Origin of the sequence: Marinactinospora rubrisoli, assembly GCF_042664915.1 — a bacterium.
In the GTDB taxonomy this organism is placed as follows: domain Bacteria; phylum Actinomycetota; class Actinomycetes; order Streptosporangiales; family Streptosporangiaceae; genus Marinitenerispora; species Marinitenerispora rubrisoli.
Window position 1 is genome coordinate 406647 of the sequence record NZ_JBHTBH010000003.1, and the last position, 56313, is coordinate 462959.

General features: G+C 72.5%; 53 protein-coding genes and 3 tRNA genes (1 of these 56 cut by a window edge). 38 read left to right on the forward strand and 18 right to left on the reverse strand.

What is annotated here, in order from left to right; translation table 11 throughout:
• The 8 genes from gatB to ACFQRF_RS08605 all read left to right on the forward strand — a co-directional run.
• A protein-coding gene (gene gatB / locus ACFQRF_RS08570; protein ID WP_379870273.1) for an Asp-tRNA(Asn)/Glu-tRNA(Gln) amidotransferase subunit GatB crosses the window boundary here: on the forward strand, positions 1-90 show its 3' end. 1461 nt of this gene lie to the left of the window's left edge; only the last 90 of its 1551 coding nucleotides appear in the window; its start codon lies off the left edge, out of view; its stop codon occupies positions 88-90.
• Between the two features lie 1066 nt (positions 91-1156).
• Entirely contained in the window at positions 1157-3868 is a 2712-nt protein-coding gene (locus ACFQRF_RS08575) for a putative bifunctional diguanylate cyclase/phosphodiesterase (protein WP_379870274.1), read from the forward strand.
• A 256-nt stretch (positions 3869-4124) separates the two neighbouring features.
• Positions 4125-5945 carry an acetolactate synthase large subunit gene (locus ACFQRF_RS08580; RefSeq protein WP_379870276.1) on the forward strand — a complete coding sequence of 607 codons (1821 nt, stop codon included), beginning with the start codon at positions 4125-4127 and terminating at the stop codon, positions 5943-5945.
• Positions 5942-6466, forward strand: coding sequence for an acetolactate synthase small subunit (gene ilvN, locus ACFQRF_RS08585; protein WP_379870277.1), 525 nt, complete (start codon positions 5942-5944; stop codon positions 6464-6466). Before ACFQRF_RS08580 ends, ilvN begins: the two co-directional genes overlap by 4 nt.
• A 118-nt stretch (positions 6467-6584) precedes the next feature.
• Entirely contained in the window at positions 6585-7580 is a 996-nt protein-coding gene (gene ilvC, locus ACFQRF_RS08590; protein WP_379870279.1) for a ketol-acid reductoisomerase, read from the forward strand.
• A 257-nt stretch (positions 7581-7837) separates the two neighbouring features.
• On the forward strand, positions 7838-9424 hold the full coding sequence (gene serA, locus ACFQRF_RS08595; RefSeq protein ID WP_379870280.1) for a phosphoglycerate dehydrogenase: 1587 nt from the start codon (positions 7838-7840) through the stop codon (positions 9422-9424).
• 471 nt (positions 9425-9895) lie between these two features.
• A complete protein-coding gene (locus tag ACFQRF_RS08600; RefSeq protein ID WP_379870282.1) occupies positions 9896-10960 on the forward strand; it encodes a 3-isopropylmalate dehydrogenase in 1065 nt (354 codons plus the stop codon).
• A 211-nt stretch (positions 10961-11171) separates the two neighbouring features.
• Positions 11172-12287 carry a branched-chain amino acid aminotransferase gene (locus tag ACFQRF_RS08605; protein ID WP_379870283.1) on the forward strand — a complete coding sequence of 372 codons (1116 nt, stop codon included), beginning with the start codon at positions 11172-11174 and terminating at the stop codon, positions 12285-12287.
• A 63-nt stretch (positions 12288-12350) separates the two neighbouring features.
• Here the strand turns inward: ACFQRF_RS08605 and ACFQRF_RS08610 are convergent, their stop codons facing one another.
• Positions 12351-13304 carry an NAD-dependent epimerase/dehydratase family protein gene (locus tag ACFQRF_RS08610; protein ID WP_379870285.1) on the reverse strand — a complete coding sequence of 318 codons (954 nt, stop codon included), beginning with the start codon at positions 13302-13304 and terminating at the stop codon, positions 12351-12353.
• A gap of 108 nt (positions 13305-13412) precedes the next feature.
• Between ACFQRF_RS08610 and ACFQRF_RS08615 the strand changes: the two genes are divergently transcribed.
• Both ACFQRF_RS08615 and cimA read left to right on the forward strand, forming a co-directional pair.
• Positions 13413-14153 (forward strand): TetR/AcrR family transcriptional regulator, encoded by a 741-nt coding sequence (locus ACFQRF_RS08615; RefSeq protein WP_379870286.1) that lies wholly within the window; start codon positions 13413-13415, stop codon positions 14151-14153.
• Between the two features lie 560 nt (positions 14154-14713).
• Positions 14714-16468, forward strand: a complete 1755-nt coding sequence (gene cimA, locus ACFQRF_RS08620; RefSeq protein ID WP_379870288.1) for a citramalate synthase — start codon at positions 14714-14716, stop codon at positions 16466-16468.
• Between the two features lie 319 nt (positions 16469-16787).
• Here cimA and ACFQRF_RS08625 read toward each other — a convergent pair whose 3' ends face one another.
• The 4 genes from ACFQRF_RS08625 to ACFQRF_RS08640 form a co-directional block, all read right to left on the reverse strand.
• Positions 16788-17504, reverse strand: coding sequence for a DUF3152 domain-containing protein (locus ACFQRF_RS08625; RefSeq protein WP_379870289.1), 717 nt, complete (start codon positions 17502-17504; stop codon positions 16788-16790).
• 223 nt (positions 17505-17727) lie between these two features.
• On the reverse strand, positions 17728-18999 hold the full coding sequence (locus ACFQRF_RS08630; RefSeq protein WP_379870291.1) for an alpha/beta fold hydrolase: 1272 nt from the start codon (positions 18997-18999) through the stop codon (positions 17728-17730).
• Positions 18992-19486, reverse strand: coding sequence for a hypothetical protein (locus ACFQRF_RS08635; protein ID WP_379870293.1), 495 nt, complete (start codon positions 19484-19486; stop codon positions 18992-18994). The genes ACFQRF_RS08630 and ACFQRF_RS08635 overlap by 8 nt, the downstream gene beginning before the upstream one ends.
• Before the next feature lie 141 nt (positions 19487-19627).
• The gene (locus tag ACFQRF_RS08640) at positions 19628-19984 is read right to left on the reverse strand and encodes an antibiotic biosynthesis monooxygenase family protein (protein ID WP_379870295.1); all 357 of its coding nucleotides are present in this window, start codon (positions 19982-19984) and stop codon (positions 19628-19630) included.
• A 581-nt stretch (positions 19985-20565) separates the two neighbouring features.
• On the opposite strand from ACFQRF_RS08640, the gene ACFQRF_RS08645 reads away from it, so the two are divergent.
• Positions 20566-21375 (forward strand): fumarylacetoacetate hydrolase family protein, encoded by an 810-nt coding sequence (locus ACFQRF_RS08645; RefSeq protein ID WP_379870296.1) that lies wholly within the window; start codon positions 20566-20568, stop codon positions 21373-21375.
• Positions 21376-21475: 100 nt separating this feature from the next.
• Positions 21476-21688, forward strand: a complete 213-nt coding sequence (locus ACFQRF_RS08650; RefSeq protein WP_379870297.1) for a hypothetical protein — start codon at positions 21476-21478, stop codon at positions 21686-21688.
• A gap of 132 nt (positions 21689-21820) precedes the next feature.
• Here the strand turns inward: ACFQRF_RS08650 and ACFQRF_RS08655 are convergent, their stop codons facing one another.
• Positions 21821-22237 (reverse strand): hypothetical protein, encoded by a 417-nt coding sequence (locus tag ACFQRF_RS08655; protein WP_379870298.1) that lies wholly within the window; start codon positions 22235-22237, stop codon positions 21821-21823.
• 119 nt (positions 22238-22356) lie between these two features.
• On the opposite strand from ACFQRF_RS08655, the gene gltX reads away from it, so the two are divergent.
• The 5 genes from gltX (at position 22357) to ACFQRF_RS08680 (ending at position 25618) form a co-directional block, all read left to right on the forward strand.
• Positions 22357-23790, forward strand: a complete 1434-nt coding sequence (gltX, locus tag ACFQRF_RS08660; RefSeq protein ID WP_379870300.1) for a glutamate--tRNA ligase — start codon at positions 22357-22359, stop codon at positions 23788-23790.
• Between the two features lie 127 nt (positions 23791-23917).
• Positions 23918-23989 (forward strand) — tRNA-Gln (locus tag ACFQRF_RS08665).
• Between the two features lie 66 nt (positions 23990-24055).
• Positions 24056-24128 (forward strand) — tRNA-Glu (locus ACFQRF_RS08670).
• Between the two features lie 124 nt (positions 24129-24252).
• Positions 24253-24328, forward strand: a tRNA-Glu gene (locus ACFQRF_RS08675).
• A gap of 186 nt (positions 24329-24514) precedes the next feature.
• Positions 24515-25618, forward strand: coding sequence for a PQQ-dependent sugar dehydrogenase (locus ACFQRF_RS08680; protein ID WP_379870301.1), 1104 nt, complete (start codon positions 24515-24517; stop codon positions 25616-25618).
• Positions 25619-25637: 19 nt separating this feature from the next.
• Here the strand turns inward: ACFQRF_RS08680 and ACFQRF_RS08685 are convergent, their stop codons facing one another.
• A complete protein-coding gene (locus ACFQRF_RS08685) occupies positions 25638-26324 on the reverse strand; it encodes an IclR family transcriptional regulator (RefSeq protein WP_379870437.1) in 687 nt (228 codons plus the stop codon).
• Between the two features lie 197 nt (positions 26325-26521).
• Between ACFQRF_RS08685 and leuC the strand changes: the two genes are divergently transcribed.
• The 4 genes from leuC (at position 26522) to ACFQRF_RS08700 (ending at position 29149) form a co-directional block, all read left to right on the forward strand.
• Positions 26522-27919, forward strand: coding sequence for a 3-isopropylmalate dehydratase large subunit (leuC, locus tag ACFQRF_RS08690; protein WP_379870303.1), 1398 nt, complete (start codon positions 26522-26524; stop codon positions 27917-27919).
• Between the two features lie 43 nt (positions 27920-27962).
• Entirely contained in the window at positions 27963-28559 is a 597-nt protein-coding gene (gene leuD, locus ACFQRF_RS08695; RefSeq protein ID WP_379870305.1) for a 3-isopropylmalate dehydratase small subunit, read from the forward strand.
• The gene (locus ACFQRF_RS27730) at positions 28538-28786 is read left to right on the forward strand and encodes an SCO5555 family protein (RefSeq protein WP_465262331.1); all 249 of its coding nucleotides are present in this window, start codon (positions 28538-28540) and stop codon (positions 28784-28786) included. The genes leuD and ACFQRF_RS27730 overlap by 22 nt, the downstream gene beginning before the upstream one ends.
• Before the next feature lie 78 nt (positions 28787-28864).
• Positions 28865-29149 carry an HU family DNA-binding protein gene (locus ACFQRF_RS08700; RefSeq protein ID WP_379870306.1) on the forward strand — a complete coding sequence of 95 codons (285 nt, stop codon included), beginning with the start codon at positions 28865-28867 and terminating at the stop codon, positions 29147-29149.
• 63 nt (positions 29150-29212) lie between these two features.
• On the opposite strand, the gene cofC is transcribed toward ACFQRF_RS08700, so the two are convergent.
• Complete coding sequence (cofC, locus tag ACFQRF_RS08705; protein WP_379870308.1) at positions 29213-29860, reverse strand: 2-phospho-L-lactate guanylyltransferase; 648 nt, start codon at positions 29858-29860, stop codon at positions 29213-29215.
• 219 nt (positions 29861-30079) lie between these two features.
• On the opposite strand from cofC, the gene ACFQRF_RS08710 reads away from it, so the two are divergent.
• From ACFQRF_RS08710 to ACFQRF_RS08730, 5 genes are all read left to right on the forward strand, one after another.
• Positions 30080-30874, forward strand: coding sequence for a lysophospholipid acyltransferase family protein (locus ACFQRF_RS08710; RefSeq protein WP_379870309.1), 795 nt, complete (start codon positions 30080-30082; stop codon positions 30872-30874).
• 44 nt (positions 30875-30918) lie between these two features.
• On the forward strand, positions 30919-31929 hold the full coding sequence (locus ACFQRF_RS08715) for an NAD(P)H-dependent glycerol-3-phosphate dehydrogenase (protein WP_379870311.1): 1011 nt from the start codon (positions 30919-30921) through the stop codon (positions 31927-31929).
• 98 nt (positions 31930-32027) lie between these two features.
• A complete protein-coding gene (locus ACFQRF_RS08720) occupies positions 32028-33236 on the forward strand; it encodes a trans-sulfuration enzyme family protein (RefSeq protein ID WP_379870313.1) in 1209 nt (402 codons plus the stop codon).
• Between the two features lie 79 nt (positions 33237-33315).
• Positions 33316-34443, forward strand: a complete 1128-nt coding sequence (locus tag ACFQRF_RS08725; protein ID WP_379870314.1) for a D-alanine--D-alanine ligase family protein — start codon at positions 33316-33318, stop codon at positions 34441-34443.
• 165 nt (positions 34444-34608) lie between these two features.
• Positions 34609-35094 (forward strand): hypothetical protein, encoded by a 486-nt coding sequence (locus tag ACFQRF_RS08730; protein ID WP_379870316.1) that lies wholly within the window; start codon positions 34609-34611, stop codon positions 35092-35094.
• Here ACFQRF_RS08730 and ACFQRF_RS08735 read toward each other — a convergent pair.
• The 7 genes from ACFQRF_RS08735 to ACFQRF_RS08765 all read right to left on the reverse strand — a co-directional run bounded on the left by ACFQRF_RS08735 (position 35081) and on the right by ACFQRF_RS08765 (position 43971).
• Complete coding sequence (locus ACFQRF_RS08735) at positions 35081-35893, reverse strand: EI24 domain-containing protein (protein ID WP_379870318.1); 813 nt, start codon at positions 35891-35893, stop codon at positions 35081-35083. The genes ACFQRF_RS08730 and ACFQRF_RS08735 overlap by 14 nt on opposite strands.
• A gap of 242 nt (positions 35894-36135) precedes the next feature.
• Positions 36136-37833, reverse strand: coding sequence for a thiol reductant ABC exporter subunit CydC (gene cydC / locus ACFQRF_RS08740; protein WP_379870438.1), 1698 nt, complete (start codon positions 37831-37833; stop codon positions 36136-36138).
• 98 nt (positions 37834-37931) lie between these two features.
• A complete protein-coding gene (locus tag ACFQRF_RS08745; protein ID WP_379870320.1) occupies positions 37932-38291 on the reverse strand; it encodes a hypothetical protein in 360 nt (119 codons plus the stop codon).
• Positions 38292-38596: 305 nt separating this feature from the next.
• The gene (gene cydD, locus ACFQRF_RS08750; protein WP_379870322.1) at positions 38597-40435 is read right to left on the reverse strand and encodes a thiol reductant ABC exporter subunit CydD; all 1839 of its coding nucleotides are present in this window, start codon (positions 40433-40435) and stop codon (positions 38597-38599) included.
• A 28-nt stretch (positions 40436-40463) separates the two neighbouring features.
• The gene (cydB, locus tag ACFQRF_RS08755; protein WP_379870324.1) at positions 40464-41549 is read right to left on the reverse strand and encodes a cytochrome d ubiquinol oxidase subunit II; all 1086 of its coding nucleotides are present in this window, start codon (positions 41547-41549) and stop codon (positions 40464-40466) included.
• Positions 41550-41561: 12 nt separating this feature from the next.
• Complete coding sequence (locus ACFQRF_RS08760; protein WP_379870325.1) at positions 41562-43022, reverse strand: cytochrome ubiquinol oxidase subunit I; 1461 nt, start codon at positions 43020-43022, stop codon at positions 41562-41564.
• Positions 43023-43308: 286 nt separating this feature from the next.
• On the reverse strand, positions 43309-43971 hold the full coding sequence (locus tag ACFQRF_RS08765; RefSeq protein WP_379870327.1) for a DUF305 domain-containing protein: 663 nt from the start codon (positions 43969-43971) through the stop codon (positions 43309-43311).
• A gap of 73 nt (positions 43972-44044) precedes the next feature.
• Here ACFQRF_RS08765 and ACFQRF_RS08770 point away from each other — a divergent pair, with 73 nt between their 5' ends.
• Entirely contained in the window at positions 44045-44725 is a 681-nt protein-coding gene (locus ACFQRF_RS08770; protein WP_379870329.1) for a DUF3105 domain-containing protein, read from the forward strand.
• Between the two features lie 85 nt (positions 44726-44810).
• Here the strand turns inward: ACFQRF_RS08770 and ACFQRF_RS08775 are convergent, their stop codons facing one another.
• Positions 44811-45272, reverse strand: coding sequence for a DUF3515 domain-containing protein (locus ACFQRF_RS08775; protein ID WP_379870330.1), 462 nt, complete (start codon positions 45270-45272; stop codon positions 44811-44813).
• 16 nt (positions 45273-45288) lie between these two features.
• Positions 45289-45522: an Lrp/AsnC family transcriptional regulator gene (locus ACFQRF_RS08780; protein WP_379870332.1), complete on the reverse strand. Its 234-nt coding sequence runs from the start codon at positions 45520-45522 to the stop codon at positions 45289-45291.
• 98 nt (positions 45523-45620) lie between these two features.
• Here ACFQRF_RS08780 and ACFQRF_RS08785 point away from each other — a divergent pair, with 98 nt between their 5' ends.
• Complete coding sequence (locus tag ACFQRF_RS08785; protein WP_379870333.1) at positions 45621-46580, forward strand: thiamine-phosphate kinase; 960 nt, start codon at positions 45621-45623, stop codon at positions 46578-46580.
• 375 nt (positions 46581-46955) lie between these two features.
• On the forward strand, positions 46956-47714 hold the full coding sequence (locus tag ACFQRF_RS08790) for a cellulose binding domain-containing protein (protein ID WP_379870335.1): 759 nt from the start codon (positions 46956-46958) through the stop codon (positions 47712-47714).
• A 143-nt stretch (positions 47715-47857) separates the two neighbouring features.
• Here the strand turns inward: ACFQRF_RS08790 and rpmB are convergent, their stop codons facing one another.
• Positions 47858-48043, reverse strand: coding sequence for a 50S ribosomal protein L28 (gene rpmB / locus ACFQRF_RS08795; protein ID WP_114396674.1), 186 nt, complete (start codon positions 48041-48043; stop codon positions 47858-47860).
• Between the two features lie 420 nt (positions 48044-48463).
• Here rpmB and recG point away from each other — a divergent pair, with 420 nt between their 5' ends.
• The 9 genes from recG (at position 48464) to ACFQRF_RS08840 (ending at position 55906) form a co-directional block, all read left to right on the forward strand.
• Entirely contained in the window at positions 48464-50704 is a 2241-nt protein-coding gene (gene recG, locus ACFQRF_RS08800; RefSeq protein WP_379870337.1) for an ATP-dependent DNA helicase RecG, read from the forward strand.
• Between the two features lie 122 nt (positions 50705-50826).
• Positions 50827-51408: a 16S rRNA (guanine(966)-N(2))-methyltransferase RsmD gene (rsmD, locus tag ACFQRF_RS08805; protein ID WP_379870338.1), complete on the forward strand. Its 582-nt coding sequence runs from the start codon at positions 50827-50829 to the stop codon at positions 51406-51408.
• Between the two features lie 98 nt (positions 51409-51506).
• Positions 51507-51989 (forward strand): pantetheine-phosphate adenylyltransferase, encoded by a 483-nt coding sequence (gene coaD / locus ACFQRF_RS08810; protein ID WP_379870339.1) that lies wholly within the window; start codon positions 51507-51509, stop codon positions 51987-51989.
• A 200-nt stretch (positions 51990-52189) separates the two neighbouring features.
• A complete protein-coding gene (locus ACFQRF_RS08815) occupies positions 52190-52780 on the forward strand; it encodes a YceD family protein (protein ID WP_379870341.1) in 591 nt (196 codons plus the stop codon).
• Between the two features lie 155 nt (positions 52781-52935).
• Positions 52936-53112, forward strand: coding sequence for a 50S ribosomal protein L32 (gene rpmF, locus ACFQRF_RS08820; protein ID WP_379870343.1), 177 nt, complete (start codon positions 52936-52938; stop codon positions 53110-53112).
• A 276-nt stretch (positions 53113-53388) separates the two neighbouring features.
• The gene (rnc, locus tag ACFQRF_RS08825) at positions 53389-54123 is read left to right on the forward strand and encodes a ribonuclease III (protein WP_379870344.1); all 735 of its coding nucleotides are present in this window, start codon (positions 53389-53391) and stop codon (positions 54121-54123) included.
• 5 nt (positions 54124-54128) lie between these two features.
• Positions 54129-55073, forward strand: coding sequence for a bifunctional DNA-formamidopyrimidine glycosylase/DNA-(apurinic or apyrimidinic site) lyase (gene mutM / locus ACFQRF_RS08830; RefSeq protein ID WP_379870346.1), 945 nt, complete (start codon positions 54129-54131; stop codon positions 55071-55073).
• A 28-nt stretch (positions 55074-55101) separates the two neighbouring features.
• Complete coding sequence (locus ACFQRF_RS08835) at positions 55102-55377, forward strand: acylphosphatase (RefSeq protein WP_379870439.1); 276 nt, start codon at positions 55102-55104, stop codon at positions 55375-55377.
• Positions 55378-55714: 337 nt separating this feature from the next.
• A complete protein-coding gene (locus ACFQRF_RS08840; RefSeq protein ID WP_379870347.1) occupies positions 55715-55906 on the forward strand; it encodes a hypothetical protein in 192 nt (63 codons plus the stop codon).
• Positions 55907-56313 lie beyond the last annotated feature (407 nt).

The window sequence follows — 56313 nt, forward strand, 5'->3', positions numbered from 1 at the left end:
GTCGGCGCCGTGATGAAGGCCACCAGAGGCCAGGCCGACGCCGGGCGCGCCCGGCAGCTGATCCTGGACCGCCTCGGAGCGGGAAACTGACGAAGCGGCGAGCCGCTGAGCCCTCCGAAGGCGTCGATGCCGGTTGCCGTAGGCCGGTGCGCGTTGTCGGCGGAGGGAGCGAGGTGGCGAGCGTGACCGGAAGCACTCGGTGGCGAGCCGTCGAGTGTCCGGAGCCGCTGATGCTGAACGCCGTGGGCCGACCGCGTCGGCGGTGGAGGGAAGCGAGACGGTGAGTGCGATCGGAAGCGCGGAGCGGCGAGTCACCGAGTGAACGGAGGCGTCGATGCCGGTTGCCGTAGGCCGGTGCGCGTTGTCGGTGGAGGGAGCGAGGTGGCGAGCGTGACCGGAAGCACTCGGTGGCGAGCCGTCGAGTGTCCGGAGCCGCTGATGCTGAACGCCGTGGGCCGACCGCGTCGGCGGTGGAGGGAAGCGAGACGGTGAGCGCGACCAGGAGCGCGGAGCGGCGAGCCGTCGAGTGTCCGGAGCCGCTGATGCCGAACGCCGTGGGCCGACCGCGTCGGCGGTGAAGGGAAGCGAGACGGTGAGCGCGACCAGGAGTACGAACGGCGGGCGCCGCGCGGGACGGGCGAGGGCCGGTGCCTCCGCCGCCTCACGAGGGCCGGTCACGATCCGTGACCGTCTTGTCGCCGGGTCTCCGCTTCTCCTCAATCTCGCCGTGACCTTGAGCAAATAGCCTGGTCGCCCAGACGAGCACCGGTGCCGGCCGTGGGACGTGGTCTCCCACGGCGTGTGAGCGGGCGAACAGGTCGTCCCGCCGGGGCCGCGCCGTGGACCGGTGGCGCGACCCGGACGCGGCACCGAGAGTGATCTCGGTCGACGCGACCGGCCGCGGCGGTGAAGGAGGGCGCCCGGCCGGGGCAGGGGAGCCCGGCGCCGGTTCCGAGCCGCGGTCCGTACCGCCCGGTCCGGCCTCCCGACCTCGGGAGGCGGTGCGTGCCCGCCGTAGACCATCGCGAGCACTTGAGACGATTCCCCGGCCGACCCGAGGAGCCCGCAGGGCCAGAGCGCCATTGACTGGAAGGGTGCCCATGATCACGGCCGACTCGGCGGCCTCCGCCGCCCTCGTTGCACTCCGGACGCGTCGATGAAGAGCGACTCCCGGCTCTGGCTGGGCGGCATTCTGCTGGTCACGCTGGCCTACGCACTGGGCACCATGGTCGACTCCGGTGACGGCCTGTCCATCACCGCCGCCATGGGCACGTGGCCCATGGCGGCGGCGTCCGCGGTGGCCGCGGCCTCCCTGCTGTTCTCGGCCCGCGCCCGGGCCGCGAGTGGGGCCGACGGCGAGGCGGCGGCCGACGGGACCGACGGCGTCGCCGCGCTGCGCTACCTCGGATTCGCCGCTCTGGCGTGGTCCGCCGGTGCCGTCACCTACGGGGTGACCGGTCTGTTCAGCACGAGCGCCGCGCTGTCGCTCACCTTCGGGGACCTGTTGTCGCTCGTCGCCCTGCCGCTGTACGCCGTCGGTTTCACCCGGTTCGCGCCGCTGCCCCGGGGCGCACGCCCGGCGATCCGGCACTTCAGCGACAGCTACGTCTGCGCCGCCGCGGTGTTCACGGTCATGTGGCTGGTGCTGTTCGCTCCGCTGTACAACGAGATGGGGACCAACGCCGACTTCGTGGGCTTCGCCCTGCTCTACCCGGTCGCCGACATCGTGGTGCTCTGCCTGCTGACGCCGCTGGTGCTCACCTCGCCGCACAGCACCCGGCGGGCCGTCGTGCTCGCGATGGGCGCCTTCGTCATCATCTGCGGGGCCGACCTCATCAGCACGATCACCCGCCTCACCGGCGAGCCGCTGGCCGGCGGCATCGAGCACCCCGTCCGGCTGCTCGGCTTCGCCCTCCTGGCGGGGCTGCCCTGGCTGACCCGGGACACCACCGCAGCGGCACCGCGCCGGATCACCGGCCGGGGGCTGTACCGGTTCGCGCCGGAGATCGCCGCGGCGGTGGCGCTCACCGTCGCCACCGTCACGCTGACCGTGGCGGCGCTGCGGACCGACGGTGTGGTGCCGGTGCTGCCGCTGGTCGCCGGGTCGGCGGTCCTGGTGCTGCTCGTGCGGCTCACGGGGCTGCTGGAGGAGAACGCCACGCTGGCCCGCATGGTGCAGACCCGGGAGCGGCACTTCGACGAGCTGGCGCGCAACAGCGGTGACGTGATCCTGATCCTCGGCGACGACGGCGCCGTCTTCCACGTCAGCCCCGGCGCGGCCGACGCGTTCGGCTACCGGCTGGAGGACCTGCACGCCGAGCCGATCACCGCCATCGTGCACCCCGAGGACCTGCCCCGGGTGACGGCGGCGATGTCGGCGTTCCGGCGCGGCGCGTCGGAGAGCTTCAGCCTGCGGCTGCGGGTGCGCTCGGGTGACGGCACCTGGCGGCACACCGAGTCGACCGTCTCACGGTACGAACGCCCCGGTGAGCCGGACCGGCTGCTGGTGACCACCCGGGACGTCAGCGCGCAGGTGGCGCTGGAGGAGCAGGTCAACCACCTGACCTTCCACGACGGCATCACCGGTCTGCCGAACCGCGCCTACCTGGAGGAGCGCACCCGCGAGGTGCTGGCCCGCAACGCCAAGGGGGATGGGCCTTGGGCGGACGTCGCGGCGATCTTCCTGGACCTGGACGGCTTCACCGCGGTGAACGACTCCGCCGGCCACACTTTCGGCGACTACCTGCTGGCCCAGGCCGCCCGCAGGTTGCGCGCCACCACCGACCCCGGTCACACGCTGGCCCGGTGGGGCGGCGACGAGTTCGCGGTGCTGATCGAGGAGAACGTGCAGGCCCAGCAGGTCGTCGACCTGGCCGAGCGGCTGTCGCGTGTGATCGGCAGCGAGCCGTTCCAGGTGGCGGAGCGCGAGGTGGTGCTGACCGCGAGCGTCGGGGTGGCCTTCGCCGAGCGCGGAATGGAGAGCGGCGAGCTGCTGCGCAACGCCGACATGGCCATGGCGCGCGCGAAGGAGGAGGGCGGCGGCGGCCGGCTGGAGGTGTACGCCGCCCACATGCACGCCGCGGTGGTGCGCCGGCTGGAGCTGCAGACCGAGCTGCGCCAGGCGCTCGCCGACGGCGACTTCGTGCTGGAGTACCAGCCGGTGGTGGACCTGGAGAGTTCGCAGGTCACCGCAGTGGAAGCGCTGGTGCGCCGACGCAGCGGCGACACCGTGATCCCGCCGGAGGACTTCATCGGCGCCGCCGAGGAGTCCGGCCTCATCGTGCCGCTGGGCGAGTGGATCCTGCGTGAGGCGTGCGGCCGGGTCGCGCAGTGGCGGGCCGCCGAGTGGGACATCGGCCTGGCCGTGAACCTCTCGGTGAAGCAGGTGCTGTCGCCGCGCTTCGTCGAGACCGTCGCCACCGTCCTGGCCGAGAGCGGGCTGCCCGCCGACGTGCTCACCATGGAGGTCGACGAGGAGGTGCTGCTGGAGAACCCGGGCGAGGCGGTGGCGCGCCTCGCGGAGCTGCGCGAGCTGGGGGTCCGGCTGGCGATCGACGACTTCGGCATGGGGTACGCCTCGCTGGCGCACCTGCGGCAGCTGCGGGTGGACGAGATCAAGATCGACCCGTCCTTCATCCGTGACCTGGGCACCGACGGCACGGTGACCCTGCTGACCCACACGATCATCCGGCTCGGCCAGGACCTCGGCGTCCAGGTCGTCGCCGAGGGGATCGAGCGCCCCGAGCAGCTGGAGCGGCTGCGCGCCATGGGCTGTGGCTACGGGCAGGGCTTCCTGGTGGCCAAGCCCATGGCCGCCAGTGGCGTGGAGGCGCTCGTGGGCGACGACGTGCGTGCTCCCACCGGCTGACCTGGCCGGTCCGAATCCGCCGGTGCGGGCCGCCGCAACCTGCGGGAAATCGCATGGTGGTCCTAGTATCTCGTATGTTGAGACAAAATCGGGTTCCAGTTGACGGGGAAGCTCCGGCTCGGCCATCGTTGGGAACGTGCAGAGCAACTCGCTAATTCTCGTACTTGGTCGGCGCGCCGCGAGCTGACCAAGCTGACGCTGCGCGCTCCCCTCAACCGCCTTGGTGCCGGTGAGGGGTTTTTTGTTGCCAGAGCACGTGAAACCTGAGCCCTCTCCGAAGGATCTTGTGATGACCGAGCAGATGACCGGAGCCCAATCGCTCATCAGGTCGCTGGAGCATGTCGGCGTCGACGTGGTGTTCGGGATTCCGGGCGGGGCCATCCTCCCCGCCTACGACCCGCTCTACGACTCGGCCGGGGTGCGCCACATCCTCATGCGGCACGAGCAGGGCGCCGGCCACGCGGCGGAGGGGTACGCCTACGCCACCGGCCGTCCCGGTGTCTGCATGGCCACCAGCGGGCCCGGGGCCACCAACCTCGTCACCCCGCTCGCCGACGCCTACATGGACTCGGTGCCGATGGTCGCGATCACCGGCCAGGTCGCCGCCCCCCTGATCGGCACGGACGCCTTCCAGGAGGCGGACATCTGCGGCATCAGCCTGCCGATCACCAAGCACAACTTCCTGGTGCGCGAGGCGGCCGACATCCCCCGGACCGTCGCGGAGGCGTTCCACATCGCCTCCACCGGCCGGCCCGGCCCCGTGCTCGTCGACATCTCCAAGAGCGCACTGCAGACCGACACCGAGTTCCAGTGGCCGCAGCGCCTCGACCTGCCGGGGTACCGGCCGGTCACCAAACCGCACGGCAAGCAGGTCCGCGAGGCCGCCCGGCTGATCGCCGAGGCGCGCCGCCCGGTGCTCTACGTCGGCGGCGGAGTGCTCAAGGCCGGCGCGGCGCAGGAGCTGCGGGTGCTCGCCGAGCTGACCGGGCTCCCAGTCGTCACCACCCTGATGGCCCGCGGTGCCTTCCCCGACAGCCACCGCCAGCACCTCGGCATGCCCGGCATGCACGGCACGGTCGCCGCCGTGGGCGCCCTGCAGCGCGCCGACCTCATCGTCGCGCTCGGCGCCCGCTTCGACGACCGGGTCACCGGGAGGCTGGACAGCTTCGCGCGCGACGCCAAGATCGTGCACGCCGACATCGACCCGGCCGAGATCTCCAAGAACCGGCACGCCGACGTCCCCATCGTCGGCGACTGCCGTGAGGTGATCGCCGACCTCGTCGTGGCGGTCCGCGCCGACCAGGCGGCCGGCCGGCAGGGCGACTACGAGGGCTGGTGGGCGCAGCTCGACCGGCTGCGCACCGTCTACCCGCTCGGCTACGAACAGCCCACCGACGGCTCGCTGGCCCCGCAGCACGTCATCAAGCGGCTCGGTGAGATCGTCGGCCCCGAGGCCGCCTACGTGCCCGGCGTCGGGCAGCACCAGATGTGGGCCGCCCAGTTCATCGACTACGAGCGGCCGGGCAGCTTCATCAACTCCGGCGGCGCCGGCACGATGGGCTTCTCGGTCCCCGCCGCGCTCGGCGCCAAGGTCGGGCGCCCCGACCAGACCGTGTGGTCCATCGACGGCGACGGCTGCTTCCAGATGACCAACCAGGAGCTCGCGACCTGCGCGATCGAGGGCATCCCGATCAAGGTCGCCGTCATCAACAACGGCAACCTGGGCATGGTCCGGCAGTGGCAGACCCTGTTCTACGAGGGCCGCTATTCCAACACCAATCTGCAGACCGCGCCGCCGGCCGACGGCGCCAAGGTCCGGATCCCGGACTTCGTGCGGCTGGCCGAGGCGTACGGTTGTGTCGGGCTTCGGTGCGAGCGCGTCGAGGACGTCGACGCCACCATCGAGAAGGCCATGGCCATCGACGACGCCCCGGTCGTCGTCGACTTCACCGTCAACCACGACGCGATGGTGTGGCCCATGGTCGGCCCCGGCATCAGCAACGACAACATCCAGTTCGCGCGCGACATGGCGCCGGACTGGGACGACGAGGACCAGGAGAGGGCCACGATCCGATGAGTCTGCACACGCTGTCCGTCCTCGTCGAGGACACGCCGGGGGTGCTGGCCCGCGCGTCCGGACTGTTCTCCCGTCGTGGCTTCAACATCCACTCCCTCACGGTGGGTCCCACCGAGTACGAGGGGCTGTCCCGCATGACGATCGTGGTCAACTGCGACCGCCACCCCCTGGAGCAGGTGACCAAGCAGCTCAACAAGCTGGTGAACGTCATCAAGATCGTCGAGATGGACGCCGACGCCTCCGTGCGCCGGGAGCTGCTGCTGATCAAGGTCAAGGCCGACGCCGCCAGCCGCTCCCACGTGCTGGAGACGGCCGAACTGTTCCGCGCCAACGTCGTCGACGTCAGCCCGGACGTGGTCGTCATCGAGGCAACCGGCAAGCCCGAGAAGCTCGAAGCGCTGATCCGCAACCTGGAGCCGTTCGGGATCAAGGAGCTGGTGAAGTCCGGGCTGGTCGCCCTCGGCCGCGGGCCGCGGTCGATCACCGACCGCTCCCTGCGCGCCGTCGAGCGCAGCGCCTGATCACCGCGCGCCCGCGCGGACGCACCGTACGCACATGTCCGCGGCCCGAATCCGGCCGCCGCGCCCGCCAGGCCGGCGGCGCCGGGCCGCGACCGCAACCAACAAGGAGTAAGCCGAAGTGGCAGCAGAGATGTACTACGACGACGCCGCCGACCTGAGCGTCATCCAGGGGCGCAAGGTCGCCGTCATCGGCTACGGCAGCCAGGGGCACGCGCACGCGCTGTCGCTGCGGGATTCCGGCGTCGACGTCCGGGTCGGCCTCGCTGAGGGCTCCAAGAGCCGGGCGAAGGCCGAGGAGGAGGGGCTGCGGGTCGTCACTCCCGCGCAGGCGGCCGAGGAGGCCGACCTCATCATGATCCTGGTCCCCGACCACATCCACCGTGACCTGTACGCCAACGAGATCGCCCCGCACCTCCAGGAGGGCGACGCGCTGTTCTTCGGCCACGGGTTCAGCATCCGGTACGGCCTGATCGAGCCGCCGGCCGGTGTGGACGTCGCCATGGTCGCCCCCAAGGGCCCCGGCCACCTGGTCCGCCGCCAGTTCGAGGAGGGGCGCGGCGTCCCGGTGCTGGTCGCGGTGGAGAAGGACGCCTCCGGCTCCGCCTGGGACCTGGCGCTGTCCTACGCCAAGGGCATCGGCGGCACCCGCGCCGGCGCGCTGAAGACCACCTTCACCGAGGAGACCGAGACCGACCTGTTCGGCGAGCAGGCCGTGCTGTGCGGCGGCGTGTCCGAGCTGATCAAGGCCGGCTTCTCCACCCTCGTCGAGGCGGGCTACCAGCCCGAGGTCGCCTACTTCGAGTGCCTGCACGAGATGAAGCTCATCGTGGACCTCATGTACGAGGGCGGCATCTCCAAGATGTACTGGTCGGTCTCGGACAACGCGGAGTTCGGCGGCTACACCCGCGGCCCGCGCGTCATCACCGAGCAGACCCGTGAGGAGATGCGCCGCATCCTCGCCGAGGTGCGGGACGGGACGTACGCGCGGGAACTCGTGGCGGAGTTCGACGCCGGCCGCCCCAACTTCCTCAAGCGCCGCGAGGCCGAGCAGGGCGAGCAGATCGAGAAGGTCGGCGCCGAGCTGCGGCCGCTCATGAGCTGGCTGAAGGGCTGATCCACCCCGGCGCGGCCGGTGTCCCCGCCCCGCGCGGGACGGCCGGCCGCGCCCGGTCCCGGTCGCCGGGGGGACGGTCAGGGGCGGTCAGGGGCCGCGCGCCGCATGTTCGGGCCCCATACCGTGTGTGTTCCCGACCGGCGCACTAGACTTCTGCTGGCCATTTCCGCTTGCCGGAACTGTCGGGGCGTGGCGGGCGCCCGGCCCCGGACGCCGTCCCGCGCACCGATGCCGCCGCAACCACATAAGGATCTGCTGTGCCCAAGCCCGTCGTACTCGTCGCGGAAGAACTCTCGCCCGCTGGTGTCGCGCTGCTGGAGGAGGACTTCGAGGTCCGCTCCACCGACGGCGCCGACCGATCGCTGCTGCTCCCGGCCCTCGCCGACGTCGACGCCCTGATCGTGCGCAGCGCGACCCGGGTCGACGCCGAGGCGCTGGCGGCGGCGCCGAAGCTGAAGGTCGTGGCGCGCGCCGGCGTCGGGCTGGACAACGTCGACGTGGACGCCGCCACCAAGGCGGGTGTGCTCGTGGTCAACGCGCCCACCTCCAACATCGTCAGCGCCGCCGAGCAGGCCATCAACCTGCTGCTCGCCTCCGCCCGTAACACCGCCCCGGCCCACCAGGCGCTGATCAAGGGCGAGTGGAAGCGCTCGAAGTACACCGGTGTCGAGCTGTACGACAAGACGGTCGGCATCGTGGGGCTGGGGCGCATCGGCGTGCTCGTGGCCCAGCGGCTGTCGGCCTTCGGCACCCGGCTCATCGCCTTCGACCCGTTCGTGCAGCCGGCCCGCGCCGCGCAGATCGGGGTGGAGGTGGTCGGGCTGGAGGAGCTGCTGGAGCGCAGCGACTTCATCACCGTGCACCTGCCGAAGAACAAGGACACCATCGGCCTCATCGGCGAGGACGCGCTGCGGCGGGTCAAGCCGAGCGTCCGCATCATCAACGCCGCTCGTGGCGGCATCGTGGACGAGGACGCGCTGTACCGGGCCCTGAAGGAGGGCCGGGTCGCCGGGGCCGGGATCGACGTGTTCGCCAAGGAGCCGTGCACGGACAGCCCGCTGTTCGAGTTCGAGAGCGTGGTGGTGGCCCCGCACCTGGGCGCGAGCACGCACGAGGCGCAGGAGAAGGCGGGCACCCAGGTCGCGCGGTCGGTCAAGCTCGCGCTGTCCGGCGAGTTCGTGCCGGACGCGGTGAACGTGCAGGGCGGGGCGGTGGCCGAGGACGTCAAGCCGGGGCTGCCGCTGGCCGAGAAGCTCGGCCGGATCTTCACCGCGGTGGCCGGTGGGATCGCCAGCCGGATCGACGTCGAGGTGCGCGGGGAGATCGCCGCGCACGACGTCAAGGTGGTGGAGCTCGCCGCGCTGAAGGGCGTCTTCGGCGGCGTGGTCGAGGAGGCGGTCACCTACGTCAACGCGCCGCTGCTGGCCAAGGAGCGCGGCGTCGAGGTGAACCTGGTGACCAGCGACGACAGCTCCGACTGGCGCAATGTCATCGCGGTGCGCGGCATCCTGGCCGACGGCCAGCGGGTGTCGGTGTCGGGCACGCTCACCGGACCGCGGCAGCACGAGAAGCTGGTCGAGCTGAACGGCTACGGCATGGAGATCGCGCTGAGCGAGCACATGGCGTTCCTGTCCTACGAGGACCGGCCGGGCATCGTGGGCACCGTGGGCGCGCTGCTCGGCGAGGCGGGCGTGAACATCGCCGGCATGCAGGTCAGCCGGGACGCCGAAGGCGGCACGGCGCTCATCACGCTCACGGTGGACTCCGCGATTCCGGGCGAGACCCTGGAGGCCATCGCCGCCGAGATCCGGGCCGAGAGCAGCCGCCAGGTCGACCTGCTCTGACGGGTCGCGCCGTGCCGCCGCGGCGGCACGGCGCACCGTGGGGCTTTCCGGCCGGAACCGGGGAGCCGCCCCACACCGTTACTCGGACGTCCGATAGTCTGCCGTCCGAGGAGTTCCGCACGATGCCACGCCGCAGAGATCCGGCTGCGTCGGCACCAGGGCCTGGCGATCCCACCGGCCCCGCGGACCACGCCACGGCCGGGCGTACGGCCGCCCCTCCCCGAGCCACCTGACGGGCACACCGCCCGGGGAGCGCTCTGCGGCTCCGCGCGTACCGCGAACCGGTCCGGACGGCGTCCCGGTGCCGGCTGGACACCGGGCCTAGGGCCGCCTCCCGGCTCGCTAGGCTGACCCCGGTCCCGTTTCCCCTGGTCTCAGCATGTGAGAGGCCACCCGGGTGGCGAAGGCGGTCGGCGCGCCGACCCGGACCAGTGTTCCGACCCGACGAGTTCGACGAAGTTGAGGCATCGCATGGCTGCTCGCACCGTGAAGTTGGCCGTCATCCCCGGTGACGGCATCGGCCCCGAGGTCGTCGCCGAGGGGCTCAAGGTGCTCGCCACCGTCGCCCCCGCGCACGACCTGGCGCTCGACACCACCGAGTACGAGCTCGGCGCCAAGCGGTGGCACGCCACCGGGGAGACCCTGCCCGACACCGTGGCGGCGGAACTGCGCGAGCACGAGGCGATCTTCCTCGGCGCGGTCGGCGACCCGACGGTGCCCAGCGGCGTCCTGGAGCGCGGCCTGCTGCTGCGGCTGCGCTTCGACTTCTCGCACTACGTCAACCTGCGGCCGGTCCGGCTGTATCCCGGCGTGCACACCCCACTCGGCGACGTCACCCCCGAGGACATCGACATGCTGGTCGTGCGCGAGGGCACCGAGGGCCCCTACGCCGGCATGGGCGGCGTGCTGCGCAAGGGCACGCCCGGTGAGATCGCCACCCAGGACAGCGTCAACACCCGCTTCGGGGTGGAGCGGGTGGTCCGTTACGCCTTCGCCAAGGCGGCGGAGCGCCCGCGGCACCGGCTCACCCTCGTGCACAAGGACAACGTCCTCACCTTCGCCGGCGAGCTGTGGCAGCGCGTCGTGCGCGAGGTCGGCGCCGAGTACCCGCAGGTCGCCGTCGACTACCTGCACGTCGACGCCGCCACCATGTTCTTCGTGACCCAGCCGCGGCGTTTCGACGTCGTCGTCACCGACAACCTGTTCGGCGACATCATCACCGACCTCGGCGCCGCCGTCGCCGGTGGCATCGGGCTGGCCGCGAGCGGCAACATCAACCCCGAGCGCGACTTCCCGAGCATGTTCGAGCCGGTGCACGGCTCGGCGCCGGACATCGCCGGTCAGGGCAAGGCCGACCCGACCGCGACCATCCTGTCCGCCGGCCTCATGCTCGACCACCTCGGCTACGCCGACGCGGCCCGCCGGATCGAGCGTGCCGTCGGCGAGGACCTGCAGGCCCGTGCCAAGGACGGCCTGGTCCGCTCCACGAGCGAGATCGGCGACGACATCGCCCGGCGAGTAGCGGAGCAGGGCTGAGCGAATCCTCGCCTCAGCCCTGCTGGCACCCCGGCGCGGCTGAGGCACCTGGCGATCCTCCACGGTGCAACGGGCGCGCCCACGGCGCGCCCGTTCGTCATGTTCGCCCGGTTCGGCCGGGTGATATGGCCCGGGACGCGACGATTCGGCAGACTGGAAGCCGGGTCGGCAGCGTCGCCGACCCGCAGTACCCGAGAGGAACCTACGCGCTATGAACACCACCACCACAAGCGGTCTGACGTTCGACATCCGGCCGTCGTCCCAGCGGAGGACCCCGCGGGAACGCGCCGCGCTGCTGGAGAACCCCGGGTTCGGCAACGTGTTCACCGACCACATGGTCACCATCCGCTACACCGAGGGGCAGGGCTGGCACGATGCCCGCCTGGAGCCCTACGGACCCGTCCAACTCGACCCGGCGACCGCCGCCCTCCACTACGCCCAGGAGATCTTCGAAGGGCTCAAGGCGTACCGGCACCCGGACGGCTCGATCGCCGCCTTCCGGCCCGAGGTCAACGCGGCCCGGCTGAACACCAGCGCCCGCCGCCTCGCCATGCCCGAGCTGCCCGAGGAACTGTTCCTGCGCGCCATAACGACGCTGCTGGAGCACGACGGCGAGTGGGTTCCCACCCAGGAGGGACACAGCCTCTACCTTCGCCCGTTCATGTTCGCCACCGACGTCGGCCTCGGCGTCAACAACCCGTCCCGCAGCTACCTGTTCATGGTCATCGCCTCCCCCGCGGCGGCGTACTTCTCCGGCGGGATCACACCGGTCACCGTCTGGCTCAGCGAGGACTTCACCCGTGCCGCGCCCGGCGGCACCGGCGCCGCGAAGTTCGCCGGCAACTACGCGGCCAGCTTCCTCGCCCAGGCCCAGGCGGTCGAGCAGGGCTGCGACCAGGTCGTCTGGCTGGACGCGGTCGAGCACCGGTGGGTCGAGGAGATGGGGGGCATGAACCTGTTCTTCGTCTTCGGCTCCGGGGAGAACGCCCGGCTGCTCACTCCCGCGCTCACCGGCACGTTGCTGCCGGGGGTCACCCGCGACTCACTGCTCAAGCTCGGTCCCGAGCTGGGCATCCCGGCCGAAGAAGGGCGGCTGTCCACCGACGAGTGGCGGGCGGCGGCCGAGAGCGGTGAGCTGACCGAGGTGTTCGCGTGCGGCACGGCGGCGGTCATCACCCCGGTCGGGCACGTCCGCAGCACCCAGGGCGAGTTCCGGATCGGCGACGGTGCGCCCGGTCCGGTGACGATGCGGCTGCGTGAGGAGCTGGTCGGCATCCAGTACGGCACCCGTCCCGACAGCCACGGCTGGGTCCGCCGGATGGCCTGACCGGCTCGTTCCACGCCGCCGCGGCCCCGCATCGCCTCCGTGCGATGCGGGGCCGCGGCGGTGTCAGCGGCGCGCGATCGCCTCGCGGTACCAGGCGATGGTGGCGTCCAGTGCCGCACCGAGCGGGGTGGGCCGGACGGCGAACGCGCGCTCGAAGGCGGAGGAGTCCACGATCTGCGGCTCGGTGTGCTGGTAGAAGAGCTCGGCGTACTCCCGCATGAAGCGCTCATCGAACGGGCCGAACGCGCGCGGCTCGTCGAGCACCACGACCTTGAGCGGCCGGCCGACCCGCTCCTCGATCATCGCGTGCACCTCGCGGGTGGACACCGCCGGGGCGGTGGGCAGGTGCCATACCCGGCCGTCGCCCTCGGGGCGCTCGCCCAGCGTGGCCAGCCCGGAGGCGACGTCGCCGATGTAACCGTAGCTGTGCGGCAGGTCGATGTCGCCGAGCGCCAGCACCTCGCCACCGGTCAGGGCACCGGGGAAGACGGCACCGCCCAGGGTGGAGTTGAGGACCCCGGGGCCGACGAAGTCGGCGGCCCGGCCCAGTGCGACCCGCACCCGTCCGGACTCGTGCGCGGCGAGGTAGATCTCGTCCAGGTGGGCCCGCATCTGCCCCTTGCGGCCGGTCGCCCGCCACGGGGTGTTCTCGGTCATGACGGCCCCGCCGGTGCTGCCGTAGGGGTAGAGCGTGTCGAGTACGACGAGCCGGGCGCCTTCGGCCTCGGCGGCGGCCAGGATCGACTTCTGAATACCGGGGAGGAGGTCGACCTGGCGGTGGTAGTCCACGTTGACGCAGTGGTAGACGGTGGCGGCACCGGCGATCGCGGCGCGGACCTGGGCGGGATCGGCCGCGTCGGCCGCGTGGCGTTCGACGCCGGCCGTCCGCGGGCCGTCGCCGCTGCGATTGACCAGCCGGACTCGATGGCCGCGGCGGGCGAGTTCGGCGGCGAGCGCGGTTCCGGCCGGGCCGGAACCCAGGACGACGTGATGGGCGGCGGGGGCGGTGCTGGGCATGGGGACTCCTAGGGGGCTGCGCGACCGTGTAGTTACGATGTCTAACATACGTTATGGAGTGTAACGTGCGCTAGGCTCTCTCACGCGTCGGGTCGAGAGGAGACGGGTGTGACGTCGACCGGAGGGCTGCGGTCCCGCTACCGGGAGCAGACTCGCGCCGAGATCAAGGCGATCGCGTTGCGGCAACTGGCGGAGGGGGGAACCGGGGCCGTCGCGCTCACCCGCATCGCCAAGGAACTCGGGCTGTCCGGCCCGGCGCTCTACCGCTACTTCGCCAACCGCGACGACCTGCTGACCGCGCTGATCCGGGACGCCTACGACGACGCGGCCGCGGCCATCGCCGGCGCCGGGCCCCGAGCCGCGGGAGAACCGGCGCGGGAACGGCTGCACCGCCTGTCCGCCGCGTACCGGACGTGGGCGGTGACCCATCCGCACCGTTACCTGCTGATCGCCGGCTCGCCGCAGCCCGGATACACCGCCCCGGCCGACACCGTCGACCGCGCGCGGTCCGCACTCGGCCACTTCCTCCCGCTCTTCGCCGGAGCGGAACCGGTCCCCGCGGTGCTCCCCGTGGCACGGCGGCTGGCCGCGTGGGCGGAGCGGGAGCCCGCGGTCGCCGAATGGGTCGCCGCGGCCGTGGCGGGGACATCGGGGGAAGCACCACCCGCGGACGCCGGCGCCTCCTCCGCGACCGGAATCTCCCTCGCCGGCGCGCTCATGTCCTGGACGCGCACGCACGGCGTCATCAGCCTGGAGGTCGCGGGGCACTTCACCGGCATGGGGCACGACCCCGCGGGACTGCTGGCGGCCGAAATCGACATCCTCGCGGACGCCTTCCGGCTCGACTGACCGACGCTCCACCTCACCGGACGCCGCGCGCCGTTCCGGAGGGCCACCACTGAGGGATGGCCGTCGATGCCGCGGGCTCCCGACCGCTCTCCAGGCCGCGCACGCGGGAATCGCTCCGGTCTCCCGGGACTCGGGCGAGCGCGCGAACGACCACCGCAGAACCGGCGCTACAGCCGAAGACCGTGCCTCCTGTTCTACCTGTCGGCGCGGTCGGCGCTGCTGCGACCGGGCGCGTCCCCGGAGTACTACCGGAGGGCTAAGGAGCACCCCAGGCCACGGACCCTGGTCGGCACCCGCGCCCCAGAGGCTTCGGCGGGACTTCGGAGCGCGGGTGCTACGGCCGACACCGGCATTGGGATGCCCCAGCGGATTCCGCAGACTCCCGCCACCTGCGACGATCCCATGTGGCAGACTGGTCCCGTGCCGTCGCGGCTGATCATTATCGAGCGGCGCGCTGGCTGACCACGGACCTCGCCAGCGCGCTGACCTCTCGTGTCCACGAGGGGTCTTTTTTATTGGGCCGGCGGGGCGACCACCACCTGTTTCGGGGAGTTCCACCCATGTTGGACGACAGTTTCCACGTCTTCGACACCACGCTGCGCGACGGTGCGCAACGGGAGGGGATCACCCTCACCGTGGCCGACAAGCTGGCGATCGCGCGACTGCTGGACGAGTTCGGCGTGGGCTTCATCGAGGGCGGATGGCCCGGCGCCAACCCGAAGGACACCGAGTTCTTCCGGCGCGCCCGCACCGAGCTCCAGCTGCGGCACGCCCGCCTCACCGCGTTCGGCGCCACCCGTCGTCCCGGGGTCCGGGCGGCGGACGACCCGCTGGTGGCCGCCCTGCGCGACTCGGGGGCGCCGGTCGTCACGCTGGTGGCCAAGAGCGACGCCCGGCACGTCGAGCGGGCGCTGCGCACCACGCTCGCGGAGAACCTGGCCATGGTCGCCGACACCGTGGCGTACCTGCGAGAGCACGGTCAGCGGGTCTTCGTGGACTGCGAGCACTTCTTCGACGGCTACCGGTACGACCCCGAGTACGCGCTGAGCGTGGTGCGCGCCGCGGCGGAGGCCGGCGCCGACGTCGTCGTGCTGTGCGACACCAACGGCGGGATGCTCCCGGCCGACGTGACCGCGGTGGTCGGCGCGGTCCACGCGCGCACCGGCGCCCGGCTGGGCATTCACGCCCAGGACGACACCGGCTGCGCGGTCGCCAACACGCTGGCCGCGGTGGACGCCGGCGCGACCCACGTGCAGTGCACCGCGAACGGCTACGGCGAGCGGGTCGGTAACGCCAACCTGTTCTCGGTGGTCGCCGCCCTGGAGCTGAAGTACGACCGCCGGGTGCTCCCCAAGGGCGGGCTGCGGGAGATGACGCGGGTCTCGCAGGCCGTGGCCGAGATCGTCAACATCGCTCCGGCGACCCACCAGCCGTACGTGGGGGTGTCGGCCTTCGCCCACAAGGCGGGCCTGCACGCCTCCGCCATCAAGGTGGACCCGGACCTGTACCAGCACACCGATCCGGCGCTGGTGGGCAATGACATGCGGATGCTGGTGTCGGACATGGCGGGCCGCGCGTCGGTGGAGCTGAAGGCGCGGGAGCTGGGTTTCGACCTTTCGGACGACCGCGCCGTGCTCGGCCGCGTGGTCGACCGGATCAAGGCGCTGGAGTCGCAGGGATACAGCTTCGAGGCTGCGGACGCGTCCCTGGAACTGCTGCTCCGCGAGGAGCTGGGGCAGCCGGTGCGGTACTTCAGGGCAGAATCCTGGCGCGTGATCACGGAGCGACGAGCCGGCGAACGTCCGGAGCCGTCGGCGGTGAGCGCCGGAGGCCGGTTGTCGTCGGCGGTGGAGGGGAGTGAGCTGGGGAGCGCGACGGGTGGTGGGGTGCGGCGAGCCGGTGAACGACCGGAGCCGACGATGGCGTCGGGCGGAGCCCCCGCCGTTCCCGCCGGGTCGGACGCGGTCGCCGCGCTCAGTGAAGCCACCGTCAAGCTGCACGTCAAGGGCGAGCGGGTGATCGCCGCGGCCGAGGGGAACGGGCCGGTCAATGCGCTGGACCGGGCATTGCGGTCCGCCATGGAGGGCGTCTACAGCGCCATGGCGGGATTCGCGTTGACCGACTACAAGGTGCGGATCCTGGAGAACACCTCCGGTTCGGATGCGGTCACCCGGATCCTGGTCACCTTCGGGGACGGCCGCGGTGAGTGGACCACGGTCGGCGTGGGGGAGAACGTCATCGACGCCTCTTGGACGGCGCTGGAGCAGGCGGTGACCTACGGCCTGCTGCGCCAGGGGTACCCGAGCGTGAGCTGACCGCGGTGGGCCGCGGCCCACACCTCTGGCGAGGACGGTTTCCGCACCCGGGGCGTGGTGGCTTGCGAGGCACCGGTCGGTGTTGCCGCCGAGACCCGGCGCGACGCGGGGGCGATGCGTCCGGTTCGAGAACTTCGCCCCGGGCTCCTGAGGCTCCGCCGTCCTCGCGCCTCCCCGGCCTGCCACGGCGAGCGTGCGCACCACCGCTCCGGCGCCGCCGACACCGCACCGTCCCCGAACCGGAACCGCGGTACCCGGCCGGTACCTTGGCCCGCGACCGGCGTTCCGTCTCCCTGCGGGGCGGGGCGCCGGTCCGCCGTCAGGGGTGCGGCCAGCCGTTCGGTTCGCAGCCCTGGAGACCGAGGGTCTGCTGCTGCATGACGGGGGCGCGCTCGCCCGCGCCGGGGCAGGTGACGTGCCCGTGCCCGAGCGCATGGCCGACCTCGTGGTTGACCACGTAGACGCGGTAGGTCGCGAGGTCGCCGTCGAAGTGGCGGACCCCGCTCACCCACCGGTTCTGGTTGATAATCGCCCGGTCGCCCTGCGTGCAGGAGACCTCCCCCTCCGTCCGCAGCGGATAACAGAGGTCGTCCACCGTGGCCGGCGCCGCCAGCGCCACCCGGAAGTCCACCGGCCCGGAGTCCACCCGCTGCACCGACATGCCGTCGCCGATCCAGCCGCGCGGGTCGGCGAGTACCTCGTCGACGGCGGCGGCGAAGTCACCGGCCGCGCCGGGCAGCCCCTCCTCGACCTCCACCAGGTAGCGCCGCAGCGGCCCCGAGCCGCGCACGGGGCTCTCACCGGCCACCACCGTCAACTCGCCGTCGGCGGTCGCCACCTCCGGCACCACGGAACGCAGCAGCACGGGCGGCGCGGGCGCCTGCTCCTCCGGTGGCCGTGGTGCCGCCGCCTCGGCGGGGTCGGCGGGCCGGGCGGATCCGGCGTGCGGTGGCACCGTGCTGAAGTTCGCCGCGTTCACCAGCCACTCGCCGGGCGGCAGCGTTCCGGTGGCCAGCAGGACCACTCCGGCGGACACGACGGCCAGCCCGCTGACCAGCCTCGGGCGGATTCGGCTGCGCCGACGGTGCGCGGGGCGGTAGCGCCGTCGGCGTTTCACGGCAGGGGTCGGCAATGCGGGCCTTTCCGGGGTGGGGGGAGCTATCTCGGCATTCCGCACCGTACGTGATCAGCGCGCCGTTCGCCACAGCGGAGGGTGACCGGCGGCTCGCCGGACGGCGTCCGGACCGGCGCCGCGAGCGTCACGCGCCGGGGCCCGGCGCCTTCCGGGCGGCGACCGAGGGCTCCGTGGGCGCCTGCGCCAGGAAATCCGTGATGAGGTCCGCGAGCCGGGCGGGATGCTCGACCGCCATGGCGTGACTGGCACCTTCAAGCCGCGTCACCCGCAGCAGAGGATTGTCCCGCCCGGCGGCGTCGAGGCGATCGGCCAGCCCCGCACGGTGGGCGGCGTACAACCGGTGGAACGCCCGCTGCTCCGGCAGGTCCTCGGTCGCCATGACGAGGAGCAGCGCACAGCGCGCGTCCCGGGCGGCCTGGACCGGATCGAAGTCCTGCTGGAAGCGCCGCAGCCGCGCGAGCGTGTCGGCGCGGGGGCGGAGGAACGTGCCGTCGCCGTGCACGGTCAGGTTGCGTTCGAATGCCTCGTCCCAGGTCTCCTCGGCGATCCCGTACCGCGCCGCCATCGCCCGCTGTCCGGTCCGCGCCGTGGCCAGGTGTTCGGCGGACAGCGGCTCGGCCATCGCGGCGGCCATAGCGGTGAACGTGGCGTCGAGCCGGGCGAGCTCCCGCGCGGCCTCCGCCGGATCCAGACCAGGGAGCTGTTCCGGCCGGGTGGGGGTCGGGTTGCCGTCCAGACTGACCGCACCGGGGCACTCCGGGTGGTGCCGTGCCCACTGGGCGGCGAGCATGCCGCCCAGCGACACCCCGACCACGGCCGGTGCCGCCAGGCCGAATGCGTCGGCGACGGCGGCCAGATCCGCCAGCACCGCCTCCCAGTCCCATGGCCCGTCACCGGACCGGCCGTGTCCGCGCAGGTCCACCGCCACCACACGGTGATGGGCTCGCAGCGCCTCCGCAAGCGGAGTCACCGTCGCGAGGTTCCCGCCGGAACCATGCAGGAGCAGGACGGAGCCGCGAGCCGCCGAGCGTCCGGAGCCGTCGGCGCTCTCGCGCGTAGCGCCTTCTGCGCCGGCGGTGAAGGGGAGTGAGGTGGTGAGCGCGACCGGGGGTACAGGGCGGCGAGCCGCCGAGCGTCCGGAGCCGTCGGCGCCAGCGGCCGGAGGCCGATCCGCGTTGGTGGTGGAGGAAAGTGAGGTGGTGAGCGCGACCGGGGGTACAGGGCGGCGAGCCGCCGAGCGTCCGGAGCCGTCGGCGCCAGCGGCCGGAGGCCGATCCGCGTTGGTGGTGGAGGGGAGTGAGGTGGTGAGCGCGACCGGAGGTGTCTCTTGTTCCGGTCCACCGAAGTCGCGGGCCGCGATGGTGATCCCCGCGGAGTCGACCAGCACGTCACGCATGTCTCGTACGTCCTTCCGAACGGAGGCGGTCGCGGATGGCGCTTGCCACCACGCCGCCCTCGGGGTGGCGAGGGAGCCGACCGCGCGCGACGAGGTCGTGGACGCCCTGGCGGGTGATCCCGAGCATGGCCCCGGCCACGGGGTAGGAGACCCGCTCGGCCGTCGGATGCCCCACCCGCCAGGCGACGACCTGGCCCATGGGAGTGCGCCACCAGTCGACCGGCGGGTCGAACGGGCCATCGCCGGGGAACAGCGTGGCCACGAGCCGCACGACCAGCCCGATGGCGGCCTGGTCGTCGGCTTCGAGCATGCCGCGCGCCCAGGTCGTCGCGCGGGCCCGCACCGCCGTCCGCACACCCTCGACCGTCGCGTCGCCTTCGAGCAGGATCTCCAGCGGATCGAGCAGGCGCGTGTCGATCAGGCGGACCAGCTGGTCCCTGAGTTCTTGCTCATTCGGCGGCATCGACTCCCCTTTCTTGACGTTCATCGTCAAGCACTTGACGAAGCTTGTCAAGTGGCCAAGGTGTCCGCGATGGCGGGCCGTCAACGACGGACGGCCGGCCTCTGGGACGGAACTCCCCGAGGCCGGCCGCCCGGCCGGTCCGCGTCGGCTACGCGACGCACACGGTCATTTCGCCGTCACGTGCTCCACCACTTCGAAACCCCACAGCTCGGAACCGGTCGCCGCCGGGCCGCCGTGTCCATGCCCGTGCCCGTGCCCCTGCTCGGACCGGCCGGCCTCCTCGGCGGCCTGGGCGTGGCCCCGGCTGAACGCCTGGCTCTTCAGCCAGTTCTGGAACGACTCCTCGTCCGCCCACCGGGTGTACACCAGGTACTTGTCAGTGCCTTCGACCGGCCGGAGCAGCTGGAACTCCTCGAAGCCGGGCTGGTTCTCCACCAGGCCGGCCCGGTTGGCGAACCGCTCCTCCAGAGTGGCGCGGGCCTCCTCAGGTACGGTCAGGACGTTGAACTTGACGATGCTCATGGCGCCATTGTCGTTCACGCCTCTCGTGGGCCGCCGCTGGGCACGGCCTCGGCCGCGTCGCATGCCGTCGCCGTGCTGGCGACCGCCTTTCTCCTCGCGGGAATGCCGGCCCCGGCTCAGGCATCGGCCGCCGCGGCGCCGTGCGCCCACGGGGATTTCCGTGTCCGGGAGAACGATGGATGCACCGGCAGGGTGAGCGTCGCTCCCGCCGATATGCCGCCGGGGACCTGTTACACCGCGACAGGCTGGCCCACTCGGTCATTCGCCGACCATGGCACCGAAGAAGGCCATCTGTTCTCCGGGCGGAACCGTGTCGGGGATTCCCGCCCGGTGATGCGAGGTAATGAGGACAGGAGTGTCGGATTCGCCGCGTGGAGTTTCCTGAGCGAAGGCGTCTCCTGCCGTGCCGGGGAGGAAGGTACTCCAGCGCCCGGCTAGGCACGGCCGGCCTCGGTCCCGCGCCTCCCACGAGCGCGGCATGCCACCGCCATCCGGCGCGTTCCCGGGCGGCACACAGGTAACACGCCCACCTCGCTAACCTCGGGGGTGCACATCCGCGTGGACCAAGAGGTAGGACAGCCGTGCGCATCGCGAGATTTTCGGTCGAGGACGAGGTCGCCTACGGGCTCGTCGACACCGACGACACCGGCCAGCAGTTCGTGTCCCGGCTCACCGGGCACCCGCTGCTGGGCACCATCAAGCTCACCGGCGAGCCCATCCGGCTGGAGGACGTGCGGCTGCTCTCCCCGGTGCTGCCGAGCAAGGTCGTGTGCATCGGGAAGAACTACGCCGAGCACGTCGCGGAGATGAAGGACGTCACCGGCGGCGGCAGCGACGCGGTCCCAGAGGAGCCGGTGGTGTTCCTCAAGCCGTCCACCTCGGTCTCCGGCCCCAACGACCCGATCTTCTACCCGCGGCTGTCGGAGCGGGTGGACTTCGAGGGCGAACTGGCGATCGTCATCGGCCGCATCGCCCGCGAGGTCCCGCGCGAACGGGCCGCGGAGGTGGTGTTCGGCTACACGGTGGCCAACGACATCACGGCGCGGGATCTGCAGAAACGGGACAAGCAGTGGACGCGCGGCAAGGGCTTCGACTCGTTCTGCCCCATCGGCCCGTGGATCGAGACCGGTCTGTCCCTGGCGGAGGCCGCCGACCTGCGGATCACCACGCGCGTCGACGGTGAACTGCGCCAGGACGACCGCACCTCCAGCCTGATCCACGACATCCCGGCGCTGATCTCCTACGTCAGCGAGTTCATGACGCTGCTCCCCGGGGACGTCCTCCTCACCGGCACCCCCGCCGGAGTCGGCCCCCTGGAGGTCGGCCAGCAGGTGAAGGTCGAGGTCGAGAGGATCGGCGAACTGACCAACCGGGTCGTGACGCGGGACTGAACCGGCCGCCGACGGTGCCGGGTGCCGGGCGGCGTTCCTCCCTGGACGCTCGCCCGGCGCCTGTGGAACGCTGGCCGTCATCTGGGGAGGGGTGTTCCGCATGCCGAACACGTACGAGTGCTGCGCACTGACCGACTGCCCGTGGTGCGCCCGGGACGACCTGGCCTGCCACTACTGCGGTGGAACGGGACAGTGGCGGCCCGAGAAGCCCGTCCGCGACGCGTCCGGCCTGATCGCATGGACCCGCGTCGCGGAAGACTGCCGGATGTGCACCGGAACGGGCAAGAAGCACCTGCACATCGCGGCCGGGTGAGGGGCCGCCGGCGGGCTTCGAAAGAGCGGCGGACGGGGCCAGCGGTCCGCTCAGCCGCTCCGGCCGTATCTCTCGCAGGTCATGGTGGCGCCGGGGTCGAAGTGGTCGCGTGCGCACCGGCACTCCAGGTCCTCAGGCTCGACCGCGAGTGAAGGGACACGGGATGTCCTCCCACGCGTTGGGTGAGCAGCACACCGCCGCCACGAAGGCGCGCTCATCGTCACGAAGGTGATAGCTCCACGAGATGTCACGTCCGTCCGCCAGATGCCGGGCGGCCGCCGCGCGGCGTGCCGCCTTCGGCTTCCAGAACGGGTGCGGGTCGGCGAGGGCGTCCGCGAAGGTGCCGTACCGCTCGGCCATCCAGTGCACGGCCTCCGAAGCGTCCGACCATGTTCCGGCGATGACCCCTTCCGGCCTGCGAAGCCACCAGCACGTCTTGATCGGCGGGATGTCGGACGACGCGAACCCCTCACCCCTGACATGGCCGTCGACCTCCTCCCGAATCCGCCGGGCCTCGGAGCCGCGCCAGAAGTAACCGTGGTAGTGCATGCCCCCACGGTCCCACAGCTCGATCTCGCTCGGTGGGCGGTTGACGGTCTCCCCGCACCCCGGCGCCGCTGGACTGCGGCGACGGCCGGTCCCGGCCGGACGGCCAGTAGGCTTTGGGCGTGGCTGACAATCCCATTCGCACCCGATTCGCGCCGTCGCCGACCGGCATGTTCCACGTCGGCGGCGCGCGCTCCGCGCTGTTCAACTGGGCTCTCGCGCGCCAGGACCCCCAGGGCCGGCTCGTGCTGCGCATCGAGGACACCGATGCGGCGCGCAACCGGCCCGAATGGACCGAGGGGATCATCCGGGCGTTGGCGTGGCTGGGGATCAGCGAGGCCGACCCGCACTTCGAGGGCCCGTACTTTCAGTCGGCCTACGCCGGCAAGCACCGCGAGACGGCCGAGCGGCTGTTCAAGGACGGCCGGGCGTACTACTGCGACTGCACCCGCGAGCAGGTCCAGGAGCGGCGCGGCAACCCGCACCTGGGCTATGACGGGTTCTGCCGGGATCGCGGCCTGGGGCCCGGCGCCGGGCGGGCGCTGCGGTTCCGGATCCCGGAGGGGGGTCCGGTCGTGGTCACGGACCAGGTCCGGGGCCAGGTGGAGTTCGAACGGGGCGCCATCGAGGACTTCGTGATCGCGCGTGGCGACGGATCGCCGCTGTTCGTGCTCGCCAACGTGGTCGACGACGTGGAGATGGCCATCACCCACGTGGTGCGCGGCGAGGAGCACCTTTCCAACACCCCCAAGCAGCAGCTGCTGTGGGAGGCGCTGGGGCACACCCCGCCGGTGTGGGCGCACCTGCCGGTGATCGTGAACGAGAAGCGGCAGAAGCTGTCCAAGCGGCGGGACAAGGTGGCGCTGGAGTCCTACCAGGACGAGGGCTACCTGCCCGAGGCCATGGTCAACTACCTGATGCTGCTGGGCTGGTCGCCCGGTGAGGACCGGGAGATCATGCCGTGGGCGGAGATGGAGCCGCTGTTCCGCGTCTCCGACGTCAACAGCTCCAGCGCCTTCTTCGATGAGAAGAAGCTGCGCGCGTTCAACGGCGAGTACATCCGTGCGCTCTCGGCCGAGGAGTTCGCCGAGCGCTGCCGGCCGTGGCTCGCTCCGGACGCCGCGCCGTGGCCGGCGGAGAACTTCGACCCGCAGGTGTTCGCGGCGGTGGCCCCGCTGGCACAGAGCCGGGTGGCGGTGCTGAGCGAGATCGTGCCGAACGTGGACTTCCTGTTCCTGGACCGGCCGGTGGAGGACGCGCAGAGCTGGTCCAAGGCCATGAAGCCCGGAGTGGGCCGGGAGATGCTCACCGCGGCGCTGGAGAGGTTCGCCGATCCCGAACTGACGTGGGAGGCGGCGGCGCTGAAGACCGCGCTGGAGGAGGTGGCCGCCGCGCAGGGGCTGAAGCTCGGCAAGGCGCAGGCCCCGGTGCGGGTCGCGGTGACCGGACGCACGGTCGGCCTCCCGCTGTTCGAGTCCCTGGAACTGCTCGGGCGGGACCGCGTGCGGGACCGGCTGAGCGATGCCCTGGCGAAGCTGGACGCCACCGAGGAGTGACCGGCGGGCGGGGCGGCCAGACGCGCCCGGCCGTCCCGTTTTCCCGTTCGCGAGCACTCTGGATGTCCGCTAAAGTGGTCGTGCGCCGAGGGGAGCAAGCCCAGCAGGGAAGGCCCTCCAAGAGCACTGGGGTATGGTGTAATCGGCAGCACGACTGATTCTGGTTCAGTTAGTCTAGGTTCGAGTCCTGGTACCCCAGCTGGTGTAGTCCCACTCGGGACCGCACCGGAGCCGGTCATCGGCTCACCCGCATTACGCGGTCCAGGCCCCCGTCGTCTAGCGGCCTAGGACGCCGCCCTCTCAAGGCGGTAACGGCGGTTCAAATCCGCTCGGGGGTACGCGACAGGGAGATGCTCCCACTCCGGTGGGAGCTTTTTTCTGGCGCGGGGCCGGTCCCGGACCGGCCCTGACAGGGACGAAACACCCTCGGTTTCCGATAAGGTGAGTCCCACGGCAGTACGGGCCCCCGTCGTCTAGCGGCCCAGGACGCCGCCCTCTCAAGGCGGTAACGGCGGTTCAAATCCGCTCGGGGGTACCACCACGAGGCTCGCATTGGTAGATGCGGGCCTCGTTGCTTTTCCAGGCGATGGCGTGCGGTCGCTTCTCGTGTCGATCTTGAAGCGCCGGCCGCCCGGGCACAGAGGCGGCCGAACTGGGACAGACGCGTGTGAAACCGTTTTCCGGTGGGCATGGCGATACCCACCACCGAGTTCTGGGAGAGCGGATGCGGCACCCCAAATGGCTCGGCGCGCTCCTCGGCGTCGTGCTCACGGTCGGCGTGGGATGCGCGGCCGCGCCACCTCCGGAGCAGGTGCCGAGCCCGACGGACGGCGGCGCGAACACCGCCGTGGCGCCGTCCGCGCCGGAGGACGTCGCCACCGGCCTTGAGGTGCCCTGGGCGGTCGACTTCCTCCCTGACGGGAGCGCGCTGGCCACCGAGCGCGACTCCGCGCGGATCGTGCGCATCCAGCCGGACGGCACGACTCAGCAGATCGGCGTCGTCCCCGGAGTGGCGCCGCAGGGCGAGGGCGGGCTGCTGGGGCTCGCGGTGTCGCCCGACTTCGAGAGCGACCGGCTGGTGTACGTCTACTTCACCTCCGACTCGGACAACCGCATCGTCCGCATGACCTACGATCCCGCGGCCGGGCTGGGCACGCCCGAACCAGTGCTGGAGGGGATCCCCAGCGCCGGCATCCACAACGGCGGCCGGATCGCCTTCGGGCCCGATGGCATGCTGTACGCGGGCACCGGCGACGCCAACGAGCGCCAGCTCTCCCAGGACATCGACTCCGTTGCGGGCAAGATCCTGCGGATGACGCCCGAGGGAGAGGTGCCGGACGACAACCCGTTCGGCAACCTGGTGTACAGCTACGGACACCGCAACGTCCAGGGCCTGGCCTGGGACGGCGACACGCTGCTGGCCACCGAGTTCGGGCAGAACACCTACGACGAGGTCAACGTGATCCGGCCGGGCGGCAACTACGGCTGGCCGGAGGTCGAGGGCGTCGGCGGCCAGGACGGCTTCGTGGATCCGGTCGTCACCTGGACCACCGCCGAGGCGTCGCCGAGCGGTGCGGCGGTGGCCGACGGATCGCTGTGGGTGGCGGCGCTGCGCGGCCAGCGCCTGTGGCGGGTGCCGCTGACCGGCGACCCGGCCCGCCCGGTGGGTGAACCGGAGTCGCTGTTCACCGGCGAGTTCGGTCGGCTGCGCGATGTCGTCGCCGCGCCCGGTGGCGGCGGGATCTGGCTGACCACCAGCAACCGTGACGGCCGCGGCACGCCGGCCGACGGCGACGACCGCGTCCTGCGGGTCGGGCTCGGGGAGTGAGGCCGCGCCGCCGCCCCGGCTAGCCCTGTCCCTCGTGGTTGTGCAGTGACTCGCTGATCCGCTCCGCGGCGGCGATGACGGCCTGGGCGTGCAGCCGGCCGGGGGAGCGGGTCAGCCGCTCGATGGGGCCGGAGACCGACACCGCCGCGATCACCCGGCCGCCCGGCCCGGCGATCGGCGCCGACACCGACGCGACGCCCTGTTCGCGTTCCCCGACGCTCTGCGCCCAGCGCCGCCGACGCACCTGGGCGAGCGTGGCCGAGGTGAAGTGCGCGCCGCGCAGCGCCCGGCGGATGCGTTCGGAGTCCTCCCAGGCCAGGAGCACCTGCGCGGCCGAGCCGGCGTTCATCGGCAGTTCGCTGCCCACCGGGACGGTGTCGCGCAGCCCGCTGGCACGCTCGGCCGCCGCGACGCAGACGCGCACGTCGCCCTGTCGGCGGTAGAGCTGGGCGCTCTCCTGGGTGAGGTCGCGCAGCTGCACCAGCACCGGGTTGGCGATGGCGAGCAGGCGGTCCTCCCCGGTCGCGACGGACAGCTCGCCCAGGCGGGGTCCCAGCACGAAACGGCCCTGGCTGTCCCGGGCCACCATGCGGTGCCGTTCCAGGGCCACCGCGAGCCGGTGCGCCGTGGGACGCGCGAGACCGGTGATCTGCACGAGCTGGGCGAGCGACGCCGGGCCCGACTCCAGCGCGTCCAGCACCGACATCGTCTTGTCCAGCACACCAACGCCGCTGGATGGGCTAGAGTTGTCCATGGCTTGATATTGCCGTCTCGCTATTTGGAATGCAAGTCGGCTCGGCCCGCACGGGCCGGCCTGCACGCGGCGGACCTTCGGCGGCCGTCTTCGCGGTCGCGCAGTGGCGAGAAGCTCCGAGAAACGTCGAGACGCGAGGAGGCGTCCACATGGCTCGCACGATGGCCGAGAAGGTGTGGGAGGAGCACGTCGTCCGGCGTGCCGAGGGCGAACCCGACCTGCTCTACATCGACCTGCACCTCGTGCACGAGGTCACCAGCCCGCAGGCGTTCGAGGGGCTGCGGCTGGCCGACCGTCCCGTGCGCCGCCCGGACCTCACCATCGCGACCGAGGACCACAACGTCCCCACCGAGAACATCCTGCTCCCCATCGCCGACCCGGTCTCGCGCACCCAGATCGAGACGCTGCGCAAGAACGCCTCGGACTTCGGGATCCGCCTGCACCCCATGGGCGACATCGAGCAGGGCATCGTGCACGTCGTCGGCCCGCAGCTCGGCCTGACCCAGCCGGGCATGACCGTCGTGTGCGGCGACAGTCACACCAGCACGCACGGCGCGTTCGGGGCGCTCGCGTTCGGCATCGGCACCAGCCAGGTCGAGCACGTCCTGGCCACGCAGACGCTGCCGATGACCCCGTTCCGCACGATGGCGGTCACCGTGAACGGCACGCTTCCGCCCGGTGTGACCTCCAAGGACATCATCCTCGCCGTCATCGCCAAGATCGGCACCGGCGGCGGCCAGGGGTACGTGATCGAGTACCGGGGGGAGGCCATCCGGCAGCTGTCCATGGAGGCCCGGATGACCATCTGCAACATGTCGATCGAGGCCGGGGCCCGGGCCGGGATGATCGCGCCGGACGAGACCACCTTCGAATACATCAAGGGCCGTCCGCACGCGCCCACCGGGGCCGACTGGGACGCGGCGGTCGAGCACTGGAAGAGCCTGCGCACCGACGACGACGCGGTCTTCGACGCCGAGGTGGTGCTGGACGCGGCCGAGCTGAGCCCGTTCGTCACCTGGGGCACCAACCCCGGCCAGGGGCTCCCGCTGGACGCCGCCGTGCCGGACCCGGCCGACTTCGCCGACCCCACCGAGCGCGCCGCCGCGGAGAAGGCGCTCGCCTACATGGACCTGACCCCCGGCGTTCCGCTGCGCGACGTCCGCGTGGACACCGTCTTCCTGGGTTCGTGCACCAACGGCCGCATCGAGGACCTGCGGTCCGCCGCCGAGGTGATCCGGGGCCGCCGGGTCGCCGACGGGGTGCGGATGCTCGTGGTGCCCGGTTCCATGCGGGTCAAGCAGCAGGCCGCGGCCGAGGGGCTGGACGAGGTGTTCCGGGCGGCCGGAGCCGAATGGCGAGAGGCGGGCTGCTCGATGTGCCTCGGCATGAACCCCGACCAGCTCAAGCCGGGTGAGCGCAGCGCCTCCACCTCCAACCGCAACTTCGAGGGCCGCCAGGGCAAGGGCGGGCGCACCCACCTGGTGTCGCCGCTGGTCGCCGCCGCGACCGCGGTGCGCGGCACCCTGTCCTCGCCCGCCGACCTGTAGCCCACCGCTCACCTCAGGCAACGTAGCGAACGTAGGAACGCCCATGGAGAAGTTCACCGTCCACACCGGCCGCGCCGTTCCGCTGCGCCGCAGCAACGTGGACACCGACCAGATCATCCCCGCCGTCTACCTGAAGCGGGTGGCCCGCACCGGCTTCGAGGACGGCCTGTTCGCCGCCTGGCGAGCCGACCCCGACTTCGTGCTCAACAAGCCCGAGTACGCGAGCGGCAGCGTGCTGATCGCCGGCCCCGACTTCGGCACCGGATCCTCCCGCGAGCACGCGGTGTGGGCTCTGCAGGACTACGGCTTCAAGGCGGTGCTGGCTCCGCGCTTCGCCGACATCTTCCGCGGCAACTCGCTCAAGGGCGGGCTGCTCACCGTGCTGCTGCCGCAGGAGGTCATCGAGCGGCTGTGGGACCTCGTGGAGGCCGATCCCTCGACCGAGGTCACCGTGGACCTGGTGGCCCGCGAGGTGCGCGTCCCGGGCGACCAGGGGCTCACCGTGCCGTTCGAACTGGACGACTACACGCGCTGGCGGCTGATGGAGGGGCTGGACGACATCGCCCTGACCCTGCGGCACACCGACGAGATCGCCGACTACGAAACCCGCCGTAAGACGTGGCTCCCGGTGACGCAATAGGGGCGGATCCGCCGCAGCAGCCGGAATTTTACCTGGATTTGGCAGAGCGGCTGCGGGAGGCGCATCGCCGTGCCGAGACACTTCCGGATAGTGTCCGGATTCCGGTAATCCGTAGGCTTTTGGTGGTCACGGAGGGGGTCAAACGGGACCCCCTCCGAGCCTCCGAGCGGCTGGATCGGCTGCTCCAGGAGCTCCCTCCGAGGCCCGGCAGGCCCTCGACACGCTGATTTCTCAGGCGTTTGTATTTGTATCGAGGGCCTGACGTCCCCTAATTTCGTGCGAGCAAGGGGGAACCGGAGGAACCAATGAACAAGCGTGACCTGATCGACGCGATCTCCGACCGGTTGGGGGACAAGAAGACCGCCACCGAAGCCGTTAACGCTGTGTTGGAGACCGTGCAGCGCACCGTCGCCAAGGGCGAGAAGGTGGCCATCACCGGGTTCGGGGTCTTCGAGAAGTCCGAGCGTGCCGCCCGGACCGCCCGCAACCCGGCCACCGGGGCCACCATCGACGTTCCGGCGAGCTTCGTCCCGAAGTTCCGTCCCGGAGCCGACTTCAAGGCCCTGGTGAACGACCAGAAGAAGAAGTAGCGTCACCGCGCCCGCTGCCCGGGCCGCCCATCGGGGGCCCGGGCAGCGGTGCGTCCGCAGTCCTCAGAACGACAGCCGGCCCAGCAGCTTCGCGGTATGCGGGCCGACCCCGAGACGGGCCGCCTCCCGCAGGTCCGCGAGCGTGTCGACGTCGCGCCGGGCGCCCGGCACGTCGGCGAGGTCGATCTCCACGGCACCGGCGGCGCGGTGCCGCAGCCGGGAGCTGCCCTCGAACCCCGGGCGGAACGCGGCACCGGGCGAGGCCGCGTACAGCGTGGTGCCCACCCCGGGCGTGTCCGCGAGGAAGGCGGTCGCGTGCCGTGCGGCGGCGGCCAGCACCCGGTCCAGCTCCGCCGCACGCAGCGCCGGCAGATCCGCCGACATCGCGCACACCCCGGCGTCGGGACGCCGCCGCACGGCCGAGCGCGCGCCGTGCCGCAGCGCCGGGTTCAGCCCCGCGTCGGGTTCGTCGGCGACCGGGTGCGCCCCCAGGTCCGCGAGCGCCCCGGCGGCGAGCGGATCGCCGGTGACCACGATCACCTCGGCCACCCGGGGACACTCCACCGCCGCCATCACCGTGTCCGACGCGATCGCCAGGGCCAGCTCCGCCCGGTGCCGGCCCAGCGGCGCCGCGAGCCGGGACTTGGCGGCGGCGAGGCGTTTCACCGGGATCACCAGGGACCACCGCTGGTCGTCCACGACTCCGGTCACCGGCCTCTCCGCTCGAACGCCGACCGCCCGGACCCGGCGTCCCGGCGGCACCGCCGCTCCTCCCGCGCACCCGGTGGCTCCTGGAGTTCCGGGAGCGCCTCCGGTCCGGCGGGACTGCCTAGACTGGAGCGGCCGCGCGCGGTCGGGTATTCCCGGATGACTATGCTGGCACGTCGGCCGTACCGCGCCGCCCCGCCAGCGCCATGCCAAGGAGCCGCCATGAAACGCCGGGAATCCCCGTGGGTGAAGGCGATCGCCATCGCCGTCGTCCGCCCGATCATCGCGGCGGTCACCCGGCGGGAGTGGCGCGGCCAGCACCACATTCCGCGCGAGGGCGGTGTGATCCTCGCCGCGAACCATCTCTCGATGGCCGACCCGCTCACGGTGGCGCACTACGTCTACGTCGCCGGCCGCCGCTGGCCCACCTTCACGGCGAAGGAGGGCGTCTTCCGGATCCCCGTCGTGGGCGCCGTGGCCCGCAAGACCGGGCAGATCCCGGTGTTCCGCGGCAGCGCCGACGCCGTGAAGGCACTGCGCGAGGCCGAGAAGGCGCTCACCGAGCACGAGGCCGCCGTCATCTTCTACCCCGAGGGCACCTGCACCCGCGACCCCGACCTGTGGCCCATGGCCGCCAAGACCGGGGTCGCGCGGCTCGCGCTGACCACCGGTGTGCCGGTGGTCCCCATCGCCCACTGGGGCGAGCAGCACCTGCTGCCCTACGGCACCGCCAAGGTGCGCCCCTTCCCACCCAAGCGGGTCAAGATGGCCGCCGGGCCGCCGGTGGACCTCGCCAAGTACCGCGGCCGGCCGATGACCGCGTCGACGCTGCGCGCGGCCACCGCGGACATCATGGCCGCCATCACCGGCCTGCAGGCCGATCTCCGCGGCGAGCAGCCGCCCACCGAGATCTACGACCCCAAGCTGGCCCGCCGCGCCCGGCTGGAGTCGGCGGGGGAGACCGGCCCGGAGCAGGCCGGAAACGAGCAGACCGGCGACGACGCGGCGCGCGCGTGACCGAGGCGGAACCGCGCGGCAGGGAAGGCGACAGAAGGGAACAGATGACGAAGGTCGCGGTGCTGGGCAGCGGCTCGTGGGGGACCGCGTTCGCCAACGTGGTCGCCGACGCCGGGCAGGCCGAAGTGGTCCTGTGGGCGCGCCGGGCGGAGGTCGCCGAGGCGATCGACCGGGAGCAGAGCAACCCCCAGTACTTCCCCGGGGTCCGGCTGAATCCCGCACTGTCGGCCACCACCGACGCCGCGGCCGCGGTCGATGGCGCGGACTTCGTCGTCATCGCCGTGCCCTCGCAGACGCTGCGCGGCAACCTCACCGTGTGGCGGCCGCACATCCCGCGCGATGCGGTCATCGTCAGCCTGATGAAGGGCATCGAACTCGGCACGTCGCGGCGGATGAGCGAGGTCATCACCGAGACGCTGGATCTCCCGGCCGCCCAGGTGGCGGTCGTCTCGGGCCCCAACCTGGCCCGCGAGATCGCCGAGCGCCAGCCCGCGACCGCGGTCATCGCCGCGGCGCACGAGGCCACGGCGGTGCGGCTGCAGGAGATCTGCCGGGCGCCCTACTTCCGCCCCTACACCAACACCGACATGATCGGCGTGGAGCTCGGCGGCGCGGTGAAGAACGTCATCGCGCTGGCCGTCGGCGTGGCGGTCGGCATGGGCTTCGGCGACAACGCCAAGGCATCGCTCATCACCCGCGGCCTGGCCGAGACGGTCCGGCTGGCCGTGTCGCTCGGCGCCGACGAGCACACCCTCGCCGGGCTGGCCGGAATGGGCGACCTGGTGGCGACGTGCAGCTCACCGCTGTCGCGCAACCGCACCTTCGGCGAACGCCTCGGGGCCGGACGGACGGTGCAGGAGGTCATCGCCGAGACCCGCCAGACGGCCGAGGGGGTCAAGTCCTCCGAGTCGGTCCTCGCCCTCGCACGTGCGCACGGCGTGGACATGCCCATCACGGAGGCCGTCGTCGGCATGATGCACGGCGACCTGCCGCCCGCCGAGGCACTGCTGCGCTTCATGTCCCGCAGCGCCAAACCGGAGCGGTACGGCGTGTGACCTGCCCCCCTCGCCTGGACCGTGCGGCCGGTGCGTACCGTGTAAGGCGGCCGGCCGAGGGCGGTCGGCATCAACAGGGAGACGGGGGAGCGGCGAGCATGGCCGAACGTCCGGGAGAGAACACGCGCGCCGTCCGGCTGCCGGCGCCGGACGCGCCGGTGGGGCGGCCGGTGCGGCCCCCCGTGCACCGCAGCACCACCTACGCGTTCGGCACGTCGCGGGAGTACGCCGAGGTCCTCGCCGGAGAGCGGCCGGGCTACTCCTACGCGCGGATCGACAACCCCACCACCGAGGCGTTCGCCCACGCCGTCGCCGCGCTGGAGGGGGACGGGCTCGACCACGACGTGCACGGGCAGGCGTTCGCCTCGGGGATGGCGGCGATCAGCACGACGCTGCTCGCCCTCACCCGGGCCGGCGCGCACGTCGTCGCCGCACAGTCGATCTACGGCACCAGCCACGCGCTGCTCGACGGCCTGCTCCGCCGCTTCGGGGTGACCACCGACTTCGTCGACATCACCGACCTCGCCGCCGTCCGTGCCGCGCTGCGCCCCGAGACCACCCTCGTCTTCACCGAGACGCTGTCCAACCCCACCATGACCGTGAGCGACCTGCCGGCGCTGGCCGAGCTCACCCGGGCGGCCGGCGTCTTCCTGGTCGTGGACTCCACCTTCGCCTCACCGGCGGTCTGCCGCCCGCTGGAGCACGGTGCCGATGTCGTGCTGCACTCGGCCACCAAGTACCTCGGCGGGCACAGCGACGCCACCGGAGGCGTCGTCGTCGCCCGGGACGGGGTCATCGACGCGATCAGGTCGGCGCGGGTGGACCTCGGCCCGTGCCTGGCCCCCGACGAGGCGTTCCTGCTGCACCGCGGCCTGGAGACTTTGCCGCTGCGCGTGGCCCGGCAGTGCGCGACCGCCGCAGAGTTCGCCACCGCCGTCGCGCGGCACCCGGCCGTGGAACGGGTGGACTACCCCGGCCTGCCGGACCACCCGGGGCACGCGCCGGCCCGCCGGCTGTTCGACGCCGGCCGGTTCGGCGCCGTCGTCACCGTGACACCGCGCGGCGGGCGGGACGCCGGAATGGCCTTCGCCGACCGGCTGCGGGTCGCCAGCATCGCCGCCTCGCTGGGCGGGACGCACACGCTCGCCGGCCACGTCGGCTCGACCACGCACCGGCAGATGCCGGACGAGGCCCTGCGGGCGGCCGGCATCGGCCCGGCCGCGGTGCGCTTCTCGATCGGCGTGGAGGACCCCGCGGACCTGATCGCCGACGCACTGGGCGCGCTCGACGGGATCAACGCACCGTGATCGGAATTTCCGGCCGGGAAGGCGACAACGGCAGTTCCCGGTTCCGGATCCGGCCGACCGCGATATAGGCTCCTAAACCATGGCCGAGCAGCGCAGAATACGGGTCGCCGTGGTCTTCGGCGGACGGAGTTCCGAGCACGAGATCTCCTGTGTCACCGCGGGCAGCGTGCTGTCCGCGATGGACACGGAGCGTTACGAGATCGTCCCCGTCGGGATCACCCGCGACGGCGACTGGGTGCTGGCCTCGGCCGAACCGGACCGGCTCGCCATCACCGACGGCCGGCTCCCCGAGGTGACCGACGAAGGGGCGCCCGGGGCGTCTCTCGCGCTGCCCTTCACCAGCGATCCCGGCCTCCTCATGGTGCGCCCCGAGCAGGTGCCCCAGACCATCGGGCAGGTCGACGTCGTCCTGCCGCTGCTGCACGGCCCGTTCGGCGAGGACGGCACCATCCAGGGCCTCCTGGAGATGATGGGCGCCCGGTACGCGGGCGCGGGTGTGTTCGCCAGCGCCGCCTCCATGGACAAGGTCTTCATGAAGGTGCTGTTCGCCGGCCATGGGCTGAAGGTCGGACCGTACGTGGCGGTCACCGACCGCGGGTGGCGGCGGGAACGCAAGCGGATCCTCGACGACATCGCCGAACTGGGCGGGGTGGTCTTCGTCAAGCCCGCCCGCGCCGGCTCCAGCATCGGCATCAGCAAGGTCACCGACGCCGCCGACGCCGATGCGGTGACGGCGGCGATCGAGGCGGCCCGCGAGCACGACCCCAAGGTGATCGTGGAGGCGGGCATCGCCGGCCGGGAGATCGAGTGCGGCGTCCTGGAGTCCCTGGACGGCGGAGCGCCGGACGTCTCCGTCCCGGCGGAGATCCACGTAGCCGACGAGTTCGATTTCTATGACTTCGAGGCCAAGTACCTGTCCTCCAGCAGCACGCTGACCATCCCGGCCGACCTCTCCACCGACGTCGCGGAGCGGATCCGCGGCCTGGCGGCCGAGGCGTTCGACGCCGTGGGGTGCGAGGGATTGGCCCGGGTGGACTTCTTCTACGGCGACGACGGCGAGGTCTACGTCAACGAGATCAACACGCTGCCCGGATTCACCCCGCAGTCGGCCTTCCCGCAGATGTGGGCGGCCAGCGGACTGGACTATCCGGCGCTGGTCGACCGGCTGATCCAGACGGGGTTGCGACGGTCGCCAGGATTGCGGTGAGCGGTCCGGCCCGGCCGCTTCCGGTCCGCCTTCTCCGCGAAGGCGGACCATTGGCCTCTTGCGGCGGCATGGCCGCGTTCAGTCGAGGGTAGAAACCGTCCGCGACGAGGTGATCGCCGTGCGGCTTCGTCGTCCCGGACACGCGCGGCCCCTGAACGAGGCGCCATGATCAGGATTCCCCGCCCCCCGATGACCGCCGCCACCCTGATCGCCACGGTCGTCCTGCTCGGCGGCTGCGGCGCCGCCGATACCCCGGAAGACGGGCAGGACGCGGAGTCGAGCGCGCCGAGCACGTCGGCCAACGGCGCGGCCGGTACGTCCACCGCCTCCGCCGCTCCACAGGACCTACCGCAGGCGGCCGACGGCACCGATCTGGCCGCCTGTTCCGACGCCGACTGCGAGGTCCAGGTCGCGGAGGGCGATGAATTCCCGTTGGACGGCGGTTACGGCCTGGACCGGATGGTGTTCGACACCGTTGACGAGGAGACGGTCGCCTTCAGCGGGTACGGTCCCGGCAGCCAGGTCAGCGGCAGCGTGCCGGCCCCTTCGGCGGACACCGCGGACACCGCGCTCTTCGTCATGAACGGTATCGAGGTCACGGTGGTCGCCGTGGACGGCGAGCACGCGATCGTCCGGCTCACTCCCCCATAGGCGGGCGGGGTGCACCGTCCACCAGGGGCGGCGTCGGCTGTCCGGGCGCGCCGGCCAGCAACTGCCGGGCCAGGATCGTGCCGCCCGCCGTGGCCGCCGGAAAGACGATGACCGCGACGAACGGGATCGCCAGCAGCAGGTAGGCCGGGACCGAGAAGCCCAGCGAGCGCAGCCGGTACCGGCCCATGTGGGCCCGGCGGTCCGCCAGGCGGTGCATGCCGCGGCGGTCGAAGGCGGAACCGACCAGTTCGATGCACAGCATCCAGCCGCCGAACAGCGCCGCGATCACCGGAATCACGGTCTGCCCGGCCACCGGGATGAACCCGGCGGCGAACAGCAGGATGCCGACCGCCGCCGAGATCAGCATCAGGGCGAGCGACTGCCGGAGGGCGCGCAGCATCGATCGGGCGAGCGGCTCGTCCGTGGCGGGTGGCGCGTGCCCCAGCTCCTCTTCGACGTCCTCGGCGATCTTGTCGTACAGCGGGAAGCCGAAGGCCAGCGTGAAGCCGGTGAAGCCCACCACCATGACGAGCACCATGCCGGCGACGAGGGCGATCCCGAAGGCCACCCGGAGCGTGGTGCGCCAGACCTCGTCCCAGCCGTCGGCGAACGGGGTCATCCAGGCGACGAGTTCGGGGGCGTTCGCGATCAGCAGCACCAGGGCGATCACGAACAGCACGGAGGTGATGAGCGGCGGAATGGCGCCGAGCAGGAACAGCTTGGGCCGGCGCAGGATGAGGCCGAACCCCTGCAACAGCGCGCCGACGCCGGTGAGAACTTCGCGTACGGGATTGGTCACGACGCGACTTTATCGCCGCTTTGGGGGCTTCTGGCGTGTCGGCGCCGCCGATCGCGGCGGTCGGGCGGTCCGTCCCTCTGCTTGCCTGCCGACGTCGATATCAGTTGAGGTATGACAGCGCGAGGCGTTCCACTTCCGCCGCATCCGAACCGGTCCCGGAGCGTAGCCGGGCGGGCGTGCCGACGCGGCTTCGCGGTGGCCGGCCTCGGCGGGCGGGTCCCGCCGGATGTGCGGCCGTCGCGTCACCGCGCCGCGGTGTGCGCCCTCCGGTACCAGCCGTCGCGTGCCAGCAGGTCGGTGTGGCTGCCGTGCTCGATCACCCGGCCATCGGCGATCACGTAGATCTCGTCCACCCGGTCCAGCCCGGCGAGGTCGTGCGTGATGAGCAGGGTCGAGCGTCCACGCGTGGCGGCGAGCAGGTCGGCGACCACGGCGTCTCTGGTGTCCGGGTCGAGGTGGGCGGTGGGTTCGTCCAGCACCAGGAGCCGGGGGTCCGCCAGCAGGGCGCGCGTCAGGGCCAGCCGCTGGCGCATGCCGCCGCTGAGCCGGGCGCCGTGCGAGCCGACCTCGGTGTCCAGGCCCTCGGGCATCGCCTCGACGTCGGACGCGAGCCGGGCGCGGCGCAGTGCCTCCCACAGTTCGTCGTCGTGCGCGCCGGGGCGGGCCAGGCGCAGGTTCTCCCGCAGGGTGCTCGCGAAGACGTGCGGGTCCTGGGGCACCCCGGAAATCGCGGCCCGGGCTTCGTCGACCGGATAGCCGGTGAGGTCGGCGCCGCCGAGCAGCACCGTGCCCTCGTCGGGGTCACGGAACCGGAAGAGCACCGCGGCCAGCGTGCTCTTGCCCGCGCCGCTGGGGCCGAGCACCGCGACGGTCCGGCCCGCCGGCACGTCCAGGTCGATCCCGTCCAGGGCCCATTCCTCGTCGGCGGCGTAACGCACCCGCAGGCCGCGAACCCGCAGGTCCACCGCGCCGGCCGGCAGCTCGCGGCCGTGTTCGGGCTCCTCGACCGCCGGTGGCGTGTCCAGGACGTCGAACAGCCGCTCGCCGCCGGCGCGCACCGCTCCCAGCCGGGCGGCCACGGCCGGGAGCGGCGCGACGATCTCGAACGCCGCCAGCGAGGTGAGCACCAGCACCGCGAGCGAGATCGCGTCGAGGGAGCCGCCGGCCACCGCGGCCACGCCGAGCAGCAGCGCGCCCCACACCGTCAGGCCGGTGACCAAGGCGGTCGCGCCCGCGCCGAACCCGAGGAGGCCCGCGTCTCGGCGGGCGACCCGGGTCAGTTCGGCGTCCGCCCGCTGCACTCGCGTCACCGCCCGGTCCATGGCGCCGTAGGCGATCAGGTCCGGAGCGCCGTACAGGGCGTCGACGAGCGCGGTGGACAGTTCCCCGCGGGCCGCCGCCTGGCGACGTCCCGGGCCGCGGCCCAGGAGGGCGGCGGCCAGCGGCACCGCGAGGCCGGCCAGCAGCAGCCCCGTGGCGAGCAGCAGCCCGCCGGGTGCGAACAGCGCCGTGCACACGGCGACCGTTGCGCCGCCCGTGACGATCGCGACCAGGGGCGGGGTGAGGCCCCGCACCAGGAGGTCCTGGGCGGCGTCGGTGTCGCTGACCAGCCGGCTGACCAGGTCGCCGGAGCGGAACCGGCGGACCGGCTCGGTGGCGGCGAGCCGCTGGTAGACGCGTACCCGCACGTCGGTGAGGGTGCGGAACGCCGCGTCGTGCGTGACCAGCCGCTCCAGGTAGCGGGTGACCCCGCGCGTGACGCCGAGCGCCCGGGTGGCGACCACCGCGACGCTGAGCGCGGTGATCGGCGGATGCTGGGCGGCCGTGGCGAGCAGCCAGCCCGCGACCCCGAGCAGCGCGACCCCGGCACCGGCGGCCGCGGCGCCGAACAGCACTCCCAGCGCGAACCGGGCGCCGCGCGGCCGGGCCAGCGCGATCATCCGCACCAGCGGCTCCCGGATGCCCGGGGCCGGGGGTGCGGCGTCGGCGGCTCGCGCGGCTACGGACTCCGCCGTGGTCGTTCCGTCGGTGCGCGTCGTCATGACAGGCCCTCCGCCCGGGCGTCCGGGAGGTCCGCCGGCCGTTCGCGGGGCGTGATCCGGCCGAATGCGAACCGCATGGCCGTATCGACCGCGTCGGCTCCTCCGTGCCCGGGCACGATGACGATCGTGGTGTGACCGGCGAGCAGGCGAGCGACCGCGGCGGCGTCCGGGACGGCGGACCATCGCTCACCGGTGGTGATCCGGTCCGTGGCGGGTGCGGTCGCGTCGCCGGAGGTGGCCACGAGCGCGTCCTTGCGCGCCTGAGGGCCCCGGAGCCGCCGTGCGGTGGCAGCGGCCCTGGACGAGGGGGCGGCGACGGCCCCGGTCGCGGCCGTCCGGTGGGTGCTCGTGGTCATGAGCGCGTCCTCCTTCGCCCGTCCGGGATCTCCGCCGGACGGCCGATGGTGATCCCTGTGGTCGCGTCGGGGGTGGCGGACCGTCTCCGACGCGTGCGACGCCGGGCACGGTCCGTCCGGTGAGCAGCCGGGTGGCCGCGGTGTGCACCGCCGTGGCGGCCACGATTCGGGGATGCGCGGGGCGGCGAACCGCGCCGTGACCGTCCGGCCCGAACACGTCGTCACAGGGGCGGCTCCGCCGGGGTGCCTGGCGTCCTTGCCCGCTGGCCGTGCTCCGATCGCGGCCGTCCGGCCGGTACGGGCGGTCATGACGGCACCTCCGCCCGGGAGCCCGGGGTCTCCACCGGTCGGTCGCCGCCGGCGATCCGCCCGGCCGAGATCCGTACGGTCGCGTCCACGACGTCGGACCAACCCCGGTCGTGCGCGACGACGAGCGCGGTCCGCCCGGCGAGCAGCCGGGTGACCGCCGTGCGCACCGCCGCCGCGTTGTCGGGATCGAGGTGCGCGGTCGGCTCGTCCAGGAGCACGATGGGCGCGTCGCGGAGGAACGCCCGGGCCAGCGCGACGCGCTGCCGTTGCCCGGCGGACAGGCGCGCGCCGCGTTCGCCGATCCGGGTCGCGTACCCCTGCGGCAGCGCGCGAACGAACGCGTCGGCCTCGGCGAGCTCGGCGGCGCGCCGTACCGCGGCGAGGTCGGCGTCGGGGGCGCCGAGCCTGATGTTGTCGGCGACGGTGGCGTCGAAAAGGTAGGGGTGCTGGGGAACCCAGGCGATCCGGCTCCGCCACTCGTCGGCGTCCAGCCGGTCCAGTGGGATGCCGGGGTCCCCCGGCCGGTCGGGGTCGGCCACGAGGATGGTGCCGGAGGTGGGCGCGGCGAACCGGAGCAGCAGAGCCAGCAGCGAACTCTTGCCCGCGCCGCTCGGGCCGGTCACCAGGACCCGCCGCCCCGGCGGCACGGTGAGGGAGACCCGGTCCAGCGCGTCCGTGGCGCGGCCGGGATAGCGCAGCGACACCGTGTCCAAGCGCAGCGACGGCGCGCGGTCCGGGGAGCCGGGCACCGGTGGCGCGGCGGCCTGCGTGGCCGGGCGGGCGGCCGGGCCGCCGCGGTCCAGTTCGGCGAACACCTGCTCGGCCGCCGCGACCCCCTCCATGCTGGCGTGGAAACGGGCGCCGACCTCGCGCAGCGGCAGGTACGCCTCCGGTGCCAGGATCAGCACCAGCAGCGCGGTCTCGTACCCGAGCTGGCCGTACATCAGGCGCAGCCCGACCTCGACGGCCACCAGCGCCACCGCGATCGTGGCGAGCAGTTCCAGCACCAGCGCGGAGAGGAACGCCACCCGCAGGGTGCCCATGGTGGCCTGCCGGTGCTCCTCGGTCACCCGGCGGATGATCCCGGCCTGCGCCTTGGCGCGCCGGAACACGGCCAGGGTCGGCAGCCCCTCGACCACGTCGAGGAAGTGGCCGCCGAGGCGGTGCAGCAGCCGCCACTGGCGCCGGGTGCGCGCCTGGGTGTGCCAGCCGACGAGAGCCATGAAGACCGGGATCAGTGGCAGCGTGACCGCGATGACGATGGCGGAGATCCAGTCGGCGCCGGCCACGACGACGAGAACGGCCAGGGGGACGAGCACCGCCAGCACCAGCTGCGGAAGATACCGGGCGAAGTAGTCATCCAGCGCGTCCAGGCCACGTGTGGCGAGCGTGACCAGTTCACCGGCGCGGGGGGTGCCCGTCCCGTCGGGGCCGGCCCGCCCTGACAACCAGACCGGCCCCGAGCCGTCGCCCCCGGGCGTGCCGCCGGGGGAGCGGCGCGGCCGCGTGCCGTCGCCGCCGGAATCGCGGCCGGTCACGTGGGCGACCAGCCGGGTCCGCAGTTCGGATTTGGCGCGCGCCGCCGACCGCAGGGCGGCGGCCTCCGCGCCGTAGGAGAGCAGCGCGCGGGCAACGGCGACCGCCGCCACGCCCGTGATCGCCGCGGACAACTCGGCCACCCCGGCCCCGGCGGTGGCGCCGGCGATGGTGTGCGCCAGCAGGCCGGCCTGGGCGAGCACCAGTCCGGTCGCCGCCGCTCCGCAGAGCACGGTGACCGCCAGGTGCACCCGGACCGCGCGGGCGGTGCGCACCAGCCTCGGGTCGAGGGGCTTCATCGGCTGCTGACCTCCTGTCCGGTGGGTGCTAGCCGGCGATGGGCGGAACGGGCGGCTCGCTCCGGGCGGCCGGCAGGCGGACGGAGGCGTGCGCGCCGCCCTGGCCGCCGTACGCCGGCGCCGGCTCGATGTGCTCCCGCGTGACCCGGCGGCGGAACACCCAGTAACTCCATGCCTGGTAGCCGATGACCACCGGCAGTGCCACCAGGGTCACCCAGCTGACGACGGTGAGCGTGTAGGGAGCGGAGGCCGCGTTCCACACCGTCAGACTGTGGGCGGGGTCGATGGTCGAGGGCAGCACGTCGGGGAACAGCGCGCCGAACAGCAGCGCCGTGGCCGCGGCGATCGAGGTCGCGGTGGCGGTGAACGACCACCCCTCGCGGCCCCGGGCGGCGAGCAGCACCCCCACGACCAGCGCCCCCGCCGCCAGGGCGGCCAGCGGCGCCGTCCACCCGCCGCCGTGCGCGACCTGTGTCCAGGCCACGAACAGCACGAGCAGCGGCACCGTGGCGACCGCCGTGCGCAGGGCGGCGGTGCGCGCGCGCCGCCGCACGGGGCCGTCGGTCTTCAGCGTGAGGAACACGGCGCCGTGCAGGGTGAACAGCGCCAGGGTGGTGAGCCCGCCGAGCAGCGAGTAGGGGTTGACCAGGTCGGACAGGCCGCCGACCACGATCTGGTCGGCGTCCACCTGAAGGCCCCGCACGACGTTGCCGAACACCACGCCCCACAGCACGGCGGGCAGCAGGCTCCCCACGACGATGGCCTTGTCCCAGGCGGCCCGCCAGCGGTCGCTGTCCACCTTCCCGCGGTACTCGAACGCGACACCGCGCACGATGAGCGCGAGCAGGATGAGCAGCATCGGCAGGTAGAGCCCGCTGAGCATCGACGCGTACCAGGCGGGGAACGCCGCGAACATGGCGCCGACGGCGGTGATGAGCCACACCTCGTTGCCGTCCCAGACCGGGCCGATCGAGTTGATCACCACCCGGCGGTCGACGTTGTCCCGGCCGACGACCGGCAGCAGCACGCCGACGCCGAAGTCGAAGCCCTCCAGGACGAAGTAGCCGGTCCACAGGATCGCGATGGCGACGAACCAGATGACGGGGAGATCCATGGCAGCCCGTTCCTAGTAGACGAAGGCGGGGACGGGGGCGCTGTCGTTGTCGTCGGCGCCGGGGGCGTCGTCGTCCACGGGAGGGACGACGTGCGCGGGCCCGGCCTTGACGTACCGCCACAGCAGGGCGGCCTCGACGACCGCGAGCACCCCGTAGACGGCGGTGAAGACGGTGAGGGACAGCGCCACCTCGCCGAGGCTCACCCCGGGCGACACGCTCTGCGCGGTGAGCAGTTCGCCGTGCACCGTCCACGGCTGCCGGCCCATCTCGGTGAGCACCCAGCCGAAGATGTTGGCGGCCAGCGCCAGCGGCAGTCCGAGGACGGCGGCGTGGTAGAACCACCGGGTCGTGGGGAGCCGCTTGCGCCGGGTGAGCCACAGGCCCAGCGCCGAGAGCAGCACGCTGAACATGCCCAGGCCCATCATCAGCCGGAAGGACCAGTACAGGACGAAGATGTTGGGCGTGTAGTCGCCCGGCCCGTACATCGCCTCGTACTGCGCCTGGAGGTCGTTGATGCCCTCGACGGTGCCGCCGAACTCGCCGGTGGCCAGGAAGCTCAGCACGTACGGGATGTTGATGTCGAAGACGTTGGTGCGGGCGTCGACGTCGCCCACCGCGAACATCGAGAAGTGCGCGGCGTCCTCGGTGTTCCACAGCGCCTCGGCGCCGGCCAGCTTCATGGGCTCATAAGCCGCCGCGAGCTTGGCCTGGTGGTCGCCGGAGTAAACGACGAGCACGCCGGCGATGAGCGTGACGAGCATGCCCAGCCGCAGGGTGCGCCGGAACAGCTCGCGGTCGCCCTTGGGCGGGGTGACGCCGGGCTCCCCGGTGTCGCCGTGCGCGTGGTTGCGCCACAGTTTGAAGGCGCTGACCGCGACCACGAACATGCCGGCGGTGATGAACGCCGCGCTCAGCACGTGCAGGTAGGTGGACCACGCCTGCTCGTTCGACAGCACGGCCCAGATGTCGGTGAGTTCGGCGCGTCCGGTCTCCTCGTTCACCCGGTAGCCGACCGGGTGCCGCATCCAGGCGTTCGCGGCGAGGATGAAGTAGGCGGACAGGTTGGTGCCGATCGCGGCGGCCCAGATGCACGCCAGGTGCACCTTCTTCGGCAGTTTGTCCCACCCGAAGATCCACAGGCCGATGAAGGTGGACTCAAGGAAGAAGGCGAGCAGCGCCTCCATGGCGAGCGGGGCGCCGAAGACGTCGCCGACGAAGCGCGAGTACTCGCTCCAGTTCATCCCGAACTGGAACTCCTGCACGATGCCGGTCACCACGCCCATGGCGAAGTTGATCAGGAAGAGCTTGCCGAAGAACTTCGTGGCCTGGAGGTACTCGTGCCGGCCGGTCCGTAGCCACGCGGTCTGCAGTCCGGCGACGATCACCGAGAGGCCGATCGTCAGCGGCACGAACAGGAAGTGGTAGATGGTGGTGATTCCGAACTGCCACCGTGCGAGATCCAGTGCGTCCATGCCCGCCTCTCCGCGATTTCGGCTCGACGACCGGTAGTACTACAAAGTGTAGTTCTACGCCGTGTAGTAAATCGACGGGGCCGAACGAGGGAGAGGTCACGTCCGGGGGTGTGCGAGCCCCCTGCCGGACGGTGCGGAAGCCGGGCGCCACGGCCCGGTGGGCCGGCTGAGCACCGGCGATGCCGCCACGGTCCGATCGGCCGGGCGGCATCGCAAGTCTGGCGTACTCCGGCATTCCGCGCGAACCGTGCGGGGGAAAGTGAGCGGGAACACGCCGGGCGAGCGATCAGGAGGCGTCGGCCTCGACCCCACGATCCGCGAGCATGCCGGTCATCAGCTCGATCTCGGAACGCTGCGCCGCCGCCATGCCCCGGGCGAAGTCGGTCACGATGGGCTCGCGGCCCAGGCTCGCCGCCGCGTCCGCCATCTCGGCGCCGCCGCGGTGGTGCTCGATCATGAGCTTCAGGTACCGGATCTCGGCGTCCTCGCCGTCCGCCGCCGCGAGTTCGGCCATCTGCTCCTCGGTGGCCAGGCCCGGCATGCTCTCGGGCGCGTCGCCGCCGTGGCCGTGTCCGGCCATCCACGCCATGGGCCGCTGGGCGCCGCGGGCGCCCAGCCCCCACTGCACCAGCCACCCCTGCATGCGCCCGATCTGCGACTGCTGCGTGGTGGCGATGTCCTCGGCCACGATCCGCAGGGTCGGATCGTCGCTCTTCTCCAGGACGGTCATCGACATCTCGACGGCCTGGGCGTGGTGCGCGCTCATGTCCCGCAGGAAACCGGCGTCGGCCGAGTTGTCCAGCGGATAGCCCGGCCGCCCCAGCAGGTAGCCCACGACGAGCGCGGCCGCGACCAGTACCGCGACGAAGGGAATCGGGACCACCCGGCGCGCCGGGCGCGACCCGGTTGATACCTCCGTGCCGTCGCCTTCGTTACTCACGGGAACCATCCTGAAGTATCTGGCGTTTCTGGTGCGTACGCTCCAAATGAGGATAAGTTGACACGGCGATCGGTTGGGGCAAGTGGGTAACAAGTCAACGGAGAGTGCGGCGCAGCGGCGCCGGAAAAAGGCCGAGGAGCGGCGTGCGCAGCGGATCCGTGAGGAGCGGCGCCGCAAGATCGTCCGAACCACCGGTGTCAGCGCCGCCGTGGTGCTCGTGCTCGGCGGGGTCGCTTTCGCCGGTTACATGGAGTACCAGCGCCGCACCGTCGAGGGCCTCCAGGAGTTCGAGGGCCTGACCAACACCCACGTGGAGGAGGACGTCGACTACGAGCAGTCCCCGCCGGTCGGCGGCGACCACCACGCGGCCTGGCAGAACTGCGGCGTCTACACCGAACCGCTGCGCGACGTGCACGCGGTGCACTCCCTGGAGCACGGCGCGGTGTGGATCACCTACCGGCCGGACCTCCCCGAGGAACAGGTCGAGCAGCTGAACGAGCTGTACACCCCGGGCAGCTACGTCGTCGTCAGCCCCTACGAGGGCGACATGCCGTCGCCCATCGTGGCCTCCGCCTGGGGCCGCCAGGTCGCCCTGGACACCCCCGCCGACGAACGGCTCGGCAAGTTCCTGCGCCTCTACGAACAGCACCCCGGCGTCCCAGAGCCGGGCGCGCGCTGCGACGGCGCGGTGGGTATGACCGCCGCGGAGATCGAAGCGGCCGGCGGCGACATCGGCGTCCCCGGTATGGACAACGGAGGCTGACCGTGACCGGGGTGCGGGGCCGTATGCCCCGCGCCCCGTCGCGAGGGCATCGGCTCGGCGGTTCGCCGTCGCGGTGCCGGTGGAGCTAGAGTTCGCCCGCCGGCAGCGCCGGGATCTCGCGGCCGATCAGGCCGCCGATCGCCACCAGCGCCTCGGCCGGTGGAGTGTACGACGGAGGGATCGACAGCTCCACGTACGCCTCGCGTCCCACCGCCGTGTAGAGGTTCGGGCGGTCGGCGGGCTGGGGAAGCCAGGAGATCTCGTTCACCACGGTCAGCTGGGAGTCCGGCCGCAGGCCCTCGGGGCGGGGGACGCCGCAGCGCAGCGCGATCGTCGGCGAACCCCAGGCGGCGACGAACTCCGACTCCGGGCGGACCGGAATCCGTTCCTGACCGAAGAGGGTGCCGGGGACCTGGTCGACCAACGTGCGGCACAGGTCGGCCGCCCGCCCCTGCGGGGCCGGTGCGGGGACCTCCACCTCGCCCGCGGCGCACCCCGCGAGGAGGAACAGAACGGCGAGCGCCCCACCTGCCGCCGCACGTCGCATCAGGTCCACTCCACGATCAAATGTTGACGATCGGACACGTGAGCGTGCGCGCGATGCCGTCGAGGTGCTGGATCCGGGCGACCACGAGCCGCCCGAGCGCGTCGACGTCCTCCGCCTCCGCGCGCACCACCACATCGTAGGGACCGGTGACGTCCTCGGCCTGGGTGACCCCCTCGATCTCGGCGACGTCGCGTGCGACGTCGCCGGCCCGGCCGACCTCGGTCTGGATCAGTATGTACGCCTGCACCATCAACACCCCTCCTGGTTCCGTGCGGCCGCCCGGCCCCGCCCTGCTCCCGGCGGGGGTCTAGACCACTGCACCGCGTGCGCCACCGTACCCTGATGCCTGTGGGGAGCACCATCGGGGATATCGGTGAGTTCGGGCTGATCGCCCGGGTCACTGCACGATTCCCGCAGACGGAGAACGTAATCATCGGGCCCGGTGACGATGCCGCGGTGGTCCGCGCGGCCGACGGGCGCGTGGTCGCGACGACGGATCTGCTGGTCGAGGGCCAGCATTTTCGGCGGGAGTGGTCCGGCGGGCGCGACGTCGGCCACAAGGCGGCGGCGCAGAACCTGGCGGACGTTGCGGCCATGGGCGCCCGGCCGACCGCACTGCTGGTCGGACTGGCCGCGCCGCCGGACCTGGCCACCGCGTGGACGGACGCGCTCAGCGACGGGCTCAACGCGGAGTGCGCGCTGGCGGGCGCGGCCGTGGCCGGCGGCGACGTGGTGCGCTCCGGCACGCTCACCATCGCCGTCACCGCGCTCGGTGACCTTGAGGGCCGCGCCCCGGTACGGCGGGACGGCGCGCGGCCCGGCGACGTCGTCGCCGTGTGCGGAACGCTGGGGCGCTCGGCGGCCGGCCTGGCGCTGTTACGCGCCGGAGCGGACGGCCCGGCCGAATGCCTGGCGGCGCACCGGCGGCCTCGCCCACCGTACGCCGAGGGCCCGCGGGCCGCGGAACTGGGCGCCACCGCCATGCTCGACGTCAGTGACGGGCTGGTCCAGGACCTCGGGCACGTCGCCGCGGCCAGCGGTGTGTCGGTCGCGCTGCGGACCGGCGCGCTGCCGGCGGACCCGGTCCTGGACGAGGCGGTGCGGGTGCTGGCGGAACTCGGGGCGGGCCCGGCTCGCCCGGCCGAGTACATGCTCGCGGGCGGCGAGGACCACGCCCTCGCGGCCACTTTCCCGGCCGAAACCGGGCTGCCGACGGGGTGGACCGAAATCGGGGTGGTCACCGAGGGCGACGGTGTCACGGTCGACGGCGCCGCGCCGGTCCGTGGCGGCTGGAGCCACTTCGGATAGCGGCGGGCCCGTGGGCCCGCCGCCGCGCGCCGTGCCGGCGTCGCTCCAGGTGACCGGGCCGGGGCGCGATCCGTCCGGGTATTGCCCACAAGTCGGATTTGTAGCGACGAATCGCGCTAAGCTCAGGCCGGTTATCATCAGGGGGACCCCGCCCCCGGCCGACGCGGTGACGGACCGTGAACCCACCCCGGCACGTCCGAACGCATCCACCGCACCGGTCGGCGGGAGCAGCGCGGACACGGTGCGCGCGCCGCCGCACCGCACCCCCCCCGGGGCGCCCGGCGGCGTTGTCGGTCTAGTCGGTCAGCGAACCCCTGCAGTACTTCCGGTTAACCTCCCCCAGTTCACGCGACGCGATCGGAAGGCGGAACGGACATGGGTCGGCACGGCGCAGCCGGCGGCGGCCAGCGTGGCGCGCACCGCGCGGAACCGGCGGACAGCGGCCCCATCGCGACCGTGGGCCACGTGCTCGGCAGCACCGTGCCCCGCAAGGTGCGTCCCCCGCGGCTGCTCCGGGTCCTCGTGATCTCGGGCATCACCGTGGGCATGGTGCTCTTCGCCTACAGCACCACCCAGATCTACCTGCGGTTCTCCGACCCCGGAACCCAGCAGATCACCCCGGGCGACCCGGGGGACAGCGGCCGGCTGCCCGCGACGGAGACCAGCCCCCGGCCCTCGGTCTCCCCCGAAGTGGTGGCGAGTCCCGAGACGGAGACCGTCCAGCCCGACTCCGACACGGAACGCGGCCCGGCCGACCACACCGGCAGCGCGACGGCGGAGCAGCAGCCCGTACCCGGCCCGGGCGCCGACCGCGCCACGGACGGCGCCGCTCCGGCGGTCTCCTACGCGATGAACCCCTACTCCGACAACGCGTTCGGCGGCTCGGTCACCATCACCAACACCGGCGACGGCACCCTCTCCTCCTGGGAACTGGTGCTCGGCTTCTCCGACGTCCGGATCGAGTCCGCGTGGGAGGCCGAGTGGGAGCCCACGGCCGACGGCATGGTGGCGCGCCAGCCCGACTGGCGCAGCGGCATCGCGCCCGGTGAGAGCGTCACCGTGAACTTCACCGCCCAGGGACGCCCGCAGTACCCGGCCAGCTGCTCCCTGAACGGTGGCCCCTGCGGGCTGTGAGACCGTCCGCACCCGCCACGCGGCCGCGGACCCGGAGCAGGATCACCGCGCGCCGGCACGGGTGAACGCGGCCCGCGCAACAGCACGAAGCGCCGCGCCCTCAGAGGGCACGGCGCTCGGCGAAGGTCCGGATGGGCCGGTGGTCAGCGGTCGACCTTGCCCGCCTTGATGCAGGACGTGCACACCTGCAGGCGCTTGGGCGTACCGCCCACGCGCGTGCGCACGGTCTGGATGTTGGGGTTCCAGCGGCGGCGGGTGCGGCGGTGCGAGTGGGAAACACTGTTACCGAACCCTGGTCCCTTGCCGCAGACGTCGCAGACGGAAGCCACGGTAACTCCATTCAAGCGCTCGGGGCCCGCGGGCTTACGCGCGCGGAAGAGACCCGAGAGAGGTCTGATGAGCAGGCAGGTCGGCGCGGAGCGCCAACCGTGGAAGCGTACACGACAACGAGCGCGCCCCACCACGTGCGCCGGGGGCGCCGCACTCGGCCGGCCACGAGGCGGGCCAGAACGCGTGCACGTCCTCGTCCGGAACCGTGAGGTCCCGGCATCCGGCCGGGAACCGGGCCAGCCGGTCCCCAGTACGAACGCTCCGCCCAGTATAGCCCGGTCGGGCGGTGCCTCGGCCGTCCGCCGCGGGAGGCACGTCGGCGCCCGCGCCGCACGACCGCGGCGATTCGCCCGCGTCCGGTGCGGGGAAGGGGCTTCTAGGATGCTCACAGGCCAGGCAGGAAGCAGGGGGACAATCCAGTGACGACGTTGGACGAACCGCTGCGCAGGACGCTCGGCGACCGGACGGCCAAGAAGCTCGCCACCGCCCTCGACCTGCACACCACCGGCGACCTGCTCCGGCACTACCCGCGCCGCTACGCCACCCGGGGCGAACTGACCGACCTCGCCGGACTGGCCGAGGGCGAGCAGGTCACCGTGATGGCCGAGGTCTCGCGGGTCAGCAACCGGCGCATGCGCAACCGGCGCGGCAGCCTGCTTGAGGTCGTCGTCACCGACGGGCGCGGCCGGCTCACCCTGACCTTCTTCAACCAGCAGTGGCGCGAACGGGACCTGGTGCCCGGCCGGCGCGGGCTGTTCGCGGGCAAGGTCTCCACCTACCGCGGCCACCGCCAGCTCGCGCACCCCGAGTACCAGCTGTTCCCGGCCGACGCCGGTGACGGCGCCGCCGAGGACCGGGCGCGCGCGTTCGCCGAGGAGCTGATCCCGGTCTACGCCGCCACCGCCGATGTCGCGTCCTGGAAGATCGCCCAGTGCGTCGGCATCGTGCTGGACCAGCTCGACGACCGCACCGCCGACGCCGACCCGCTGCCGCCCGAACTCCGCGCCCGCCACCACCTGCCCGGCCTGCGCACCGCCTACGAGGGCATCCACCGCCCCGGAGACTCCGCCGACATCGGCCGTGCGCGGCGCCGCCTCAAGTGGGACGAGGCGTTCGTGCTGCAGGTCGCGCTCGCCGCCCGCCGCCGCCAGGCGCAGGCGCTGCCCGCCCGCCCGCGCCCCCGGCGGGCCGGCGCGCTGCTGGACGCCTTCGACGCGGCGCTGCCGTTCACCCTCACCGAGGGCCAGCGCGAGGTGGGCGAGACCATCGCGGCCGATCTGGACTCCACCCACCCCATGCACCGGCTGCTCCAGGGCGACGTCGGCGCGGGCAAGACGCTCGTCGCGCTGCGGGCGATGCTGCAGGTGGTCGACGCCGGAGGCCAGGCCGTGCTGCTCGCCCCCACCGAGGTGCTGGCCCAGCAGCACCACCGCTCCATCACCGCGATGCTCGGCCCGCTGGCCGAGGGCGGCCGGCTCGGCGGCGCCGAGCACGCCACGCGCGTCGCGCTCCTCACCGGATCGCAGGGCGCCGCCGCGCGCCGTGAGGCACTGCTGGACGCCGCGTCGGGCGCGGCCGGCATCGTCGTCGGCACGCACGCCCTGCTCCAGGAGCACGTGTCCTTCGCCGACCTCGGCCTGGTGGTGGTCGACGAGCAGCACCGGTTCGGCGTCGAGCAGCGCGACGCGCTGCGCGAGAAGGCCGCCGACGGCCGGCCGCACGTGCTCGTCATGACCGCCACCCCGATTCCGCGCACGGTCGCGATGACCGTCTACGGCGACCTCGACGTGGTCGCCCTCACCCAGTTGCCGGCCGGCCGCGCGCCGGTCGCCACGCACGTCGTGCCCGCCCAGGACAAGCCGCACTTCCTCGCACGCGCCTGGGAACGCGTCCGCGAGGAGGTGGGCCAGGGCCGCCAGGTCTACGTCGTCTGCCCGCGCATCGGCGGCTCCGTGCCCGATCCCGCCGACGCCGACGAACAGCCGTCGGGCGCGGACGCCCCCGAGGACACGACCGCCGTCCCCGACGAGTCCGCGGGTGCGGGGCGCCCCCCGCTGGCGGTGCTCGACGTCGCCACCGAACTGGCCGAGGGGCCGCTGGCCGGACTGCGGGTGGCCGCCCTGCACGGCCGCCTCGCGCCCGACGAGAAGGACGCCGTCATGCGGCGCTTCGCCGCGGGCGAGATCGACGTGCTCGTCGCCACCACGGTCGTCGAGGTGGGCGTGGACGTCCCCAACGCCTCGGTCATGGTCATCATGGACGCCGACCGCTTCGGCGTCTCCCAGCTCCACCAGTTGCGCGGCCGCGTCGGGCGGGGCAGCCTGCCGGGGCTCTGCCTGCTGGTCACCGACACCCCGGAGGCCGCCCCGGCGCGGGAGCGGCTCGCGGCGGTGGCGGCGACCACCGACGGTTTCGAGCTGTCCCGGGTCGACCTGGAGCAGCGCCGCGAGGGCGACGTGCTCGGAGAGGCGCAGTCGGGGCGGCGGTCCTCGCTGCGGCTGCTCACGCTGCTCCGGGACGAGGAGCTGATCCGCGAGGCGCGGGAGGAGGCGGCGGCGTTCGTCGAGGCCGATCCGGACCTCACCGCCCATCCGCCGCTGGCCGCCGCGCTGGGCGAGCTGCTCGGCGAGGAGCGCGCGGAGTTCCTGGAGAAGACCTGACCGAACCCCGCCGCCGCGGCGGACGCCGGGCCGGCGCCCGGGCGCGTTCCCGGCGGCGCGGCACGTCCTAGGCTGGACGCACGTCCAGCGTGTCGCGGCAGCAGGAGAGGCCACAGCCAGTCATGACCCGGATCATCGCCGGTACCGCGGGCGGGCGCAGGCTCGCCGTCCCGGAGGGGCGTACCACCCGCCCGACGAGCGACCGCGCCCGCGAGGCGCTGTTCGCCTCCGTGCTCTCCGAGCTGGGGTCGCTCGACGGGCTGCGCGCACTCGACCTCTACGCGGGCTCGGGCGCGATCGGGCTGGAGGCACTGTCCCGCGGCGCCGCGCACGTGCTCCTGGTGGAGTCGGACCGGCGGGCCGCCGCGGTGATCCGGCGCAACATCGACGCGCTCGGCCTCGCGGGCGCGGAACTCGCCGCCGACCGGGTGCGCCGGGTCCTGGACCGGGGTCCGCGGGGCGGCGGATATGAGCTGGTCGTCGCCGATCCGCCGTACGCCATGGCGGCGGCGGAGATCGACGAGGTCCTGGCGTTGCTGCGCGATCGGGGGTGGCTCGCACCGGACGCGCTGGTGGTCGTCGAACGGGCCAGCCGGGACCCGGAACTGCGCTGGCCCGAGGGGTACGAATCGGGCAGGGTACGTCGTTACGGCGAGGCGGCGCTTTGGTACGGTCGCGCAGCGAGCCTCCACGATCGGGCCTGATCATCTGGGCACAATTCCCCTGAGACCCCTCAGAGGGGACAGCACGCGGTCCCAGAGGCGGCTCGCTGTCCGCAGGCCGCCAGAGAGGATGGTGCACCGTGCGCCGAGTCGTCTGTCCGGGGTCCTTCGATCCTGTCACCAACGGCCATATCGACATCATCGGGCGCGCCGCCCGGCAGAACGACGAGGTGATCGCCGCGGTGCTGACCAACGTCAGCAAGCGGGCGCTGTTCAGCGTGGAAGAGAAGCTCGACATGCTGCGCGCGTGCACCGGCGACCTCCCCAACGTCACGGTCGCGACGTTCGACGGGCTGCTGGTGGACTTCTGCCGGAAGAACGACGTGACGGCGATCGTGCGGAGCCTGCGGTCGGTCAGCGACTTCGACTACGAGCTGCAGATCGCGCAGATGAACTACCAGCTCTCCGGTGTGGAGACGCTGTTCATGACCGCGAACCCGCAGTACTCCTTCCTCAGCTCCTCGCTGGTCCGCGAGGTCGCCCAGTACGGCGGCGACGTCAGCAGCCTGGTCACCCCCTACGTGCAGGAGCGGCTGCGGGCCAAGTACGCCGCGCGCGGCTGAACCGCCGGTCTCCGCCGTGCTGATTTGGGACGGATCGACCGCTGTCGCTAGACTGAAAACTTGACTGTGCTCATCGGTCCACTGCCCTGACGGCTTCCCAGCCGCGCCGGCGCGTCCGTGAGCCGGTCTCCGCAGCCATCGACCGATGGCGGTCAGCCGTCGCCGCCGCGCAAGCGGAGGCGAGTCCCACCGAAAGCGCGATGACCCAGCCTCGTCCAGACTCCCGTGCCCCGCTCGTGGTCGACACCCGGCCGCTGGGCCGACGACCCGGTTCAATGCGGACCGAGCAGCGGGTCGTGCCCAACCCCGGCGCCCTCGCGGTCGGGATGACCGGTGTACCCGAGGACGGCGAGATCGAGCTCGACCTCCGGCTGGAGGCCGTCATGGAGGGCGTGCTCGTCACGGGACAGGCGCGGACCCGCATGGCGGGCGAGTGCTCGCGCTGCCTGGACCCGGTCGCCGAGCCGGTCGAAGCCGGGTTCCAGGAGCTCTTCCGCTACCCGCTGGACGACGAGATCGGCGGCGTCGCCGCCGGGGCGGAAGCCGACGCGGAGGCCGAGGATGAGGACTACTATCTTGAGGGCGACCTGATCGACCTTGAGCAGGTGGTCCGCGACGCCGTCGTGCTCGCGCTGCCCCTCTCGCCGCTGTGCCGGGACGACTGCCCCGGCCTGTGCGCCGAGTGCGGCGTGAAGCTCGCGGACGCCGGTCCCGAGCACGGTCACGATGACCGCGTCGACCCCCGGTGGGAGGCGCTGCGGGCGCTGGGCGAGGAGCCCGGCGACCGATGAGTTCGTGTTCCCGAACGCGGTCTCCCCGCTCCGGCGGGGCCGACCACCGCGCCCCCTCGCGGGGCGGTTCCCAGGAGCATGGCGCCCCGCACCCGCGGGGGTGACCCGAGAAAGTGAGGCTCCCGCGCCCGCGGGGGTGACCCAGGAGGATTGAAGTGGCCGTCCCGAAGCGGAAGATGTCGCGGAGCAACACCCGCACCCGCCGTTCCCAGTGGAAGGCGTCGCGCCCGGTGCTCGTCACGTGCCCGCGGTGCCGCGACCCGAAGCTCCCGCACGTCGCGTGCCCCACGTGCGGCACTTACAACAACCGCCAGGTCACCAACCCGGCGTAACACGGACAAGGCGGGCTCAGTCACTGAGCCCGCCGTTCGTCTGTTCACCGCAGAGTCCCGCTGTCCATCTCGCAAACCCTGGCCGATTCGGGCACAGCCCGAGGCCGTGGTGGCCGCCGGGGAGGGTTCCCTCCGCGACGCTCACCTCGCCCTCGGATCGAGCGTCCCCGGCCGGCCGTCACAGCGCAGTCGTGTCCGACCCCGGCGGGTCCCGTGGGACCGCGTCGGCCCGTGCGGCGATGGCCGCGCGGGGCAGATGAGGGATGTGATCGTCGAGTGGCCACCCAGCTGTCCGCGACCGAGGCTCGCGAGTTCTATCGCGCCATCGGGGTCGAGCTGGACCCGAAGGTCCTGGCTCGCGCGCTCACGCACCGGTCCTACGCCTATGAGAAGGGCGGCCTGCCCACGAACGAGCGCCTGGAGTTCCTCGGCGACTCCGTGCTCGGGCTGGTCGTCACCGACACCCTGTTCCGGGAACACCCGGATCTCCCCGAGGGCCAGCTCGCCAAGCTGCGGGCCGCCGTCGTCAACATGCGGGCCCTCGCCGACGTCGCGCGCGGTCTGGGCATCGGCCGCTACATCCGCCTGGGCCGCGGCGAGGAGGGTACGGGTGGCCGGGACAAGTCCTCCATCCTCGCCGACACGCTGGAGGCGATCATCGGCGCGGTCTACCTCGACCGCGGCCTGTCGGAGGCGTCCCAGCTCGTGCACCGGCTGTTCGATCCGCTGATCGCCACCGCCTCCGGGCTCGGCGCCGGACTGGACTGGAAGACCTCGCTGCAGGAGCTGACCGCGTCCGAACTGCTCGGAGTCCCCGAGTACCACGTGGACGAGAGCGGCCCCGACCACCAGAAGACGTTCCGCGCCACCGTGCGGGTCGCCGGCCAGAGCTACGGCTCCGGCGAGGGCCGCAGCAAGAAGGAGGCCGAGCAGCAGGCGGCCGAGTCGGCGTGGAAGGCCATCCGCGCCCACGCCGAAGCGGCGCGGGAGCAGGCCGGCGAGGGGGCGTAGCCGCGATGCCCGAGCTACCGGAGGTCGAGGTGGTCCGGCGCGGGCTGGATCGCTGGGTCACCGGCCGCGCCATCGGGGCGGTGACCGTGCTGCACCCGCGCTCGGTCCGGCGGCACGCGCCGGGGGCGACGGACTTCGCCGGCCGGCTCGCCGGGCGCGCGGTCACCGGAGCGCACCGGCGTGGCAAGTACCTGTGGCTGACCCTCGACTCCGGGGACGCGTTGCTGGCGCACCTCGGCATGAGCGGCCAGTTGCTGGTGCAGCCGCCCGCCCAGGCCGCCGAACGCCACCTGCGCGTGCGGCTGCCGCTGACCGGGACCGCACCGGCCGGGCCGCCGGCGGAGGCCGGGCGGCCGTCCCCGGACGAAGGCGCGGCCGGGACGGTGACCGCCGGTCTCCTGGAGCTCCGGTTCGTGGACCAGCGCACCTTCGGCCACCTGATGGTCGACACACTGGTGTCCGATGACGCCGGCCGTGGGCTGCCCAGTGTCATCCGGCACATCGCACGCGACCCGCTCGACCCGGCGTTCGACGACGACGCGTTCGCCGCCGCGCTGCGCCGCCGGCGCACCGGGATCAAGCGCGCCCTGCTCGACCAGTCGCTCGTCAGCGGCGTCGGCAACATCTACGCGGACGAGGCGCTGTGGCGGGCGCGGCTGCACTGGACGCACCCCACCGAGACCCTCGACCGCGAGCGCGTCGACACCGTGCTGGCCGCCGCCCGTGACGTGATGCGCGCGGCGCTCGCCGAGGGCGGCACCAGCTTCGACAGCCTGTACGTCAACGTCAACGGCGAGAGCGGCTACTTCGCGCGCGGTCTGCGCGCCTACGGGCGGCGGGACGAGCCGTGCGAGCGGTGCGGCACGCCCATTCGGCGCGAGGTGTTCATGAACCGCTCCTCGTTCAGCTGCCCGGCCTGCCAGCCCGCACCGCAGGGCGCGCGGTGCTGAGCCGCGGCACGCCAGACTGGAGGCGATGATGAACGACGTCCGGCTGACCGCCTGGGTGCGCGGCCACGTGCAGGGGGTCGGTTTCCGCTGGTGGGTCCGGGCGCGAGCCCTGGAACTCGGACTCGCCGGGGCGGCCACCAACCTCGCGGACGGCCGGGTCGAGGTCGTGGCGGAGGGGCCGCGGGACCGGTGCGAGCGCCTGCTGGGGTTGCTGCGCGGTGGTGAGACACCGGGCCGCGTCGAAGCGGTGGTGGAACGTTGGACGAACTCGGGGGGTTCCTACTCCGGTTTCGTCGAACGGTGAGTATCCTGTAAGGGCAACGCGGTCCGTGGGCTGTCGCCCGCTTGCGTCCCTGTTGTCGTGCGCGGTCATGCGCCAGGAGTTCTCTGCAGTGTGACACGCGTGCAGGACGCGGCGGAGCTGCCCCGATGACGGAGCGTGCGATGTGACCTGCCCGGTTACTGTCTGTAACACCTGTGTTCTGTTCAATCTTGACCAGCGACTCGCATGGTGAGAGCCTGGAAGGCAAACCGCGTGCCTTTTCTTCTCACGATCTGTCAGGGGCAGATACGTCCCCTCGCTCGTGATGCACACCTGCGCGTTCACAAATCTGGTCGCTCAATGTGGAGGGCCCAAAATCATGGCGAAGGCTCTGTTCGGCCACGTCGGCGGTCCTGACCCGCGAATGGTTCAGGAAATGCGACGGCTGCAGCAGCGAGTACGCGACCTGGAGGACGAGATCGGCCGACTTCAGGCGCAGAACGACCAGCTTTCCTCGGCAGTCGCCGATGTCGCAGTCAACGCGACCGACCGCGAGCCGGCACTCGCCTGAAACTCGGCGAACGGCGGACCGACTCCGTACACCCGTCTGGATGAAGGGGCGCCCGCACCCGCACCGGCGTCCCTTGGCGGGCAGCGCCGACTGGGGCCTTGATCCGGTCCCTTTCGTGTGTTGACCCGATGATGATCGAGGATTTACCCCGGGCCGGTTCACGGCAACCCTCGGCGCACCGACCTTTTTCGGCGGAGAGTGACGACCAGCCGTCCGGCCCACGCCCCTCGCGCACCCCTTCCCCCCGGAATCTCCCATCGCGGCCGGCCGGCCGAGTCCTCACCTTGCCCGTGCCACGGAGACGGCCGAGATGACGCACCGGCGGGCCGGAGCGCGTTCGGCCTGCGCCGACGGCGAGATCATGGCACCCTTACCGGGAAGCGGGACGACCTTGGGCGCACGTGGGG

What these genes read in the sequence shown, in the direction of transcription:
- ACFQRF_RS08575 (WP_379870274.1), top strand. Translation starts at nt 1,157, where the DNA reads ATGAAGAGCGACTCCCGGCTCTGGCTGGGCGGCATTCTGCTGGTCACG.
- ilvN (WP_379870277.1), top strand. Translation starts at nt 5,942, where the DNA reads ATGAGTCTGCACACGCTGTCCGTCCTCGTCGAGGACACGCCGGGGGTG.
- ACFQRF_RS08600 (WP_379870282.1), top strand. Translation starts at nt 9,896, where the DNA reads ATGGCTGCTCGCACCGTGAAGTTGGCCGTCATCCCCGGTGACGGCATC.
- ACFQRF_RS08605 (WP_379870283.1), top strand. Translation starts at nt 11,172, where the DNA reads ATGAACACCACCACCACAAGCGGTCTGACGTTCGACATCCGGCCGTCG.
- ACFQRF_RS08610 (WP_379870285.1), bottom strand. Translation starts at nt 13,304, where the DNA reads ATGCCCAGCACCGCCCCCGCCGCCCATCACGTCGTCCTGGGTTCCGGC.
- cimA (WP_379870288.1), top strand. Translation starts at nt 14,714, where the DNA reads ATGTTGGACGACAGTTTCCACGTCTTCGACACCACGCTGCGCGACGGT.
- ACFQRF_RS08630 (WP_379870291.1), bottom strand. Translation starts at nt 18,999, where the DNA reads ATGCGTGACGTGCTGGTCGACTCCGCGGGGATCACCATCGCGGCCCGC.
- ACFQRF_RS08635 (WP_379870293.1), bottom strand. Translation starts at nt 19,486, where the DNA reads ATGAACGTCAAGAAAGGGGAGTCGATGCCGCCGAATGAGCAAGAACTC.
- ACFQRF_RS08640 (WP_379870295.1), bottom strand. Translation starts at nt 19,984, where the DNA reads ATGAGCATCGTCAAGTTCAACGTCCTGACCGTACCTGAGGAGGCCCGC.
- ACFQRF_RS08650 (WP_379870297.1), top strand. Translation starts at nt 21,476, where the DNA reads ATGCCGAACACGTACGAGTGCTGCGCACTGACCGACTGCCCGTGGTGC.
- ACFQRF_RS08655 (WP_379870298.1), bottom strand. Translation starts at nt 22,237, where the DNA reads ATGCACTACCACGGTTACTTCTGGCGCGGCTCCGAGGCCCGGCGGATT.
- ACFQRF_RS08680 (WP_379870301.1), top strand. Translation starts at nt 24,515, where the DNA reads ATGCGGCACCCCAAATGGCTCGGCGCGCTCCTCGGCGTCGTGCTCACG.
- ACFQRF_RS08685 (WP_379870437.1), bottom strand. Translation starts at nt 26,324, where the DNA reads ATGTCGGTGCTGGACGCGCTGGAGTCGGGCCCGGCGTCGCTCGCCCAG.
- leuC (WP_379870303.1), top strand. Translation starts at nt 26,522, where the DNA reads ATGGCTCGCACGATGGCCGAGAAGGTGTGGGAGGAGCACGTCGTCCGG.
- leuD (WP_379870305.1), top strand. Translation starts at nt 27,963, where the DNA reads ATGGAGAAGTTCACCGTCCACACCGGCCGCGCCGTTCCGCTGCGCCGC.
- ACFQRF_RS08700 (WP_379870306.1), top strand. Translation starts at nt 28,865, where the DNA reads ATGAACAAGCGTGACCTGATCGACGCGATCTCCGACCGGTTGGGGGAC.
- ACFQRF_RS08710 (WP_379870309.1), top strand. Translation starts at nt 30,080, where the DNA reads ATGAAACGCCGGGAATCCCCGTGGGTGAAGGCGATCGCCATCGCCGTC.
- ACFQRF_RS08715 (WP_379870311.1), top strand. Translation starts at nt 30,919, where the DNA reads ATGACGAAGGTCGCGGTGCTGGGCAGCGGCTCGTGGGGGACCGCGTTC.
- ACFQRF_RS08720 (WP_379870313.1), top strand. Translation starts at nt 32,028, where the DNA reads ATGGCCGAACGTCCGGGAGAGAACACGCGCGCCGTCCGGCTGCCGGCG.
- ACFQRF_RS08725 (WP_379870314.1), top strand. Translation starts at nt 33,316, where the DNA reads ATGGCCGAGCAGCGCAGAATACGGGTCGCCGTGGTCTTCGGCGGACGG.
- ACFQRF_RS08730 (WP_379870316.1), top strand. Translation starts at nt 34,609, where the DNA reads ATGATCAGGATTCCCCGCCCCCCGATGACCGCCGCCACCCTGATCGCC.
- cydC (WP_379870438.1), bottom strand. Translation starts at nt 37,833, where the DNA reads ATGATCGCGCTGGCCCGGCCGCGCGGCGCCCGGTTCGCGCTGGGAGTG.
- ACFQRF_RS08745 (WP_379870320.1), bottom strand. Translation starts at nt 38,291, where the DNA reads ATGACCACGAGCACCCACCGGACGGCCGCGACCGGGGCCGTCGCCGCC.
- cydD (WP_379870322.1), bottom strand. Translation starts at nt 40,435, where the DNA reads ATGAAGCCCCTCGACCCGAGGCTGGTGCGCACCGCCCGCGCGGTCCGG.
- cydB (WP_379870324.1), bottom strand. Translation starts at nt 41,549, where the DNA reads ATGGATCTCCCCGTCATCTGGTTCGTCGCCATCGCGATCCTGTGGACC.
- ACFQRF_RS08760 (WP_379870325.1), bottom strand. Translation starts at nt 43,022, where the DNA reads ATGGACGCACTGGATCTCGCACGGTGGCAGTTCGGAATCACCACCATC.
- ACFQRF_RS08765 (WP_379870327.1), bottom strand. Translation starts at nt 43,971, where the DNA reads ATGGTTCCCGTGAGTAACGAAGGCGACGGCACGGAGGTATCAACCGGG.
- ACFQRF_RS08775 (WP_379870330.1), bottom strand. Translation starts at nt 45,272, where the DNA reads ATGCGACGTGCGGCGGCAGGTGGGGCGCTCGCCGTTCTGTTCCTCCTC.
- ACFQRF_RS08780 (WP_379870332.1), bottom strand. Translation starts at nt 45,522, where the DNA reads ATGGTGCAGGCGTACATACTGATCCAGACCGAGGTCGGCCGGGCCGGC.
- ACFQRF_RS08790 (WP_379870335.1), top strand. Translation starts at nt 46,956, where the DNA reads ATGGGTCGGCACGGCGCAGCCGGCGGCGGCCAGCGTGGCGCGCACCGC.
- rsmD (WP_379870338.1), top strand. Translation starts at nt 50,827, where the DNA reads ATGACCCGGATCATCGCCGGTACCGCGGGCGGGCGCAGGCTCGCCGTC.
- ACFQRF_RS08815 (WP_379870341.1), top strand. Translation starts at nt 52,190, where the DNA reads ATGACCCAGCCTCGTCCAGACTCCCGTGCCCCGCTCGTGGTCGACACC.
- mutM (WP_379870346.1), top strand. Translation starts at nt 54,129, where the DNA reads ATGCCCGAGCTACCGGAGGTCGAGGTGGTCCGGCGCGGGCTGGATCGC.
- ACFQRF_RS08835 (WP_379870439.1), top strand. Translation starts at nt 55,102, where the DNA reads ATGAACGACGTCCGGCTGACCGCCTGGGTGCGCGGCCACGTGCAGGGG.
- ACFQRF_RS08840 (WP_379870347.1), top strand. Translation starts at nt 55,715, where the DNA reads ATGGCGAAGGCTCTGTTCGGCCACGTCGGCGGTCCTGACCCGCGAATG.